General features: G+C 68.8%; 44 protein-coding genes (1 of these 44 running past the window's edge). 18 read left to right on the forward strand and 26 right to left on the reverse strand.

The genetic code is table 11. From position 1 onward, the window contains the following. Positions 1-360: 360 nt before the first annotated feature. The 3 genes from RCO28_RS31585 to thyX all read right to left on the reverse strand — a co-directional run bounded on the left by RCO28_RS31585 (position 361) and on the right by thyX (position 4,137). On the reverse strand, positions 361-2,046 hold the full coding sequence (locus RCO28_RS31585; RefSeq protein ID WP_308944749.1) for a ribonuclease J: 1,686 nt from the start codon (positions 2,044-2,046) through the stop codon (positions 361-363). Between the two features lie 157 nt (positions 2,047-2,203). Further along, positions 2,204-3,103, reverse strand: a complete 900-nt coding sequence (dapA, locus tag RCO28_RS31590) for a 4-hydroxy-tetrahydrodipicolinate synthase (RefSeq protein WP_308944750.1) — start codon at positions 3,101-3,103, stop codon at positions 2,204-2,206. A 281-nt stretch (positions 3,104-3,384) separates the two neighbouring features. Further along, the gene (gene thyX, locus RCO28_RS31595; protein WP_308944751.1) at positions 3,385-4,137 is read right to left on the reverse strand and encodes an FAD-dependent thymidylate synthase; all 753 of its coding nucleotides are present in this window, start codon (positions 4,135-4,137) and stop codon (positions 3,385-3,387) included. Between the two features lie 212 nt (positions 4,138-4,349). Between thyX and RCO28_RS31600 the strand changes: the two genes are divergently transcribed. Next, a complete protein-coding gene (locus RCO28_RS31600) occupies positions 4,350-4,589 on the forward strand; it encodes a hypothetical protein (protein WP_282536615.1) in 240 nt (79 codons plus the stop codon). 139 nt (positions 4,590-4,728) lie between these two features. Further along, positions 4,729-5,286 (forward strand): PH domain-containing protein, encoded by a 558-nt coding sequence (locus tag RCO28_RS31605; protein WP_308944752.1) that lies wholly within the window; start codon positions 4,729-4,731, stop codon positions 5,284-5,286. Positions 5,287-5,364: 78 nt separating this feature from the next. Here RCO28_RS31605 and RCO28_RS31610 read toward each other — a convergent pair whose 3' ends face one another. The 6 genes from RCO28_RS31610 to eccD all read right to left on the reverse strand — a co-directional run bounded on the left by RCO28_RS31610 (position 5,365) and on the right by eccD (position 12,633). Beyond that, positions 5,365-5,805 (reverse strand): hypothetical protein, encoded by a 441-nt coding sequence (locus RCO28_RS31610; RefSeq protein ID WP_308944753.1) that lies wholly within the window; start codon positions 5,803-5,805, stop codon positions 5,365-5,367. A gap of 28 nt (positions 5,806-5,833) precedes the next feature. Continuing rightward, positions 5,834-6,589 (reverse strand): 4-hydroxy-tetrahydrodipicolinate reductase, encoded by a 756-nt coding sequence (dapB, locus tag RCO28_RS31615; RefSeq protein ID WP_308944754.1) that lies wholly within the window; start codon positions 6,587-6,589, stop codon positions 5,834-5,836. Between the two features lie 47 nt (positions 6,590-6,636). After that, positions 6,637-8,016 carry a pitrilysin family protein gene (locus RCO28_RS31620; RefSeq protein ID WP_308944755.1) on the reverse strand — a complete coding sequence of 460 codons (1,380 nt, stop codon included), beginning with the start codon at positions 8,014-8,016 and terminating at the stop codon, positions 6,637-6,639. Beyond that, a complete protein-coding gene (locus tag RCO28_RS31625; protein ID WP_308944756.1) occupies positions 8,013-10,241 on the reverse strand; it encodes a polyribonucleotide nucleotidyltransferase in 2,229 nt (742 codons plus the stop codon). The genes RCO28_RS31620 and RCO28_RS31625 overlap by 4 nt, the downstream gene beginning before the upstream one ends. Positions 10,242-10,632: 391 nt before the next feature. Continuing rightward, positions 10,633-10,920: a 30S ribosomal protein S15 gene (gene rpsO / locus RCO28_RS31630; RefSeq protein WP_282516991.1), complete on the reverse strand. Its 288-nt coding sequence runs from the start codon at positions 10,918-10,920 to the stop codon at positions 10,633-10,635. 255 nt (positions 10,921-11,175) lie between these two features. Next, complete coding sequence (eccD, locus tag RCO28_RS31635; protein WP_308944757.1) at positions 11,176-12,633, reverse strand: type VII secretion integral membrane protein EccD; 1,458 nt, start codon at positions 12,631-12,633, stop codon at positions 11,176-11,178. Between the two features lie 265 nt (positions 12,634-12,898). On the opposite strand from eccD, the gene eccCa reads away from it, so the two are divergent. After that, positions 12,899-16,843: a type VII secretion protein EccCa gene (gene eccCa, locus RCO28_RS31640; RefSeq protein ID WP_308944758.1), complete on the forward strand. Its 3,945-nt coding sequence runs from the start codon at positions 12,899-12,901 to the stop codon at positions 16,841-16,843. A gap of 85 nt (positions 16,844-16,928) precedes the next feature. Here the strand turns inward: eccCa and RCO28_RS31645 are convergent, their stop codons facing one another. Next, entirely contained in the window at positions 16,929-18,284 is a 1,356-nt protein-coding gene (locus tag RCO28_RS31645) for an SUKH-4 family immunity protein (protein ID WP_308944759.1), read from the reverse strand. 210 nt (positions 18,285-18,494) lie between these two features. Between RCO28_RS31645 and RCO28_RS31650 the strand changes: the two genes are divergently transcribed. The 4 genes from RCO28_RS31650 (at position 18,495) to RCO28_RS31665 (ending at position 27,478) form a co-directional block, all read left to right on the forward strand. After that, positions 18,495-18,869 carry a hypothetical protein gene (locus tag RCO28_RS31650; RefSeq protein ID WP_308944760.1) on the forward strand — a complete coding sequence of 125 codons (375 nt, stop codon included), beginning with the start codon at positions 18,495-18,497 and terminating at the stop codon, positions 18,867-18,869. A gap of 211 nt (positions 18,870-19,080) precedes the next feature. Then, complete coding sequence (locus RCO28_RS31655; RefSeq protein ID WP_308944847.1) at positions 19,081-23,082, forward strand: toxin glutamine deamidase domain-containing protein; 4,002 nt, start codon at positions 19,081-19,083, stop codon at positions 23,080-23,082. A 51-nt stretch (positions 23,083-23,133) separates the two neighbouring features. Beyond that, entirely contained in the window at positions 23,134-25,449 is a 2,316-nt protein-coding gene (locus RCO28_RS31660) for an SUKH-4 family immunity protein (RefSeq protein WP_308944761.1), read from the forward strand. A gap of 106 nt (positions 25,450-25,555) precedes the next feature. After that, complete coding sequence (locus RCO28_RS31665) at positions 25,556-27,478, forward strand: ATP-binding protein (RefSeq protein WP_308944762.1); 1,923 nt, start codon at positions 25,556-25,558, stop codon at positions 27,476-27,478. Between the two features lie 4 nt (positions 27,479-27,482). On the opposite strand, the gene RCO28_RS31670 is transcribed toward RCO28_RS31665, so the two are convergent. Further along, positions 27,483-27,728: a hypothetical protein gene (locus RCO28_RS31670; protein ID WP_308944763.1), complete on the reverse strand. Its 246-nt coding sequence runs from the start codon at positions 27,726-27,728 to the stop codon at positions 27,483-27,485. A 15-nt stretch (positions 27,729-27,743) separates the two neighbouring features. Between RCO28_RS31670 and RCO28_RS31675 the strand changes: the two genes are divergently transcribed. From RCO28_RS31675 to RCO28_RS31685, 4 genes are all read left to right on the forward strand, one after another. Continuing rightward, positions 27,744-28,832, forward strand: coding sequence for an SUKH-4 family immunity protein (locus tag RCO28_RS31675; protein WP_308944764.1), 1,089 nt, complete (start codon positions 27,744-27,746; stop codon positions 28,830-28,832). A gap of 156 nt (positions 28,833-28,988) precedes the next feature. Continuing rightward, positions 28,989-29,291, forward strand: coding sequence for an AAA family ATPase (locus tag RCO28_RS39505; RefSeq protein WP_374991287.1), 303 nt, complete (start codon positions 28,989-28,991; stop codon positions 29,289-29,291). Further along, positions 29,288-31,060, forward strand: coding sequence for an SUKH-4 family immunity protein (locus RCO28_RS31680; RefSeq protein WP_308944765.1), 1,773 nt, complete (start codon positions 29,288-29,290; stop codon positions 31,058-31,060). Before RCO28_RS39505 ends, RCO28_RS31680 begins: the two co-directional genes overlap by 4 nt. Positions 31,061-31,252: 192 nt before the next feature. Further along, entirely contained in the window at positions 31,253-31,594 is a 342-nt protein-coding gene (locus RCO28_RS31685; RefSeq protein ID WP_308944766.1) for a hypothetical protein, read from the forward strand. 72 nt (positions 31,595-31,666) lie between these two features. Here RCO28_RS31685 and RCO28_RS31690 read toward each other — a convergent pair whose 3' ends face one another. Continuing rightward, complete coding sequence (locus RCO28_RS31690; protein WP_308944767.1) at positions 31,667-32,176, reverse strand: hypothetical protein; 510 nt, start codon at positions 32,174-32,176, stop codon at positions 31,667-31,669. A gap of 236 nt (positions 32,177-32,412) precedes the next feature. Further along, complete coding sequence (locus RCO28_RS31695; RefSeq protein WP_308944768.1) at positions 32,413-32,859, reverse strand: hypothetical protein; 447 nt, start codon at positions 32,857-32,859, stop codon at positions 32,413-32,415. Positions 32,860-32,943: 84 nt separating this feature from the next. On the opposite strand from RCO28_RS31695, the gene RCO28_RS31700 reads away from it, so the two are divergent. Further along, positions 32,944-33,543, forward strand: coding sequence for a hypothetical protein (locus RCO28_RS31700; protein WP_308944769.1), 600 nt, complete (start codon positions 32,944-32,946; stop codon positions 33,541-33,543). A gap of 27 nt (positions 33,544-33,570) precedes the next feature. On the opposite strand, the gene RCO28_RS31705 is transcribed toward RCO28_RS31700, so the two are convergent. The 12 genes from RCO28_RS31705 to eccB form a co-directional block, all read right to left on the reverse strand. Further along, positions 33,571-34,119, reverse strand: coding sequence for a hypothetical protein (locus RCO28_RS31705; protein ID WP_308944770.1), 549 nt, complete (start codon positions 34,117-34,119; stop codon positions 33,571-33,573). A gap of 89 nt (positions 34,120-34,208) precedes the next feature. Further along, complete coding sequence (locus RCO28_RS31710; RefSeq protein WP_308944771.1) at positions 34,209-34,997, reverse strand: hypothetical protein; 789 nt, start codon at positions 34,995-34,997, stop codon at positions 34,209-34,211. Positions 34,998-35,087: 90 nt separating this feature from the next. After that, on the reverse strand, positions 35,088-36,557 hold the full coding sequence (locus RCO28_RS31715) for a hypothetical protein (RefSeq protein ID WP_308944772.1): 1,470 nt from the start codon (positions 36,555-36,557) through the stop codon (positions 35,088-35,090). Then, positions 36,554-38,023, reverse strand: coding sequence for a WXG100 family type VII secretion target (locus RCO28_RS31720; RefSeq protein WP_308944773.1), 1,470 nt, complete (start codon positions 38,021-38,023; stop codon positions 36,554-36,556). The genes RCO28_RS31715 and RCO28_RS31720 overlap by 4 nt, the downstream gene beginning before the upstream one ends. Next, positions 38,020-38,343, reverse strand: a complete 324-nt coding sequence (locus tag RCO28_RS31725; RefSeq protein WP_308944774.1) for a hypothetical protein — start codon at positions 38,341-38,343, stop codon at positions 38,020-38,022. The genes RCO28_RS31720 and RCO28_RS31725 overlap by 4 nt, the downstream gene beginning before the upstream one ends. A 1,422-nt stretch (positions 38,344-39,765) precedes the next feature. Continuing rightward, positions 39,766-40,824 (reverse strand): type VII secretion-associated serine protease mycosin, encoded by a 1,059-nt coding sequence (gene mycP / locus RCO28_RS31730; protein WP_308944775.1) that lies wholly within the window; start codon positions 40,822-40,824, stop codon positions 39,766-39,768. A 200-nt stretch (positions 40,825-41,024) separates the two neighbouring features. Further along, positions 41,025-42,443, reverse strand: coding sequence for a hypothetical protein (locus tag RCO28_RS31735; RefSeq protein ID WP_308944776.1), 1,419 nt, complete (start codon positions 42,441-42,443; stop codon positions 41,025-41,027). A gap of 42 nt (positions 42,444-42,485) precedes the next feature. Then, positions 42,486-42,827, reverse strand: a complete 342-nt coding sequence (locus tag RCO28_RS31740; protein WP_308944777.1) for a hypothetical protein — start codon at positions 42,825-42,827, stop codon at positions 42,486-42,488. A gap of 41 nt (positions 42,828-42,868) precedes the next feature. After that, positions 42,869-44,053 (reverse strand): type VII secretion-associated serine protease mycosin, encoded by a 1,185-nt coding sequence (mycP, locus tag RCO28_RS31745; protein ID WP_308944778.1) that lies wholly within the window; start codon positions 44,051-44,053, stop codon positions 42,869-42,871. A 390-nt stretch (positions 44,054-44,443) separates the two neighbouring features. Next, positions 44,444-44,728 carry a WXG100 family type VII secretion target gene (locus tag RCO28_RS31750; RefSeq protein WP_308944779.1) on the reverse strand — a complete coding sequence of 95 codons (285 nt, stop codon included), beginning with the start codon at positions 44,726-44,728 and terminating at the stop codon, positions 44,444-44,446. 113 nt (positions 44,729-44,841) lie between these two features. Next, the gene (locus RCO28_RS31755) at positions 44,842-45,153 is read right to left on the reverse strand and encodes a WXG100 family type VII secretion target (protein WP_308944780.1); all 312 of its coding nucleotides are present in this window, start codon (positions 45,151-45,153) and stop codon (positions 44,842-44,844) included. A 252-nt stretch (positions 45,154-45,405) separates the two neighbouring features. Then, positions 45,406-46,968, reverse strand: coding sequence for a type VII secretion protein EccB (gene eccB / locus RCO28_RS31760; RefSeq protein WP_308944781.1), 1,563 nt, complete (start codon positions 46,966-46,968; stop codon positions 45,406-45,408). Between the two features lie 381 nt (positions 46,969-47,349). Between eccB and eccE the strand changes: the two genes are divergently transcribed. The 3 genes from eccE (at position 47,350) to RCO28_RS31775 (ending at position 53,234) form a co-directional block, all read left to right on the forward strand. Further along, complete coding sequence (gene eccE, locus RCO28_RS31765) at positions 47,350-48,684, forward strand: type VII secretion protein EccE (RefSeq protein ID WP_308944782.1); 1,335 nt, start codon at positions 47,350-47,352, stop codon at positions 48,682-48,684. Then, positions 48,684-49,529 carry a hypothetical protein gene (locus tag RCO28_RS31770; RefSeq protein ID WP_308944783.1) on the forward strand — a complete coding sequence of 282 codons (846 nt, stop codon included), beginning with the start codon at positions 48,684-48,686 and terminating at the stop codon, positions 49,527-49,529. Before eccE ends, RCO28_RS31770 begins: the two co-directional genes overlap by 1 nt. A gap of 444 nt (positions 49,530-49,973) precedes the next feature. Then, entirely contained in the window at positions 49,974-53,234 is a 3,261-nt protein-coding gene (locus tag RCO28_RS31775) for an SCO5717 family growth-regulating ATPase (RefSeq protein WP_308944784.1), read from the forward strand. 97 nt (positions 53,235-53,331) lie between these two features. Here RCO28_RS31775 and RCO28_RS31780 read toward each other — a convergent pair whose 3' ends face one another. Beyond that, complete coding sequence (locus RCO28_RS31780) at positions 53,332-53,607, reverse strand: DUF397 domain-containing protein (RefSeq protein WP_308944785.1); 276 nt, start codon at positions 53,605-53,607, stop codon at positions 53,332-53,334. A gap of 297 nt (positions 53,608-53,904) precedes the next feature. On the opposite strand from RCO28_RS31780, the gene RCO28_RS31785 reads away from it, so the two are divergent. The 3 genes in view from RCO28_RS31785 to RCO28_RS31795 are tightly spaced (at most 15 nt apart) and all read left to right on the forward strand, a layout consistent with a single transcriptional unit that may run on beyond the window. Then, a complete protein-coding gene (locus RCO28_RS31785; RefSeq protein WP_308944786.1) occupies positions 53,905-55,773 on the forward strand; it encodes an ABC transporter substrate-binding protein in 1,869 nt (622 codons plus the stop codon). A 15-nt stretch (positions 55,774-55,788) separates the two neighbouring features. Continuing rightward, positions 55,789-56,862 carry an ABC transporter permease gene (locus RCO28_RS31790; RefSeq protein WP_308944787.1) on the forward strand — a complete coding sequence of 358 codons (1,074 nt, stop codon included), beginning with the start codon at positions 55,789-55,791 and terminating at the stop codon, positions 56,860-56,862. Next, positions 56,859-57,671, forward strand: the 5' portion of a protein-coding gene (locus RCO28_RS31795) for an ABC transporter permease (protein WP_308944788.1). It continues 120 nt past the right edge of the window; 813 of the gene's 933 nt are visible here — the first part of the coding sequence; it begins with the start codon at positions 56,859-56,861; its stop codon lies beyond the right edge, outside the window. Before RCO28_RS31790 ends, RCO28_RS31795 begins: the two co-directional genes overlap by 4 nt.

Below are 57,671 nucleotides of genomic sequence, written 5' to 3' on the forward strand. Positions count from 1 at the left end.
TTCCGGGCCTTTCGGCGGTGTTGACTCTATCAGATCCTTTCGGGCCTGATTCCCAGTCAACTGGGTTTGTCTTTGCGGCTGTTGGGCCGTTCCGACGATCAAACTCTAGTGGATTTCCCTGGCCGTTCAAAATCGGGCCACGAATTCAATTCCAGGCATACCGAAATTGACCCCGTTGGGAGATCTAGCTGAGTTTGATGTGCCAGCCTCCCCCTGAGGGGAGCCGCTCCGCACGCACGAATGCGCCGGTTGCGTTCTGGCGGAGATGTAAACCTACTGGAGCGGGGCGCCCCGATGCAAATCGAGGCGCCCCGCTCCCAGTTGGCGCTGCTCCGAGCCTCAGAGAGGCCGGGCGGAAGGTCAGACCTCCACGACGACCGGCAGGATCATCGGGCGCCGGCGGTAGTTGTCGGAGACCCACTTGCCCAGCGTGCGGCGGATGAGCTGCTGCAGCTGGTGCGGTTCCACGACTCCGTCCTGAGCGGAGCGTTCCAGGGCTTCCCCGATCTTCGGCATGACGGCGCCGAAGGCGTTGTCCTCGATACCCGAGCCGCGTGCCTGGATGTGCGGGCCGCCCGTGATCTTGCCCGTGGTGGAGTCCACGACGACGAAGACCGAGATGATGCCCTCGTCGCCGAGGATGCGGCGGTCCTTGAGGGAGGACTCGGTGACATCGCCGACCGAGAGGCCGTCGACGTAGACGTAACCCGCCTGGACCTTGCCGACGATCTTGGCCTTGCCCTGGACGAGGTCGACGACCACGCCGTCCTCGGCGATCACGATGTTCTGGTGCGGCACACCCGTTAGGGCGCCGAGCTCGGCGTTGGCGCGCAGGTGGCGCCATTCACCGTGGACCGGCATCAGGTTCTTGGGCTTGCAGATGTTGTAGAAGTACAGCAACTCGCCCGCCGACGCGTGGCCGGAGACGTGGACCTTGGCGTTGCCCTTGTGGACCACGTTGGCGCCCCAGCGCGTCAGGCCGTTGATCACGCGGTAGACCGCGTTCTCGTTGCCGGGGATCAGGGACGACGCCAGGATCACGGTGTCGCCCTGGACGATGCGGATCTGGTGGTCCCGGTTGGCCATGCGGGAGAGCGCGGCCATGGGTTCGCCCTGCGAGCCCGTGCACACGAGGACGACTTCGTCGTCCGGCAGGTCGTCGAGGGTCTTGACGTCGACGACCAGGCCCGGCGGGACGCGCAGGTAGCCGAGGTCCCGGGCGATGCCCATGTTGCGGACCATGGAGCGGCCGACGAAGGCGACCCGGCGGCCGTACTCGTGAGCGGCGTCCAGGATCTGCTGGATGCGGTGCACGTGGCTGGCGAAGCTCGCCACGATGATGCGCTTGCGGGCGCTGGCGAAGACCTGTCGTACGACGTTCGAGATGTCGCGCTCGGGCGGTACGAAGCCGGGGACCTCGGCGTTCGTCGAGTCCGAGAGGAGCAGGTCGATGCCCTCCTCGGCGAGACGCGCGAAGGTGTTCAGGTCCGTGAGGCGGCCGTCGAGCGGCAGCTGGTCCATCTTGAAGTCGCCGGTGTGGACCACCATGCCCGCAGGGGTGCGGATGGCGACCGCGAGGGCGTCCGGGATGGAGTGGTTGACCGCCACGAACTCGCAGTCAAAGGGGCCGACCCGCTCGCGGTGCCCCTCCTTGACCTCGAGGGTGTACGGGCGGATGCGGTGCTCCTGGAGCTTCGCCTCGATCAGGGCGAGGGTCAGCTTGGAGCCGATCAGCGGGATGTCCGGCTTCTCGCGGAGGAGGTACGGGACGGCGCCGATGTGGTCCTCGTGACCGTGGGTGAGGACGATGCCCTCGATGTCGTCGAGGCGGTCCCGGATGCTGCTGAAGTCCGGCAGGATCAGGTCGATTCCGGGCTGCTCCTCCTCGGGGAAGAGCACTCCGCAGTCGACGATCAGCAGGCGTCCGCCGTACTCGAACACGGTCATGTTGCGGCCGATCTCGCCGAGGCCGCCGAGCGGGGTGACGCGGAGGCCGCCCTCGGGCAGCTTCGGCGGTGAGCCGAGCTCAGGGTGCGGATGACTCAAAAGACTCTCCTAACCACACGCGCCACGTACCCAGAGGCACGTGGCGCGCATGACATTCGTGCAGGTGCAGATGTTGTCTGCAGTTCTCGTCTGTGCTGTCTGTTTGCGTGTGTGGTGCTTGTTGAGTTGTGCGGTTGTTCAGTTGTGAAGTCTGTTGTCAGAGCTGTACCCCGCCGGCGGCGAGGTCGATCTTGAGCTGGTGAGTTTCCTCGTTCGACAGTTCGACCAGCGGCAGGCGCAGCGGTCCGGCGGGCAGGTTCTGCAGGGTGAGGGCGGCCTTGGTGGTGATGACGCCCTGGGTGCGGAACATGCCCGTGAAGACCGGCAGCAGCTTCTGGTGGATCTCGGTCGCCTTGCGTACGTCGCCCGAGAGGTGCGCGTCGAGCATGGCGCGCAGTTCGGGCGTGACGACGTGGCTGACGACGGAGACGAAGCCGACCGCGCCGACGGAGAGCAGCGGCAGGTTGAGCATGTCGTCGCCGGAGTACCAGGCGAGGCCGGAGCGGGCGATGGCCCAGCTGGCGCGGCCGAGGTCGCCCTTGGCGTCCTTGTTGGCGACGATCCGCGGGTGCTCGGCGAGCGCGACGATCGTCTCGGTGTTGATGGGTACGCCGCTGCGGCCGGGGATGTCGTAGAGCATGACGGGCAGCTCGGTGGCGTCCGCGATCGCGGTGAAGTGCCGGTAGAGGCCTTCCTGCGGCGGCTTGTTGTAGTACGGCGTGACGGTGAGGAGGCCGTGGGCGCCGACCTTCTCGGCGGCGCGGGCCAGTTCGATGCTGTGACGGGTGTCGTTGGTGCCGACTCCGGCGACGACGTGGGCGCGGTCGCCCACCGCCTCCACCACGGCTCGTACGAGCTCGGTTTTCTCCGCGTCGCTGGTGGTCGGGGACTCGCCGGTGGTGCCGTTGACGATCAGGCCGTCGTTGCCTGCGTCCACCAGGTGGGTGGCGAGTCGCTGCGCGCCATCGAGGTCGAGTGCGCCGTCCGCCGCGAAGGGCGTGACCATGGCGGTGAGGACCCTCCCGAAGGGGGTTTGCGGAGTCGAGGTCGGAGCCATGGGTAACACGCTACTCGCTGCTCAGTGCGAGGTCCCCCCTCGGGTGGAGGTGAGGGGCCCGACAACGGGGCCAAATCGAAAGGATCCCGGCACTGCCTGCTCGGGGGTTCAAGCAGTGCCGGGTCCGTTTGATCAGGCTAGATGAACTTCTCGAAATGCCGCAATACGGACACTTCGCACGGCTGACCGTACATCTGTGCCTGCCACCGAAAGCCCCGTGTGTCGCGAACTGCTGAGCCCTGCGGGGCACGCGCCAGCGGTTGCGGATCCCGCGATCGCCGCTATGGGGCCACGCGGCCGTTCTTGTTGAACGCGGCGTAGGTGAGCGGCATGAGCTTGGCCCACTCCTGCTCCATCTTCTCGCCGACCATCTCGATCTCCCGCTGCGGGAAGGACGGCACCTTGGCCAGTTCGTGCTGCGTGCGCAGGCCGAGGAAGTGCATCAGCGAGCGGGCGTTGCACGTCGCGTACATCGAGGAGAAGAGGCCGACCGGCAGGACCGCGCGGGCGACCTCGCGGGCCACTCCCGCGGCGAGCATCTCCTGGTACGACTCGTACGCCTGGCGGTACGTGTCCTCCATGACGCGGCCCGTGAGCTCCTGCTGCCCCTGGGTGCCCTCCACGAAGACGTACTTCCCCGGGCGGCCCTCCTGGACGAGCTTGCGGGACTCGTCCGGGACGTAGAACACCGGCTGGAGCTCCCTGTACCGCCCCGACTCTTCGTTGTACGACCAGCCCACGCGGTGTCGCATGAACTCGCGGAAGACGAAGATGGGGGCGCTGATGAAGAACGTCATCGAGTTGTGCTCGAAGGGGCTGCCGTGGCGGTCCCGCATCAGGTAGTTGATCAGGCCCTTGGAGCGCTCCGGGTCCTTGGTGAGCTCGTCGAGGGACTGCTCGCCCGCGGTGGAGACGCGGGCCGCCCACAGCACGTCGCTGTCGGCGGCGCTGTGCTTCACCAGCTCGACGGTGACATCGCTGCGGAAACTCGGCTTCAGGTCTGCTTCGGGGGTCGCTTCGGGGGTATCGCTCACCGGCGGGGGTCCTTCCAAATCGCACTCGCTCGGGCGGCGCCCACTCTACGGCTCGGCACTGACAGAGGGCCGTTCGGCGGTGCTCTGCAACGTTCTTTGGTGAATTTCCTGATTCAGGGCACCAATGTGACCTTTTGAACGTCTGTCTTGGTAGCAGTGATTCAGTTCGAGACCCGTGTGGTCTCCCGTGACACCAAGGAGCCGAGCCCCTCATGTTCCGTCGGCGCGAGCCCGTTCCGTTCGCCTTCATCGCTGAAGCCGACAAGTTCCGCAGCAACGTCACTCCCCCGCCCCGCGAACGCGCGACGGTCAGTCAGATCATGGGCCGCACACTGATCGGCGCGACGCTGGTCGCCGGCCTCGTGGGCTCCCTGCTCTTCGGGCTGCCCGCGCTCTCCCCGGAGCAGTCACCCGCGTCCACCCAGCAGTCCGAAGCCGCCGACGGACGCTGACGCGCGGTCAGGGGCGCGGCCGTCCGGCCCCGGCGACACGGCACGGCGCGGCCGAACCCCCGAGGGTGGCCGCTCGTCCGCCCTCTGGGTAGCCTCACCGGGCACACAGCCCAACGCGTGCTTCGAGTGAGGAACAGTCGTGCCCCTGCCCTTCCTGACGGCCGACCGCGCTTTTGACGAAGCGGCGGACGACGTCGCGCTCCCGTACGACGACCGCGACACCTGGCGGCGTCCGTACCGGCCAGGCCCGTGGCGCGTCGCCGCGGCGGCGCTGCTCCTGCTCCTCGCCTCGTACGTCCTGTTCGCCGCGGTGATCATCGCCGTCGCCGGGGAGACGCCGGGCGCGATCGCCTGCGGGGCCGGTGCGTTGCTCGTGATCGCCGCTGCGGCCCAGATGCTGCGCGTCGGTGCCTGGGTCAGCGCACGCGGGCTGCGCCAGGTGGGGTTCTTCCGTACACGTACGGTCGCGTGGGCGCAGGTCGTCGCCGTGCGCACGACGCAGCAGCCGGTGCGGTGGCTCGGGCTGCCGCGGACCGTGCAGGGGCAGGCGCTCGTACTCGTCTGCCAGGGCGGCGAGACGCTCGCGGCGCCGCTGCTCACCGACCGGAGCGCCGACTTCCTCTCGCGGCGCGAGGCGTTCGACCGGGCCGCCGACTCGGTCGAGGCGTGGGCGGCCGAGTACCGCCCGGTCGCGTAGCCCCGTAGAACGCCGAAACCCCCGCCCCTGCCCGGAGAACCGGGTCAGGGGCGGGGGTTTCTCACGGCAGGTGCCGGTTCACTTCCCGTCGTGGAGCGTGATCGCCCGCTGCATGGCCTTGCGGGCGCGCGGGGTGTCGCGGGCGTCGTGGTACGCGATCGCCAGGCGGAACCAGCAGCGCCAGTCGTCCGGCGCGTCCTCGGTCTCCGCGCGGCGCTTGGCGAAGACCTCGTCCGCAGATTCACGGTCGATACGGCCGCTCGGCAGGCGCTTGAGCTCGTCGACCGGGAGGCCGCCCTCCGCTTCGAGCTCGGCGGCCAGGGCGTTCGCCTTGCGGGCGAACTGGGTGGTCTTCCAGAGGAACCACACGCCGATCAGCGGCAGTACGAGCACCGCGATCCCGAAGGTGACGGTGACCGCGGTGCCCTCGCGTATCAGCAGCACGCCGCGGCTGCCGACCAGGACGAAGTAGACGACCAGGGCGGCGGCCAGGGCGAAGTACGTGATCTTTGCGCGCATCGAAGAGTCGATTCGGGGGAGGAAGGAGTCAGCTGTCGAGGTCGAGGAAGTGTTCCAGGCCGAAGGTGAGGCCCGGGGTGTCCACGACGCGGCGCACACCGAGCAGGATGCCCGGCATGAAGCTCTTGTGGTGCAGCGAGTCGTGACGGATCGTCAGCGTCTCGCCCTCACCGCCGAGCAGCACCTCCTGGTGGGCGAGCAGTCCGCGAAGCCGCACCGAGTGCACCGGTACGCCGTCGACGTCCGCGCCGCGGGCGCCGTCCAGGGCCGTGGAAGTGGCGTCGGGCTGCGGGGCGCAGCCTGCCTTCTCCCGGGCCTCGGCGATCAGTTGGGCCGTACGGTGCGCGGTGCCGCTCGGGGCGTCCGCCTTGTTCGGGTGGTGCAGCTCGATGACCTCGGCGGACTCGAAGAAGCGGGCCGCCTTCTGCGCGAACTGCATGGTCAGGACCGCGCCGATGGAGAAGTTCGGGGCGATCAGGACACCCGTGGAGGGCTGGGCGTCCAGCCAGCCGCGCAGCTGCGCGAGACGCTCGTCGGTCCAGCCCGTCGTACCGACGACGCCGTGGATGCCGTTCGCGACGCAGTACTCGAGGTTGCCCATCACCGCGTCCGGGTGCGTCAGGTCGACGACGACCTGGGCGCCCACCTCGGCAAGGGTCTCGATCTTGTCGTCGCGGTCGAGGGCGGCGACCAGTTCCAGGTCGTCGGCGGCCTCGACGGACCGGGCCGCCTCCGAGCCGATCCGGCCCTTGGCGCCGAGGACCGCCACGCGCAGCTTGCTCATGTGCTTGATTCCTTACGGGTGTTGAGAGCCGTACGGCCTTACGCGGTTTACGCGACCGCTTCGTGCAGCCGGGCCGCCTGCTTGTCCGTCAGCGGGCCGATGACGGACAGCGAGGGACGCTGTCCCAGGATGTCGCGTGCCACCTCCCGCACCTCGTCCGGGGTGACCGCCGCTATCCGGGCGAGCATGTCGTCCACCGACATGTGGTCGCCCCAGCACAGCTCGCTCTTGCCGATGCGGTTCATGAGCGCCCCGGTGTCCTCCAGGCCGAGCACGGTGGAGCCGGCGAGCTGGCCGATGGCGCGGCCGATCTCGTCGTCGGAGAGGCCGTGTTCGGCGACCTGGTCGAGCTCGTCGCGGCAGATCCTCAGGACGTCGTGCACCTGGCTCGGGCGGCAGCCCGCGTACACCCCGAAGAGGCCGCAGTCGGCATAGCCCGAGGTGTACGAGTACACGCTGTAGGCCAGGCCGCGCTTCTCGCGGACCTCCTGGAACAGGCGGGACGACATGCCGCCGCCCAGTGCCGTGTTGAGGACGCCGAGGGCCCAGCGGCGCTCGTCGGTGCGGGCCAGGCCCGGCATGCCGAGGACCACGTGGGCCTGCTCGGTCTTCCGGTCGACCACGTCGAGTCCGCCGGCCGTCCGGATGGCGCGGCGGCCGTCGCGGGGCGCGATCGGGCTCGCCTCCAGGTCCTTGAGGGCGCCGGCCTTCTCGAAGGCGGCGCGGACCTGGCGTACGACCTTGTTGTGGTCGACGTTGCCCGCGGCCGCGACCACCAGGTGGCGCGGGTCGTAGTGCTTCTTGTAGAAGCGCCGGATACGGGAGGCGTCCAGGCCGTTGACCGTGTCGACGGTGCCGAGGACCGGGCGGCCGAGCGGGGTGTCGCCGAGCATCGTGTGCGCGAACAGGTCGTGCACGCAGTCGCCCGGGTCGTCGTCGGTCATCGCGATCTCTTCGAGGATCACGCCGCGCTCCGCGTCGACGTCCTCCTGCTCGATCAGCGAACCGGTGAGCATGTCGCACACCACGTCGATCGCGAGCGGCAGGTCGGTGTCGAGCACGCGCGCGTAGTAGCAGGTGAACTCCTTCGCCGTGAAGGCGTTCATCTCGCCGCCGACCGCGTCGATCGCGGCGGAGATGTCCAGGGCGGTGCGCTTCTTGGTGCCCTTGAAGAGGAGGTGTTCCAGGTAGTGCGTGGCTCCGTTCAGGGACGGCGTCTCGTCGCGCGATCCGACGTTGGCCCAGATCCCGAAGGTCGCGGAGCGTACGGAGGGCAGGGTCTCGGTGACGACCCGCAGGCCGCCCGGCAGAGTCGTGCGGCGCACGGTGCCGATGCCGTCCTTGCCCTTGAGCAGGGTTTGAGTACGGGCGACGGCCCGCCTCTCCGAGGAGGGGCGGGCCGTCGTCGTGGTGCTACGGGACGTCACTTGGCGGCGTCGTCCTTCGCGTCGTCGGCCTTCTCTTCGCCGTCCTCGCCCTCGACGACGGGGATCAGGGAGAGCTTGCCGCGCGAGTCGATCTCGGCGATCTCGACCTGGACCTTCTGGCCCACACCGAGGACGTCCTCGACGTTCTCCACGCGCTTGCCGCCGGCGAGCTTGCGGATCTGCGAGATGTGCAGCAGACCGTCCTTGCCGGGCAGCAGGGAGACGAACGCACCGAAGGTCGTCGTCTTCACGACGGTGCCCAGGTAGCGCTCGCCGACCTCCGGCATGGTCGGGTTGGCGATGCCGTTGATCGTGGCGCGGGCGGCCTCGGCGGCCGGGCCGTCGGCGGCACCGATGTAGATGGTGCCGTCGTCCTCGATCGTGATGTCGGCGCCGGTGTCCTCCTGGATCTGGTTGATCATCTTGCCCTTCGGGCCGATGACCTCACCGATCTTGTCCACCGGGATCTTGACGGTGATGATGCGCGGCGCGTTCGGGGACATCTCGTCCGGAACGTCGATCGCCTCGGTCATCACGTCGAGGATGTGCAGACGGGCGTCGCGGGCCTGCTTGAGGGCCGCGGCCAGGACGGAGGCGGGGATGCCGTCCAGCTTGGTGTCGAGCTGGAGGGCGGTCACGAACTCCTTCGTACCGGCGACCTTGAAGTCCATGTCACCGAAGGCGTCCTCCGCACCGAGGATGTCGGTGAGGGCGACGTAGTGCGTGTCGCCGTCGATCTCCTGGGAGATCAGACCCATGGCGATACCGGCGACGGCGGCCTTCAGCGGCACACCGGCGTTCAGCAGCGACATGGTGGAGGCGCAGACCGAGCCCATGGACGTCGAGCCGTTGGAGCCGAGAGCCTCGGACACCTGACGGATCGCGTAGGGGAACTCCTCGCGCGTCGGCAGGACCGGCACGATCGCGCGCTCGGCGAGCGCGCCGTGGCCGATCTCGCGGCGCTTCGGGGAGCCGACGCGGCCCGTCTCACCGACGGAGTACGGCGGGAAGTTGTAGTTGTGCATGTACCGCTTGCGGGTCACCGGGGAGAGGGTGTCCAGCTGCTGCTCCATGCGGAGCATGTTCAGCGTGGTGACGCCCAGGATCTGGGTCTCGCCACGCTCGAACAGCGCCGAGCCGTGCACGCGCGGGATGGCCTCGACCTCGGCCGCGAGCGTACGGATGTCGGTCAGGCCACGGCCGTCGATGCGGACCTTGTCCTTGATGATGCGCTCGCGGACCAGCTTCTTGGTCAGCGCGCGGTACGCACCGGAGATCTCCTTCTCGCGGCCCTCGAACTGCGGGAGCAGCTTCTCGGCGGCGATCTCCTTGACGCGGTCGAGCTCGGTCTCGCGCTCCTGCTTGCCGGCGATGGTGAGCGCCTGCGAGAGCTCGGAGCTGACGGCGGCGGTGAGCGCCTCCAGGACGTCGTCCTGGTAGTCGAGGAAGACCGGGAACTCACCGGTCGGCTTGGCGGCCTTCGCGGCGAGCTCCGACTGGGCCTTGCAGAGCGCCTTGATGAAGGGCTTCGCGGCCTCGAGACCGGCGGCGACGATCTCCTCGGTCGGCGCCTGGGCGCCGCCCTTGACGAGCTCGATGGTCTTCTCGGTGGCCTCGGCCTCGACCATCATGATCGCGACGTCGCCGTCCTCCAGGACGCGACCGGCGACCACCATGTCGAAGACGGCGTCCTCGAGCTCGGTGTGCGTCGGGAAGGCGACCCACTGGCCCTTGATCAGGGCGACACGGGTGCCGCCGATCGGGCCGGAGAAGGGCAGGCCGGCCAGCTGCGTGGAGCAGGAGGCGGCGTTGATCGCGACCACGTCGTACAGGTGGTCGGGGTTGAGAGCCATGATCGTCTCGACGATCTGGATCTCGTTGCGCAGGCCCTTCTTGAAGGACGGGCGCAGCGGGCGGTCGATCAGGCGGCAGGTCAGGATCGCGTCCTCGGAGGGGCGGCCCTCGCGACGGAAGAACGAACCGGGGATCTTGCCGGCGGCGTACTGCCGCTCCTCGACGTCCACCGTGAGGGGAAAGAAGTCGAGCTGGTCCTTGGGCTTCTTGGAAGCGGTGGTGGCCGACAGCACCATGGTGTCGTCGTCCAGGTACGCCACGGCGGAGCCGGCGGCCTGCTTGGCCAGGCGGCCCGTCTCGAAGCGGATGGTGCGGGTGCCGAAGGTGCCGTTGTCGATGACGGCCTCGGCGTAGTGGGTCTCGTTCTCCACTAGCGATCTCTCCGTTTGCTTGTCGTTCCGGTGTCGGCGTGACGCCGGAACTGTTCGTCTTTTGTCCGCGTCGCCCGTGTGGCGAGGGGACGGGGGCGGAGCAGCGCCTTGAGTGCGGGCCGGTCTTCGATCGAAGCACCCGGGGGTTGCACTTCGTTTTCCCGGGGGCCACTACCGAGGACCGGCGTCGGCGGAGGTCGCCTCTCCTCGTGCGTATCGTCCTTGTTCTGCGTTGTCCGGTACGGCTGTGCCGCGCGGGACGGTCCGTCACACGTGACGTACGTCTCGTACGGTGTTCCGTGACCAGACTACAAAGCCGTCGTGCTCTGTGCGCACGTACAGCAAAGGGAGCGGCCCCCTAGGCGTGGGAACCGCTCCCTTTCACGGCGTTTTACTTGGCGCCCGCCGCACCGCGGCGGATGCCGAGGCGCTCGACGAGGGCACGGAAGCGCGTGATGTCCTTCTTGGCCAGGTACTGAAGCAGGCGGCGACGCTGGCCGACCAGGATCAGCAGGCCACGACGGGAGTGGTGGTCGTGCTTGTGGGTCTTCAGGTGCTCGGTCAGGTCCGAGATGCGGCGCGAGAGCAGGGCGACCTGGACCTCGGGGGAGCCGGTGTCACCCTCCTTGGTGGCGAACTCGGCCATGATCTGCTTCTTCGTGGCGGTGTCGAGGGACACGCGAACTCCTCATGTGTCTGGTTGCTGCCACCGAGTGCCCCTGGTCTACATCTCAGGGGAGCTTCCGTTACTCGGGAGGCGGGATCCGCTGGGCGCTGTCCCCCAGCGCTTCAGTGCTTCTCAGCTGCTCCGGGGGCGCGTACACAAACGGCCGCTACACAGAGTACCAGTCGGTGCTCGGGCGCTTTACCACGGTGTACGCGAGAGGGGCCCGGGAAGACCCGGGCCCCTCTCGTCCTCTGTACCGGCAGGGCGCTATACCCCTCCGCGCACCTTGGCGTACACGTCGAGCACGGCCAGGCAGAGCGGGATGAGGGAGAGCAGGACCAGCGAGTCCGCGAGGTCGAGCATCCGGCCCCAGAACGGGGAGAGGCCCTTCTGCGGGACGATCAGGGCGATCGCGATCAGGAGCAGCGCACCGGCCACGACGCAGGCGCCGAGCCACAGCGTGCGGATGTCGACCGGACCCGAGTCGCCCTGGGCGAGGTCCTTCAGCATCTCCACCGGCGGCGAGATCGCGAGGCCGAGGATCAGCAGCGCGATGGTGACGACGCCGGAGACCATCAGGCAGGTGACCTGCGCGGTGTAGCGGAAGAGGCGGGCGCGGAGCATCGCGGCGAGGCCGACGACCAGGGCGACGAGCTGGGCCCAGCCGCTGTCGCTGAAGCCGAGGACGGCACCGGCGGAGCCGACGATGACGATGGCGCAGCCGCCGACCATGCCGAGCAGGAGCTCGTGACCGCGGCTGGTCTGGGCGACGATGCGCTGGACGTCGACGGCCTCGAGGTTGCCCTCCTGGCCCTCGCGGCGGGCGCGGGCCAGGTCCTCCGGCGAGCGGAAGCCGATCGGCAGCTTGGCGAACCGGGCGGACCAGCCCGGCAGGAAGCCGATCACGGCGACGGCGACGACGGCGGTGCCGGCGGCGATCTCGCGCGGCTCGGCCTCGGTGAGGATGCCGACGAACGCGGCGAGCGTGCCGATGGCGGCGGCGAGCGCCGCGGCGACGAACGGTGCGTCACCCTGCGGCAGCAGCATGATCAGCACGACGGAGAAGATCAGTACGACCACACAGCCGACCAGGAACTGGAGCTTTCCCGGTCCCTGTCCCGCGTCCTGCGGAAGGACGCCCGATCCGGCGATCAGTGCGTGCGGCAGTGATGCGATGCCGAGTGCGACTGCCGCGCCCCGGTCGTCGTACACCCGGCCGCGCACGCCCGCGAGGGCGGTGAGCGCGATCGCGACGACGCCGGCGACGATGCCCTGCAGTCCGTTCATGTCATGGCGCAGCGGATCCGCGAACCAGAACACGAAGCCGAGCATCGTCAGGAGCAGTACGCCCGAGACGAGACCGGCGACGCGCATGAGGTTGTCGTTCCACCCGCGCAGATCCTGCTTGACCGCCGAAGCGACCGCGTCCACCACGTCGTCGTGGACGGCCGGCGGCAGCGAGTCGGCGAACGGCCGCAGCAGCAGCACCTCGCCGTCGCGGACGCGGTGCTCGAGGAGCGATCGGCTCGCGTCGAGCACGTCGCCGTCGCGGCGTACCAGGTGGTACCCGGCGAGGGCGTTGTCGTCGTGGGCCATGCCCGAGAGCCGTACGATCTCCGGATAGATGTCCTGGATCGGCAGATCCTCGGGCAGCGCCACATCGATACGACTGTCCGGCGCTGCGACGGTGACCCGGCAGAAACCTGTCGATGTGCCCGTGCTCACCTGGTAGTTCCCCCTGTATACAAGGCCCTGACTTACGTCTTTACGCCGCGCGTACAACGGCGGAGCGCCACCCTACCCTCAGGTCTGGGGGGCTCCGGCGCCACCTCCCTCATTTCTCCTCGCACTCTTGCCGCATCTCCACCCCTCCTGGATGCCTGAGTGTCGGAGCTTGACAGTAGGATCGGCGCCTACGACGGGAAGCCGTCGCCGCTCAACGGGGGGCGTCGGTGCATGGACGTATCAATTACGAAGGATGAGTGCATCGGTGAGCGTCGTCATCATCAAACGGCAGCCGCGGATTCAGCCGCCTGCCGTCCCGGAGGGGGAGGTCAAGCTCGAGTCACCGCCCGAAATTCCTCGGGAGGGCGACGACAGTGTGCTGATGAACCTGCTGCCGATGTTCGGCATGTTGGGTTCCGTCGGCTTCTTCTTCATGCCGAACCTGCCGTCGTACATGCGCGTGGTGGGCGGTCTCATGCTCGCCTCGACGCTTGCGATGGCCATCGCGCAGTTCGCCAAGTCCCGGCAGGGCGGCGGCGCCGGGATGGCGCAGGACCGGCGTGACTACTTCCGGTATCTCGAGCAGGTCCGCAAGGACGTGCACAAGACCGCCGAACTCCAGCGCCGTACACAGCTGTTCCAGCACCCGGACGCGGACCAGCTCTGGGCCGTGGCCGCGGACGGCAAGCGGCTGTGGGAACGCCGGCCGACGGACAACGACTTCGCGTCGGTCCGTATGGGCCTGGGCAGCCAGCAGTTGAACACTCCGCTGGTCGCGCCGGAGACAGCGCCCAAGGAAGAGCTCGAGCCGCTGACGGCAGCGGCGATGAAGGCCTTCCTCGACGCGCACGGCTCGATCGCCGACCTGCCGGTCGCGGTCTCGCTGCGCGCCTTCTACCACCTGGCGCTCTGCGGCGACACGGACACGGTGTACGCCAACGCGCGTGCGGCGATCGCCCAGTTGACCACGCTGCACTCCCCCGAGGACCTGCTCGTCGCCGTGGTGGCGCACCCCTCGGCGGCGGCGGACTGGGACTGGATCAAGTGGCTGCCGCACGCCCAGCACCCGAAGTCGAAGGACGGCGCGGGCTCGGCCCGGCTGCTCTTCGACGACCTCGGCGAGCTGGAGGAGGCGCTCGAGGACCAGCTGGGCGACCGCCCGCGCTGGAACCGTGACGCGAACCCGGTGTACGACCAGCCGCATCTGCTTGTCGTCCTCGACGGCGGCACCGTCCCGCCCGACTCCGAACTCGCGGGCGCCGAGGGCCTCCAGGGCGTGACCTTCCTGGAGATCGCCCCCGGTGAGCTGGAGGACGAGCTGCGCGGCGGTCTGACGGCGTACCTGAAGCCGGAGAAGCTGCAGCTGTTCGTCGGCCACGAGTCGGCGTACAGCGGCACGCCCGACGCCCTGAGCCTGGAGCAGGCCGAGGCGCTCGCCCGGCAGCTGGCGGCGTACCGCGTCGGCAGCGCCGAGGAGGGCGAACCGCTCCTCGCCAACCTGGACTTCACCGACCTCATGGGCATCGGCGACGCCGGTTCGGTGGACGTCTCGCGCACCTGGCGGCCGCGCACGCAGCACGAGCGGCTGCGCGTGCCGATCGGTGTCGGCCAGGCCGGTGAGCCGGTCATGCTCGACCTCAAGGAGGCGGCGCAGGAAGGCATGGGCCCGCACGGCCTGTGCGTCGGCGCCACCGGTTCCGGTAAGTCCGAGGTGCTGCGCACGCTGGTGCTCGGCCTGTCGGTGACGCACTCCTCGGAGACGCTGAACTTCATCCTCGCGGACTTCAAGGGTGGTGCGACCTTCGCCGGCATGGCGGACATGCCGCACACCGCGGCCGTCATCACCAACCTCGCCGACGACCTCACGCTCATCGACCGCATGCGCGACTCGATCACCGGTGAGATGCAGCGCCGCCAGGAGCTGCTGCGTACGGCGGGCAACTTCGCCAACCTCACGGACTACGAGAAGGCGCGCGCCGCCGGTGCCGCCCTCGAACCGATGCCGTCCCTTGTCATCGTGCTCGACGAGTTCTCCGAACTCCTCACCGCGAAGCCGGACTTCATCGACATGTTCATCCAGATCGGTCGTATCGGCCGATCCCTGGGTGTGCACCTGCTGCTCGCCTCGCAGCGCCTGGAAGAGGGCAAGCTGCGCGGTCTGGACACGTACCTCTCGTACCGCATCGGTCTGCGGACGTTCTCCGCGGCCGAGTCGCGTACGGCGATCGGTGTGCCGGACGCGTACCACCTGCCGTCGATCCCGGGTTCGGGTTATCTGCGGTACGACACCGACACCATGGTGCGTTTCAAGGCGGCCTACGTGTCCGGTCCGTACCACGGCGAGGGCCCCTCGCGCGTGCACCGTTCGACGCAGCTGCGGCCCGCGGTGTTCAAGGCCGGGCACGTGGAGCTGCCGCCGCAGCCGGTGATCGAGGAGCCGGAGCAGGACAACCGCGTCGACGACGCCCTCGCGGACACCGTGCTCGACGTGATCGTCAGCAAGATGGTCGGCCAGGGCCCGCCGGCGCACCAGGTGTGGCTGCCGCCGCTGGAGGAGGCGCCCTCTCTGGAGCAGCTGCTTCCGGCTCTGGCGATCACGCCGGAACGCGGCCTGACCGCACCGGAGTACACGGCGCTCGGCCGGCTCAATGTCCCGGTCGGCCTCGTCGACAAGCCCTTCGAGCAGCGCCGCGACGTCCTGTACCGGGACTTCTCCGGTGGTTCCGGTCACGGTCTGTTCGTGGGTGGTCCGCAGTCTGGAAAGTCGACGCTGCTGCGCTCGATGATCACCTCGTTCGCGCTCACCCACACGCCCAGCGAAGTGCAGTTCTACTGCCTGGACTTCGGTGGTGGTGGTCTCATCGCGATGGAGGACCTGGTCCACGTCGGCGGTGTCGCGAACCGGCTCGACGCCGAGAAGGTGCGGCGTACGGTCAGCGAGGTGGAGGGCATCCTCAACGCGCGCGAGGAGTACTTCCGCGCGAACAACGTCGACTCGATCCAGACCTACCGGCAGCGCCGGGCCTCGGGCCAGCTGCCCGACCAGCTCTGGGGTGACGTCTTCCTGGTCGTCGACGGCTGGGGGACGTTCAAGACGGACTACGAAGGCCTCGAGGCGTCCATCACCGACATGGCGATGCGCGGTCTCGGCTTCGGTGTCCACGTGATCATCACGGCGAGCCGGTACACCGAGGTGCGGCCCGCGCTCAAGGACATGCTGCAGAACCGCATCGAGCTGCGACTCGGTGACCCCACCGAGTCGGAGATCGACCGCAAGGTCGCGCAGAACGTCCCTGCGGCCGTGCCCGGCCGTGGTCTGAGCACGGACAAGCTGCACTTCATGACGGCGCTGCCGCGCGTGGACGGTTCCTCGGAGACCGAGGATCTCGCGGACGCCACCTCCGTGGTGATCAACGCGATCAACGAGAACTGGCAGGGCGCCCCGGCCCCCGCGGTGCGGCTCCTGCCGCGCCAGCTGGACGCGGACCGTCTGCCCAAGGGCTTCGAGCACCCGGAGCGCGGTATCGCCTTCGGTATCGACGAGTCCCAGCTCGCCCCGGTCTTCGTGGACTTCGAGAGCGACCCGCACTTCGTCATCTTCGGCGAGAGCGAGTCCGGCAAGTCCGCGCTCATCCGGCTGCTCATCAAGCAGATCTGCGAGCGGTACCCAGCGGACAAGGCGAAGATCGTCATCGGTGACTACCGCCGTGCGCACCTGGAGGGCGTCCCCGAGTCGCACCTCTCGCGCTACTGCGCCTCGGCGCCGGCCCTCACGGAGACCCTGGAGGGTCTGGCGGGCTCGCTCAGCCGCCGTATGCCGGGTCCGGACGTCACGCCCGAGCAGCTGCGCAACCGCAGTTGGTACAGCAGCCCGGACGCGTTCGTCATCATCGACGACTACGACCTGGTGGCCACGGGCATGAACCCGCTCCAGCCGCTGCTCGAGTACCTGCCGTTCGCGCGGGACGTGGGTCTGCGCGTGATCATCGCGCGCCAGTCCGGCGGTGCCAGCCGCTCCCTGTACGAGCCGGTGATGCAGCGCATCCGTGAGCTCGGCGCGCAGGGTGTGGTCCTGTCCGGTGACCGTGTCGAGGGCCAGCTCCTCGGCAACATCACGCCGACCCAACTCCCGCCCGGCCGTGGCTTCTTCCACACGCGCCGCCGTGGTGGGCAGATGATCCAGACGGGCTGGCTGCCGTCTCGGTTCTGAGGTTGGTTCGTACGACGCCGAAGGGGCGGCACCCGTTGTGGGTGCCGCCCCTTCGGGGTTTTCGGTGACCTGTACCGACTTGGGCTCAGAAAAGGCCGTGCCACATCTGATCGACCACCGTCGCCCACCAGTTGTCGGGGTCCAGGGCGCGCGAGTCGATCGCGGCCAGCCTGGTCTGGAACTCCTCGACAGCTGCGCCGGCCTGGTGGGGGTCCATGCCCACCATGCCGTTGCGGGTGGCGACGAGCAGGGCGAGGCAGCGTACGAACGCGTTCAGGGAGGTGTTGACCAGGCGGCCGGAGCCGGACTTCGGGCTCGCCGCCCAGACCAGTCCCCGCCAGTCGTCAGCGCCCGCGCACTGCACGGTGATCTCGGCCCAGCCGTCGGTGCCTATCCGTACGTGCCCGGCGAGTGTGGCGAGTACGGGCTCGGGCAACTGGGCGCCGTGGTCGCGGAGATGGCTCGCGGCGTCCTGCACCGGGTCGGTCTCCTTGGGCGCGCCGAAGAAGAACGGGACGTCGGCCGGCAGCCCGGCCACCAGGAGGGTGCTCCGCGCGGACCCCGGCAGGTCGAGCCCGGCGAGCTCCTCCGGCGCGAACCGGCGTACGCCGCCCGCGTCGTGGAAGAGCTTGTCGAGATGCAGCCCGAGGGCCTGGTCGGCGACGGGCGCCGCGGGCCTGACGTACGAGGGCAGCGGAGTGCGGTGCGGGCGGGGCGGCGGCTCGTGGCCGGTGATGGCGTACAGCGACTCGACGTGCTCGACGAGTTGGGCGGCGCCGTCGTTCCGCTCCTGGGCGAACAGCCCGTACTCGTGCGTCGAGGAGAACTCGGCGTTCGGCAGCGCGCCGGACAGCAGCAGCTCGCCGGTGTAACCGCCGGGCAGGAGGCCGGGGTTGAGGTCGGTGTGGACGGCGGTGACGTTCTGCGGAGGAATGTTGAGGCGCAGCAGCTCGGCGTAGCAACGCGTCTCGGCGGGGGCGAGTCCGGGGCCCGAGGTGCGCAGCAGCGAGGTCTCCTCGCCTGTGGCCGGGTCGACGTACGTGAACACGGCGGTGTTGCCGGGCCCGGTGACGGGGCGCTCGCGCGGGGGCGGGGCGGGCTGCGGGGCGGGTGGAGCGTCGGGCTCCGGTTGCTCCGGCTCGGGGGCGTGCTTCTCCTCGTAGAGGCGGGCGACGTCCTCCACGGGGAGGGCGGGCCAGGTGGAGAGTTCGCCGGTGCGGCGGTCCACGACGGCGGTGGCCGCGTCGACCTCGGCGGGCGGGCGCCGCTCCCCGGTCTCCGGGTCCCGTTCCTCGGGCGGCGGCGCGGCCCAGACGACCCAGCCGAGGGAGAACTCGTGCATACGGACCTCGCGGCGCCGCCCGGTGGCTGCGTCGCCGTTGAGCCAGCCGTCGGCCGCGGCGCGGGCTTGCTCCTTCGTGGTCTCGGGGGGCGGGGGCACGCGGGGGCTCCTTGGGGGCGGGTCGGTCCGTGGAAGGCATACCGAGCGACGGCGGCACATCGAGCCGCGTCCTTCCATCCCACGGACGTAAGGCTGTTGTGACACTTCGGTGTCAACTGAAGGTTGACCTTAATGGACCGGTGGGACCGGCCGTAGGCGGGCGATACTCTGATGCTGAAGAGTCGAACATGAGTCATGGGGGAGGCAGTTGTGACCGGATTTCGCGCCGAAGCGAAGATCCTCAAGGACGAGGGCTTCGCAATGTTCGAGGTGGCCCAGGACTTCGCCAAGGCGGTGAAGGCGCTCCAGACCGATCTCACCGCCAAGGAGAAGGGCGATACGCCTCCTTGGGGCGACGACGACATGGGCGAGAAGTTCGGCGTCGTCTACGAGGGCCTGCGGGACGGCATGTTCGAGGCCATGGGCAGCCTCGCCGAGCGGCTCGGCGGCATGGGCGTGAAGTTGGGCGAGATGGGCGTGCGGCACGAGAAGGGCGAGCTCGCCGAGGACGAGTTCTACGCGAAGCTCACGTCGGAGCACGAAGCCGAGAGTGGAGTGAAGACCCAGTGGACGCCCCGCGTGTGAAGCCAGCCCTCTCTGTGTTGCGTTGGTCCGATGTTCGCGTGGCGGGTTGCAGCAGCGCTGTGACAATCAAGTCCGCTGCTACCACTGGTTATTGAGTAAGCTTTGGGCTCTGCCGTACTGCCTGTGACCTCCCCTCCTGCCGAAGGGGGCGAGCCTCCGTCTCAAGGACCGTACGGCCGTTGCTTAACGGGGGTGCTGCGACGTGTCGATCATGCTGCCGGACGAGCTCGAGTGGATCCTCGAGATGCTCGGCTTCCACTGGCCCACTGCAGACGAGGACAAGCTCGTCGAGTGCGCCGAGATCTGGGAGAAGTTCGCTGCCGACGTCGTGGACATTCAGGTCCGGGCGAACACCAGCGCACAGGTCGTACTGAACAACAACGCCGGCGACTCGATCGACAAGTTCAAGAAGAGCTACGACAAGTTCTCCAACGGCGGCGACGGCTACCTCCAGAACGCCTCGCAGGCGGCCAACAACATCGCGACGGCGCTTCGTGGTGCAGCCATGCTCGTCGTCATATGCAAGATGGCGGTCATAGTCCAGCTGATTGCTCTGGCGGCGCAGATCATCGCCGCCGCAGCCGCATCAGTCGTCACCTTCGGTCTCTCCAACATCGCCAGCCTGGCCGCGACCGCCATCACCCGTGAGGTCGTGCGGCGGCTGCTCAAAGAGTTGGCGAAGGCGTTGCTCGAGGCCGCCATCGAGTGCATGAAGGAGCCAGCCGTCTCCGCGATCGAGGCCATGGTCACGGACTTGGTACGGCAGTCCGTGAACGTCGGCTTCGGCGCCCAGGAGGGCCTCAACCTCGGCGAGACCGTCAAGGCAGGCAAGGACGCCGGCTGGGAGGCGATCCGGCAGACGCCGCAGACCTTCGGGGAGAGCCTCCGGGACAGCCTGGGCAGCAAGGCCGGCGGCGCGGTACGCAACGGGGCGTCCACCCACGGCAATGACGCCCTGAGCAACATGGCCAACGGGAACGGACTCAGATTCTCGGATTCGGGTGGATCGGATTCCTCGGGTTCGGACTCGTCCTCGTCCAACTCCTCGGACTCGAGTTCGTCGTCCGACTCCAGTTCATCGAGCTCGTCGAACTCGTCGAACTCGTCGTCGGATTCCAACTCCTCCTCGAATACGTCGAACTCCAACTCTTCCACCAACTCCGGTCCGAGCGTGAGCAGTACCGTTTCGGCAGACATCGGAGCCGACGCCCCCTCGGCACCGTCGGTCGGCGACGGGCCGAGCACCGACTCCGGCGGCAACAACGACTCGGGGCCGACCAGCACCCCCACGCCCACACCACGCGGGGACGGTCCGTCACTCCCGGACTTCGACGGGCCATCGACCAGCACGCCTTCTCCGAGCACCGGGGACGGAGGCAGCCCTTCACCGAGCAACACCGGCAGCAGTACGCCGAGCGGTGGCAACAGCAATTCCGGCCCGGGGGGCATCTCGTCGCCCACTCCGCAGTCGGCTCCTACGCCCTCGTCCTCCAGTGACAACGGGCCTTCGCCGAGCAACGGTGGTGTCGGCACTCAGATCGACAACCTCGCCGCGACCGCGCCGACTCAGACCAACTCCTCTCCCCCGCCTACGTCTTCGGAGCCTTCGAACTCCGCTCCCCGCAATGACGGCGGGGCCATGCCCACCTCGCCGAACTCACCGTCGGCAGGAGACTCGGGCGGGCGCACATCCTCGAACACGGGTGGATCCCCCTCCAACAGCGGTGGTACGCCGTCCAGCCCGAACGCATCATCCTCGGCGCCACCCCGTAACAACCCCTCGTCCCCACCCAGTTCCAACCCGTCGGCGGGCGGGCCGCCCTCGTCGCCGAATCCTTCCTCCTCGGGCCCGGCCTCGACTCCCCGTACGACGCCGAGCGACAACAACTCGGGCACGCCCGGCGGTCGGCCGTCGGTTCCGCACCAGGGCTCGCCGTCCAACGCCGCGCCCCCTACGTCGACTCCGTCGCACACGCCCGGGGCCAACCAGCCCGGTCAGCAGTCACCTGGCAATACGCCGAACAACCCGGGGGCGAACAACCCGGGCACGCCCAACAACCCGGCCACACCGCAGAACCCGCAGCAGCAGTCACCGGCCAACACCCCGCAGCAACAACCGCAACAGCAGCCGACTCCGGTCCCCGTCCACACCGTGACGGCGACACCGTCGCCCACCCCGCAGCCGACGCCGGACAACACGAGCCAGCAGCCGGGCCCGAACAACAACGACGCCGGCCCGCACAACAAGGACGACGACTCCAAGTCCGAGCCCACGCCTGCCTCCTCGACCCGCGACAACACCCCGCCCGGCGGTGTCAACGACCCCTCGCGCACCGAGCAGAACGCCCTCGAGAACTCCGTCCCGCGCGACGAGAACGGCGACCCGACACGTCCGCCGAACCCGAACGACGGCAACTGGGTCGAGCGCATCAACGGCGACGGCAGAGACGCCCCGGGCCGCAACAACAACTGTGTCGACACGGCCCTGTCCACGGTCGACACGTACGCGGGCAACCCGACCGCGGCCGGCGCCCGCACACCGGACCCGGACGCCGACGGCAACCCGTCCGACCGCGGCGAGCGCGGCGGCCGCGACCGCATCGAGAACACCCTCGGCGCCCGCTTCAACGACATGGGCAACGGGCGGGACGCGTACAACCGCCTGGAGAACACCCTCCGCAACAGCGGCCACGGCTCCCAGGCCGTGATCATCACCCAGGACGCCAACGGCCGCGCCCACGCCTGGAACGCCGTCAACCACAACGGCAAGATCACCTACATCGACGCCCAGACGGGCCAGCGCAGCCCGCACCCGCTGCACAGCGGGAAGAACGGCGTCTTCGCCATTCCGCTGGACTCGGATCGGCGGCCGGTGACGGCGGGGGGTGACACGCGGGGCAACAACTCCGGCCAGCAGCAGCGCACTTCGAACACGCCGACGGGTCGCGCGGACCGCACGCCCGCGAACGAACCCGCAGGAACGGACCGGCGCGCGCCGGACGAGCCGGCCGGTGCGGACAAGAAGGATGAGTCAAAGGACAGCTCCGAGGGCACCCCGGAGCGCCCGCGCGGCAGTGCCCCGTACGACACCGCGCAGAAGCCGGACGACACGCACTACGGCATGCTCCCTCAGCCCTCACAGGCACACCTTCGGGAGACCAACGACGTCTTCCAAACCGACCTGAGGCCCGTCTACGAAGGCCTGAACAACTGGAGCCAGTCCGGTGAACTGAGGTCACTGCTCCGCGACGGCCTCGCCGCTGAACAGGGCGGCATACGCAAGGAGACGTTGGAGAACGCCCTCACTGGTTTCCGCGACATGACCGAGGGCCAGCAGGGCGCGGTCGTCGCTGCTCTTGCGCGGATGGACCTCGCCTTCCACGCGACCAGCGCGGTGGGGACTGCGCTCGACCCCACCGTGACCAACTCGAACTCAGCGGAGAACTTCGAGCGGGCGCCGGCCGCCCCTGAGGTAATGGAGCGGTCCGCGGAGAAACGGAAGGCCCTCCAGAAACTGATGGAAGCGGCAGGCATAAATTCGGTCGGCCTGCAGTATCACAGCACGCGGCCGCTTCCCAGCCGTGCGGCCTTGGCTGAGGCGATCCACGAGCGCGTATCGAAGTCCGGTCAGGACCTCTCTGAGGACGAGATATCACAGCGAGTGCGGGATGAAATTACCTATCTCGAGGAGCATAGATTCGACAAATCTCGCAGGAATACAGCGGTGGTCGAAGTGCGCGACCCTGAGAACAACGGCGAAGTGCGTTACGTAATAGACAGCTCGATCCCCATGAATGTCGAATTTGGTGGCGGCGTCCACTCCGAGCCCCACGCCATGCGCTGGATTCAAGAGGTCAATGAGCATCGTGCGGCAATGGGCCTGCAACCGTACGATCCGATCAGCCTTTACACCGAGCGTGAGCCCTGCGGCCCCGTCCAGGGCAGGGACTGCTCCGACTACCTGAGCAACAAGGTCGAGGACGGCCAGGACGAGAGCAATTTGAGTGAGGGCGAGAAGAAAAATCGCCTTCGCATTCACTATGGGGTCGGGTTCACTGGCAGGAGCGAGGTCGATCCAGAGTTCCTGAAGGAACATGGAATCGTCGAGAACAAGGCGAAGCAGGATGCCCACAATAAAGTCAAGGCCGATTACATATCGTACGTGGGCCGCTTGGAGCGCATGTGGTTGAATAATGCGAAGACTGGGGCCTGACCACAGTCTTCCCCAGGCGGCAATTCTCCAGCTTGTTGAAAGGAACGTCCATTGCCCGACATCCGCACCGAGGACTGGGCGCTGGTAGAGGCATGGCACCAACTGCCCACAAAGCGGCGTCAGGTTCTCACGATCAGTGGGCCGCCGGGATCCGGGAAGACGGCGTTCCTGGAGGCGGTACGGGACCGGCTGCCCGGATCGGTGGTGATCGACTGCACCGGGCTGAGCGCCGACGAGGTCCTCCTGCGTATGAGGAAGGCGGCCCGGTCGGCGCCGGAGGGTGAGCCCGTGGTGCTGTTGCTCGCCAATGCGCAGTACGCGGGTGAGTCGGTGACGTCGACCGAGCCTGCGCGGGTCGTGTACCCGGTGGCCTGGGGGTTGCGTAGGTCGCTCGGCCGTGAGGCGCGGGTCGCGGTCGAGCGGGATCCGGCGCGCATGCCCCTGCCGGAACCGCCTCTTAAGCGGGACTCCGCGCCAGAGCGCCGCTACTCCCCCGGCCCCGACGACTTCGACATCACATTGTCGGCGGACTCTCTCGACGGCGCTGACGCCGGGGGCGGGACGGTCGATCCGAGGTTGAGCGCGCTCGCGGCGGCCGAGCAGCGCACGGTGCCAGTGGAGGTCTGGCGAATCCTGTGTACGGCGGCCGGTGTCGACGCCACCGAGGCGGAGCTCGTGGCCCTTGCAGAGGGCCGGCCTGACGTTGTCGTCTCCGGTTCGGGCGACGCCCTCGCGGTGGGATTCCGGGACGACTCCGTCCTGCACAGTCTGGGTCGACTCGCGCCCTGGGGACCCACCGAGCAGATGTACGCCGTGAACGGTCTGCTCGCGGCCGCCCGTGCCCTGCCCCGTGGTACGTGGAGCGAGCTCGGTCCGGTCGGCGCGTACGTGGCACATACGCTCCCCGTGCACGCGGCTCTGGCCGGTGACCTGTCCCCGGTGGTGGACGACGGCCGTGTCCTCGCCCAGTGTGCGCGTTCCGATCTGCACACGGCACTGGCGGTCCTGTATCCGGACGGTGTCCCGTACGCCAGTGTCCCCGCGTCGGTCCGCTACCTCGAATACCAGGGAATCGAGCCGAACTCCCAAGGGGAGTGGGTGGCTTGGCTGCACCACTCCGCCGTCACCGAGGGACGCACCGAACTGGCCGCACAGCTCCTCGACTCCGACGTCCCCCTGCCCTGGCGAACCGAATGGTCCCGGCTCCGCCCCATGGGCATCTTCACCATGAACCAGGAAATTCCGGGACGCGTGGAGGCCCTCGGCGTACGCAGGCCCGAGGATGCCCGGGGCGGTGGATCGATCGTCACCGCGACCGGCACCCGGACGGACTTCCACTCCTCGCTCCAGTCGTACCGGGAGCAGGACTGGGACCTCGAAACGGGGGTTCCGCTCGACGCACCCCAGACGGTGGAACATGAACTGGACGAGGCGAGTTGGCCCTGCTTCAGCGCCGAAAATCCACCGCTGGACGGTTCCGCGGTCTTCGCCCGCAACACCGATGACGGCTGGGAAGGGGTGGCATCCGGCGTGGGGGCGCTCCCGCCACGCTGCCCCGAGTCCGTCACCCATGGCGTACGTCTCGACAGCGACCCCGGCCTGTGGGTTCTCTCCGGCACCACCGGGCTCTTCGCCGTCCGCGTCTTGGATGGCGGGGCGTCACGGTCGGCGGCGCCCTTCTCCGGCAGGAGCGAAGAGCAGCTGCATACGTCGGCCGCTCCCTGGCCGCTGCCCGAACGTGCCGCCGCGGCACTCCGAGGGGAGGGGCTGCGCGCCTGGCTCGAAGAAACCTTCGGCACCGGCTCCTGCAGCCCGCTGTCCCCGGACCAGCTTCCCCAGGGCCTGACCTCCCCGGAAGCCCGTCGGTTTCTCACCGACACCGGGCTTCCCGCCGTCCACGACCTGATTCACCTGCAGGTCCTCCCGCCCACTCACAGCTGGTTCCTCACCGAGGTTCCCTGGCCCGGCACGGGCTCCGAGCTGCCCTGGGGCGAGCAGGCACATGCCGAGGCGCCTACCGGTGGACCGTTCTACGTGATCGGCGGCTGGATGTACTCCCGACTACTCCTCGACGGCACCACCGGACAGCTGTGGCGGGACACCACCGGTGGTGTGCACGAACCGGTTGCCGGGAGCAGCCTCGTCCGGTTCTTCGCCATGGTGCGGCTGTTCGACGAGTTCCGGCGCATCCACTTCCCCAATCAGACCGATCACCTGGACGCGATGGCCGCGCTCACAGCGTGGTGCTGGCAGATCGACGCCGAAGCGGCCAGCCGTGAAGCCTGGAGCAACGCCCTGGAGCCGTTCATCGAATTCGAGGACAACACCTGGAAGTTCGCCGTCCACGACGCGGGTGCTGAGTATTGAGTTCCGGGCCGGCCGACCATCCGTCCGCACCGGTCATCGCCCCCTTCGCTCACAGCCATAGGATCGACGTGCTACACCCTTGCTTGCATTCCGGAGGACACCCACCATGAGCAGCGAGTACGCCCCGCACCCTCACATAGGCGGTCGCACCTCGGCACTGCGTGCTCTCGCCGCCTGGCGGATGGAGTGGCCCGGCACGCCTCGGGTCATCGTGGTGACCGGCGATCCCGGCAGCGGTGCGTCCCGGCTGGTCAGCGGCTTTCTAATGATGTGCGACGCCGGGTTCCGGAGTCAGTTGCCACTGGACGACATGGACCCCTCGACCGTACCGCCGGAGCTTCCCCCGCCCGCAGTTCCCGATCCGCAGGGGCTGACTGCGGCCCAGCTGCTGTGGCTCGTCTCGGATTACCACGGCCTGAAGGCGTCGACAGTGCAGGAGGTTTTCGCGCAGCTGTCGGCACGCCAGGAGTCCGTGACCGTAGTCGTGCCCGATGTCGACCGGGCGGGTCCGGTGCGGTCCACGAACGAACCCGCACGCGTCGTACGTGAAGTCCTCCGCCCCCTCGCCGAGTGCGGCACGGTGCGGATCCTCGTGGACGTGCCCAGGGAGTTCGTCGCGGAGCTCACCGACGGGTTGCCGGCCGGGACCGCGCAGGTCATCGACCTGGACCAGCCGGACTGGGCCGACCCTGACGGCCTGGTGCTGCACGCCGCGACCGCCCTCGACCCCGAGCTCGGAGCACCGGAGCTGCCGTTCACCACCGACGGCCACGTGCGCACAGCGCTCGCCTCCGCCATCGGCCGACGTGCGGGCACGAGCCCTCTCCTGGTCCAACTTGCCGTCCAGTCCGCCCTGTTGGTGCCAGACGGTTTCGAACCGGGCGACGAGAGCGGGCTGCCGTCGTCAGTCGGCGAGGCGATGGACCTGCATGCCGCACGATCAGGGGTGGAACCACGGGTACTGCGTCAGCTGCTCGCTCCGCTCGCACTGGCCGAGGGGCCGGGACTGCCTATGGCGTTGTGGCCGCAGCTCGTCACGGCGCTGGCCGGGGCGGACATGAGCGAGGCCGTCCAGAACGGCATGCTGCTCGTCGGCCCCTTCGTGGAGCTGGTCGAAGTAGGTGCATCGGGCGAGGCCGGTGCACCTGGGAGAGCGCTGATCCGCCTGCTGCATCCGGCGCTGGGCACCGAGATCCGAGCCTGGCTCCCCCAGGTGCGGACCGCCCAGTCGCAGTTCGCGATGGCGCTCCTGGCGGCCGTACCCGGGCAGGACTGGAGCAAGGCCGACCCGTACGTACGCGACCACATCGCCGGACACACCCTGGAGGCGGGGCTACTGCCCCAACTCCTCACGGACCCAGGTCTGTTCGTGTATGCGGACCCGGTTTCGCTGCGGACCGCCGTGGAAGCGGTTCCGGTGGAGTCGCTGGGCGCACCGGCCAGAGCGTATCTGCGCGTGGCTCCACTGCTCACCCGTATCCAAGCGGACGCCGCGCTGCGTGCGGCGGTGCTGGAGAGCGCGTTCGTCGAGGACGGACTGCCCGAGTACGCGGCGGCGGTGCGGCGGCTCGGGCTCGATCTGCCCTGGGAGACGTTGTGGAGCCTGCGGGTCGACGGCATCCACGCAGCGACGGTGGGGACGCTGCAGGGGCCGGACGGACAGACAGTCCCGGTGGCCGCCCTGGCAGTTCCGCAAGGTACTCCCGGTGCGGTTCCCGTGCCGGGGCCGGGCGAGTCCGCGCTCCTTGTGCACGGTCTCCTGGACTCGGCGCTCCCTGCGAACGCCGACGCCCGACAGGTGCTGCGCCCCACTGAGGAGGAACGGGCCGCGTCACCCTTCGAGTTCAGCGGCGGGGCCGACTATCTACGGATCTGGGACCGGGTCTCCGAAGAGCTCCTCGCGGTGCTGGTCAGCGACGAGCCGATCACGGGCGCAGACCTGTCCCCTGAGGGTGTCCTCCTCTTCGCGACCGGTCGCGGGGCGAGAGCCCTGCGTATCCTGCCGCCCGCCGGGGAGCTAGGCTCGTGAACCCTCAGTCATCCCAGCCGAAACGTGAAGGAGTTGCTTCGTGACCAGCCAGGAGCAGGCGCTCACCATCGCCGACCGTTGGCTCAATGGGAGTGGCGCGGAGACTCCTCGACGCGAGGTCCGGATGCACGAGTTCGACCTCGGTTGGGTCGTCTGGGCTGCACCAGCCCCAGTCGAGCGCGATACGGAGACAGGCCAGCGTCGTCCACCCGCCGAGATCGGAGACGCGTGCGGTGTTGTGGATCGTCACACGGGTGGGCTGACCGTGTGGCCTTCGGTTCCGGTGGACGAGGTCGTCCGGATGTACCGGCAGAAGCAGGGGGCAGCCGCGGAGAGCGACGCCCGTCCGGTCACCGGGCCCGGCAACACAGCAGTGTTCACCTACCCCGACCCGGAGTCCGGTGAGGTGAGGACGCTCTTCCGAACGTCGTACCCGGGGCTGCCGCCCAGCGAGTACCAGGTCGTGGCGGAGCTGCGGCGGTTCGGCGTCCCACCGGAGAGCGTCACCGCCATCCACACCGACCTGCGGCCCAGCCTCCTGCCCGGCGGCTACACGGCAGAGTTGCTCAACACCTTCCGAAACGCGCACCTGTCCTGCAGCCAGGGTTACGGCACCCGCCCCGAGGCCCGCACCGAAGGCATCGCCGCCCTCATCGAACAGGTCGAGCAGACCCACCGCATGGCCGGCCAGCAGCCCCCGCCGCGCCCGCACCGCGTCCCCGTCCCGACGCAGGTGACGCCCGCCGTCCCGCTCTCCGACGAGGCCCTCGGCGAGCACCTCACCTCCGTCTTCGGCCACGACGGCGTACGCCACTACGCCCCCGAGGCCGTCGCCGAGAGCCGCCTCCCCGACACCGCGAAGGCCACGCTCACCGAGGCCGGCCTCCCCGCCGATCTCCCCCTCTTCTTCACGGCGGACAACCCCGAAGCACCGTCCGCGGGCGGCCTGTTCACCGACGTACCGACGAACCTGCGCGAGCGCCGCAGCCCCGCTGGCGAGGAGAAACTCGCCGTCCTCGGCCACCTCATCCGCATCGGCTTCGACGGCGTCGCCGTCATCGCCGTCCAGTGCCTGCCCGGCTCCACCGAGCCCAACGGCCTCGGCGCCATCTGGGCCATCGACCCCGTCACCGCCAGCGCCCGCTACGTCAACATCTCCCTGTCCGCGTACGCCCGTTCCCTCGCCCTCCTCGCCGAGACCAGGCAGCGCATGGTGGGCATGAATCCGTACGAGGCGGGGGCAGCGGTCGCCGAGTTGCAGGAGCAGCTCGCCGCGATCGACGGCACGGCGCAGGCGAATCCCGACACCTGGTGGTCGTTGATCGTCGAGCAGATGTGGCACGGGGTGTTCTGAGGGCGCTCGTGCGAGACCACCGGCTGCACCCCGAGCTGTTCTGCAGCGCATCCGCGCCGCAGAAGGGTTGACGCGGTGTGGTTCAAGAAGCTTGATGCTTAAGGGGATGTAGACCTGACGACCGATCAGGCCTTGGAGCGGATCAACGATTGGCTGGTGGAGCGGGACCGTCTTTACCGGACGTTCGCCATCCGAGGAGCAGCCGGGTCCGGGAAGACCGAGCTGTTGCAGAAACTGTCCGAACGTATTCCGGGGTCCGTGTACGTGGACTGCCAAGGGCTGCGGGCCGACGAGGTGGCCCGTCGCCTCCTCACGCACTGGGGAGTGGCCGACGAGCAGCGCTCGCTCGCCGATGGTGCCCGGACGATGCGCCAAGGTGGCGTCGCGCTACTGGCGAACGTGCACCAGGCCCATGAACTGTCACCTCGGACGAGCCGACCCGGATCAGCCGGTACATGATCGACGCCTTCAGGCGGTCGGCCCGGCCGTACACCCAGTTCATCGTGGAGCGCTCGGCGGAGAAGCCATGGGTGGTCGCCCCGAAGCGCAACGAAGTGACACTCGCGCCCCCTTCATCCCCTGTGCTCACCGACGCCGACTTGACGGCTCTCGTGGCAGAGCATCCGGCTCTCAGGGCGCTGGCCACGGCCGAGCTGCGGCGTGTACCCCTGCTGGTCTGGGAGGAGCTGTGCCGGAGCCTCGGCATTCCCGCCACGCAGCAGGAACTGCGCGAGCTGACGGCCGAGTTCGCCGATCTCCTGGTCGTGACCGGTCCCCGTTCCGGTGACGGGTTCGGCCAGGTCGGCTTCCGGGCCGAATCGGCACGTCATCGCATCCGAGCGCTGCGACGACCTGAGCACGACACCGTCGTCGCGTCGCTGATGAACTCCCTCGGGGCTCGCGTTGACGGTGCAAGGTGGCGGGATACCGGACCCGTCGGGGAGTACGCCGCGCAGACCCTCGCTCTTCACGCGGTCGGCGCAGGCGTTCTGGATGAACTGCTTGACGACGGAGTCGCTCTGGCCAACCTCGATGCGGAGGGGCTGTTGCAGGCGCTCGCTGTCACGTGGCCCTTCAGCCTGAGCCGGGGCGGCGTGCCGCAGGACTCTGGAATCTCGATCGACGCTCACTATCTGGAGCGGCTGGGGCTCGCGTCGACTCCCCACGAGGAGTGGGTGAGTTGGCTGCGTCACTGTGCGCTGAACCGTGGGCGGAACGACCTTGTCCGGGCCATCGACGAGACAGGATCCAGGCTTCCGTGGCGCACAACCTGGTCCACATGCCGTCCCTTCGGCTTGTTCGGTCGTGTCAAGGAACCGTTGGGTGGAGCCGCCGGCCGGTCCGCGGACGGGGTGACCGCCACGGATGCCGAGCAGTTCTCGTCATTGGCGGCCGGATACGGTTCCTGGCCCGCCCCCGAGACCGAGCCCCCGGTCCGTGAGGTGCTCCACTACCACCAGGTCGATTTCACATGGACCGGTCACAACGAGCTCAGGGCTCGCGGTTCGATGCGTCTGTCGGACAGGGAATGGCTGCTTGTCCATCCTTCCGGAGCCTTCGCCGTGCGGGTGGCTGCGGAGTTCGCGAAGGCCGGTGGACAGACGCCCCCCGCAGCCGGCGAACCCTACGTCGAGCCGATCACGCACTCGGCCCTCTGGCAGTGCCCGCAGCAGGCCCTGGAAGCCGATGCCCCGACGCGCACCTGGATGGAAGCCACCTTCGGCCCGGGAACGTGCCACCCCGTTTCGGCGAACGACCTGCCCGCCGATCTCACGCACGCAGGGACACGTCGTTTCCTCACAGAAGCCGGTCTTCCTGCTCTCTCCGCTCAATTGCCGTTCGTCAGCACGGCAGACCTGAGTGAGACCACACTCCTCCGTACCTCATGGCCGGATGAGGATGTGCCTCCGCCCAGTGCAGGACCATTTTTCCGCGTAGGCGAATGGGTCGAAGCTCAGGTCCTTCTCGACGGCAGCACCGGAGTCGTCTACCAGGACTGCAGCACCGCCTACGAAACCGTGACCCTGGCGAGCGGACTGCGACAGCTGTGCATCCTCCTTCGCCTCTACCACGAGTTCCTGATCAGCGACTTCACCACTATCTTCGAGCGCAGGGATGCCTTGCGCAGCTTCAGGCGATGGGCCAATGCCATTGATCCCGCCACCGAAGACGCCGACCACTGGGAACACGTCCTGGACGGTTCCATGGACACAGACACGGACCGGTGAGGAGCCACGGGAGGGCCGATTGACACTGCCTCCCGGCGCATATCCGACGACAGGACCAATCGCGCTCAACCACCCATGGCCTGTCTAACCAAGGACGCCGGATTCACCCCCTGACCGATCTGATCGACCTGACCCCACTCGACCGACCTGCCCCCACCGGACCGACCGCGCAACCCCGCAAAGGACCCGCACATGCCCTCCGGAATGCCGGACCCGAATCAGCAAGCCCACACTCCGCCCACCACCCCGGAAGAAGCGCTCGCCATCTTCCACAGCCGTTACGCCCAGCCGAAGCTGGCCGACGGCTCACCCGCCGAACTGGTCGTGCACGAGTTCGACGAGGGGTTTCTCATCTACCCGGTCCTGCCGCCCGTGGAGCAGCCCGAAGGCAGCCCCGCGCGGCCCGCCGAGCCCGGCGGCGGGAAGATCGTCGTGTCGAAGGAGACCGGTAAGTCCTACGGGACTCCCAACTTCCCGACCGAGCAGGCGATCGCGCTCTACAAAAAGAACCGCGCACGCGAGCGCAACGCCTGAAACCGAGCTCGCAGGGGGAGCCGGACGGGACACCCCCAACGAACCATCAGCGGGGATGTGTCCCCACCAGCGTCAAAGCTTGCCGGTGATGACTCCGCGCCAAGTCCACCCCGCACCCAGGACGGTGGCCTGCAGCGGATCCTTCAGGTCATTGCTGTCGAAATGGAACGTCTCGGTCCACTCGAGGCCGCCGTCTTCGCCACCGAGCGTCCAGCGCTTGGAGACCGTCTGTACCTGGCCGCGTTGGGCCTCTGCTGCGATAGCCAGGCTGGGAGTGTCTCCGGCCCAGGTGACGTCGTACTGCTGGTCGAGGGTGCGGATCTCGTTCTTCTCCGGAACGAGACGCATACGGACCTGGAACACCTGGCTCACCTGAGTACGGACGAAGAAGGTCTGCCAAGCCGGGTCCAGGATGCGCCACTCGGCCACCAGGTCGGCGCCTTCTTCGCTCCCGTCCCTGACTGTGTACGGGACGTCTGGGCGATTGAGACCGAGCAGGGCCGCATGGACCTCAGCCGCGGATCGCGGGGCGATGTTGTCGGCAGGGCGCTTTGTTCCGGTGAGTTTGTCGAAGAGTCCCATTGAGTCAATCCGTGAGGAGTCGGCGGCGCGAAGCTGAGTTCGTCGCGGCTGAAGTCACGTGCTGTGCTGGCGAGTTGGGTGGGCAAGCGGAGGGTCTGGCAGCTTCCGCGGAACGGCATCCGCACGTTACTCCGCACCCCATCGGCCGGTTCGGCGCACCGCCACCATCCACCGTGCCACCGCCCTCCCCTCACGGCACTCTCCGCCGAGCCTCACGACGGGCGGCAAGCAGCGCCCTAGTACAGCGAGAATCCCCCACTGTGCCGCCCCTGCCCCTTCTTCGGCTGCTCCTGCTCCTGGGAGCGGCGGGGCTGTTCGTCGTCACCCTGCGCGTCGCGGCCCGCGTCGTCGTCCGGCGTCACGTCGTTGCGCAGCCGGTCCCGCTCCTCGTCCGAAGCCGACTCCCACTGCCCGCGCAGTTTCGCGAACTCGCCGCCGCCGAAGACGCGGGAGCCGGACGGGTCGTCCACGATGTCGCGGATCGAGACCCGGCCGGACAGCAGCTTGTTCGCCATGTCCTTCAGTTCGGGGCTCGCGCCGGGCAGGTCCCTGACCTGGCGGAGCGAAGTGTTCAGGGCGCGCTGCTGCTCCGGTTCGAGCGCTTCGTCCCACGCTCCGCGGTCGTCGTCCGAAGGGCCTTCCGGGTTGCGCGGGTTCGGGGAGTTGTCGCCGTGCCTGGCCATGTCGCTGCTCCTCACTCTCGTCCCGTGCAGTATCGCGCGTACGCCGGTGTGATAGGCAGTCCGCACGGAAAGGGTGGCAGCACTGTGACGCACACAATCGGCCGCCTCGGTGGCGCGGTCTTCCTGATCCTCGGGCTGCTGTTGAGCGGCTACTCGACGTACGAGGGCGTGTACGCGGCGGGTTTCGCCGGCACGGCGGGCACGTTGAAGGTGACGTCGTGCGAGGCGAAGTTCCACCACAACGCCTCCCGGCGCAGCCGCCGCGGCACCGACAACGTCCGCTGCCACGGCACGTTCGTACCGGCCCCCGGCACGCAGGGCGAACGGGATTCGCGGGCGTACGTCGACACCCGCCGCGGCTATCCGGAGGGAACGCTCCTGGACGTGCAGCAGGGCGGGCCCGCGCTCTCCCTCACCCACCTCGGCGAGGACCGCGACTACGTCGCGACGGACGGCAAGCGCGCCCTGCGCTGGTTCTCGGGCTCGCTCGGCGGGCTCGTCCTCATCGGCCTGGGCATCTTCTGCACGGCCACCGGGTACGCGCCGTTCGGCCGCAGCCAGATCACGTACGAGGCGGCCTGGGAGCAATCGGGCCGCAGCACGCTGCGCCGCACCGTGATCGGTTTCCTCGGCGTCGGCCTGGTGGGGGCGGGGCTGTGCTGGCTGGCGAGCTTGTTCGTCTGAGCCCCACGGCCACACCGCCCTACGGCCCTACGGGGTCCCTGCCGGTGCGCGTGCCCCGGACGACTCACCTTCCGCCGGCGCCCTCGTCAGCTCCCCCGGCAACGCCAGCCCGCACAGCATGGTCACCGCGCCCACGACCCACCGCAGCATGTCGGGGATCTCGTACGTGAGGACGGCCGCCCCCAGCACAGCCGTACCGCCGAGCCCGAGCGCGAACCGGCTCACCAGCGCCGCCCGGAACGCCCCCGGGTCCCACAGCTGAAGCGCCCTGGCCTCGGTGGTCGCCACGGCCCCGGCACCACCCGCCTCCCGAGGTTCCGCTTCCGTACCGCTGAGCATCCCGTGCACCACCAGCCCCGAGTCGAAGACGAGCACGGCAGGCGAGCGGAACTCCGCGTCCGCGCCCTTCCGTCGGGACGGCGGCTGCCAACTCAGCCACAGCGACCGGCCCTTGACGCTCTCCGGCACGGCCCGCGCGTCGAACGGCGTACGGAACCGGAACTGTACGGGCCGTCCGGGGCACCCCTCCCCTCCGGCGGGATCCGCCTCCACGGTGAGCGATTCCGCTTCCCGCACGCCCACACACGTACCCCGCACCGCCCGATCGGCCGCCCGTAGGCGCGCGTAAGGCCCGAGTCCGTACCGCGTCCTGACCGCGCCGACCGTCACCGCGGCGCCGAGGAGCCAGACCCCGACGAACCCCAGGTGATGAACGGAGAGAAGGTGCGGCCCGCCAGCTCGTCGCGCAGCGAGGCCCGGCCGGAGACCGCGCCGAGGCCGAGGTCGTCGGGCGCGTAGAGGACGGTGCGGTCGCCGGTGCGCGGCGGCTCGGCCGAGCGGGCCCGCACGGTCGCGGTGCCGCGCGCCCCGTTCGCCCCGCGGAGCTCTACGACGACCCGGGCCGTGTAGTACGGGGAGCCGCGGCTCGGGTCGTGCCGCTCAGCCTTGCCGGCCTCGAGGATGCGGGCCTCCGCGTACACCGCCCCGCCCGCGCCGAGCCGCGCCACCTGGTCCGACGGCTGCGGCCGCCCGAGCGCGAGCGCGACGATCGCGAGCAGCCCGGTCGTCAGGCCCAAACCCCAGGTGAGCTCGCGGAGTTGTTGTGACCGGCGGGAGGGCAGCGCGTGCGGCAGGCCGGGAACGCGCGGCGAGCCGGTCCCTTCCGCCGCTCCGGTCCCTTCCGGAATTTCCCGTACGGGTGAGAACCGAGTCGACGGGGCCGCGTCCTCCGGTACACCGACGGCCACCCGCGCCTCCTCGGCCGCGTCCCGTTGCCTCGCCAGTACGACGAGGCAGACCGCGCCGCAGGCCAGGGCGCCGAGGACCACCGTCCGGCGCAGCGAGGGCTCGGGCAGGAACAGCCACACACCGAGCACCGTCACGACGACCGCGAGCCCTACGGCCCCGCACCACCCGCCGACCCGCCGCACCCGCACCGCGCGCCCGGACCTCACCCACACAGCGCCCCCATCAGGCCCCGCCTTTCCCATCAGGCCCCACTGCCGTTCCTCGCTCGGCGTTCCTCGCTCGGCGTTCCTCCGCGGTCAGCGTCCCGCGCCGCCGCTCGCCGCCCGTTCACGCTGCTCCGCCTCGTCGGCGTCCATGCGCATCATGGCCACGACGCCGCCGGACACCAGCAGCCCCGCGGATCCGAGGATGCCCAGCACGAGTCGGCCGGGCAGCGCGAGCGGCAGGGCAAGGGCGACGAGGAGCACGGCCCACACGACGAGGGCCTGCGCCACACGCTGCGGGAGGCTGAGGATCCAGCCGGCGTCCAGGTCGAGCGGGCGCGCTTCGTACGAGCTGTCGTACGAGCCGCCGGTGTTTCGCGCACCCGTGGTGCTGAGGCGCTGCGCTGCCTCCTGGTCGAGGCTGCCGTGCACGTACCAGCCGTCGTCGCTGACGAACGCCGCGCCGATCCGGTTCGGGCCCTTCGACCCGCCGGTGCTGTTCCGCTCCGGGTGCCACACCAGATGGCCATGCGCACCCTGAGCGGCGCGCGCGAGAGCGAGGGCGGGAGCGTGCGTGTGGAACTCAACAGTGCCGGTGGCGTCGGAGGCCAGGAGCACCGGCCGTGCGCTGCTCTCGTTGCCGTTTCCGTTGTTCCCATTGCCGTTTTTGGCGGAGGGTACGACTCCGGTGATCCGGACACGCAGTACGGACTCGTCGCCGCGCAGCTCGGACGGGTACCGCTCGTTCCGCCTGGCCGTCACCGCGCCGCCGATCAGCATGGCGACGATGCCGAGCGCGGGCAGCGCGAAGATCCCGGTCCACCAGTTGTTGAGCGCGCGCCCGTCCAACTGCCGCTCGACGACGGCCCGTTCGCTGTCACCGATCGCGCCGAGCTCCGGCTCGCCGGGGGCGTACGCGACGTACGCGCGATCCCCCGGCTTGCACTCGTCCGCCCACTCGGAACGGAACTCGGCGGGCTTTCCGGGGCCGTTCCCGTCGGCGGGGGGCAGGGTGACGGTCGAGGTGCAGAAGTACGTGCTGCCGTTCTTGTGCTCGTCCTCCTCGATGTCCCGTACGGACTCGACGCGGAGTTCACGTACGACATGACCGGCGGCCAAGAGGTCGGCGGCCTTGCCTTCGAGTACGGGCGTGCCGACGCCGAGCGCGAGCGGCGCGAGAACGACGACGAACCCGGCGACGGCACTCAACGCCTCACGCCTGCGCCGCCTGCCGAGCCCCGCGAGCCGGCCGGGCAGCGCGCCGGTGCGCGCCGCGGGCACGGCGGCCGCCCGGATCAGGCCACGGTGCACGGCCGGGCGGTCCGGGCTGCCGGCCGCCCGGCGCACGAACATGCCCCAGCCGACACACGCTGCCGCGACGACCGCGGCCAGGAGGACGAGGACGTTCCGCAGTGTCGAGGCCTGGAGGAAGAGCCAGGCGCCGAAGAGGACCACCAGCGCGGCTACGGCGGCCCAGCCGAGGGACGCGCCGAGACGGACGGCTCGGTCCGTGTCTACGGCTGTGCCGGGGGCTTCAGCGAACTCGCTGTGGTTCTGGTTCACCCGAAATCATCCACCAGGGTCGTGTTGTTGGCGTGGTCGCGGAGCCGGTCGGCGGTCTTCTGCTGGCTCTCGTCGAGGTCGTCCTCGATGCTGTCGGCTTCCTTCATGCGGTTGCCGGCGACGCCGAACTCCTGGCCGACGCGGCTGCCCGCGGCTTCGTCGCGGATTGTCTCGCGCTGCTGGTCGGTGAGCTGGTCCGGGGTGCTGGAGCCTTCGCCCTCGCCGCCGCCGTTGCCGCTCCCGCTTCCGTCGCCGCTTCCGCTGCCACTTCCGCTTCCGCTTCCGCTTCCGTCGGAGCCGCTGGTTCCGGTCCCGGAGCCCGAACCGGAACTGCCGCCCGCGGCACCGCCGTTGGCGGCACCACCGCTTCCCGTACCGCTACCGGAGGCACCGGCCCCGGAGCCTTCGCCACCGCCGGACCCGGAACCAGACCCAGACCCAGACCCAGAACCGGACCCGGAACCGGACCCCGATCCCGACCCGGATGAGCCATCCCCCGAACCCGAACCACCCGAGCCGGAACCACCCGAACCGTCCCCGGAACCTGATCCTCCCGTGCCGTCCGCGCCGGCATCCGCGCCACCACTGGGCCCGTGCGTGACGCCACCGCCGACGCCGCCGCCCGCGCCGGAGGCAGCCGCTCCGATCAGCGCCTGGGACCAGTCGAACTCGTCGTCCTTGTCGGCCCACGGACCGGACGCGTTGGCCGCGTCGCCGAGGAGGCTGCCGGAGGCGCCGCCCGCGGCTCCGATGCCGATCGACTCACCGATGCCCCCGCCGAGCCGACCGCCGAGCGCGAGGTCCGCGACCTTTCCCATGCCCGCCCCGGCGACACCGCCGACCAGGTTGTTCTCCCACTCGGGGCCCTTGCCGCTGAGCATGCTGGTGGCGACGCCGTTGCCGAACTCGATGCCCGTACGCCCCGCGAACGCGAAGACATGGCCCCAGCCCTTGATGTTCCGGAGCCGCTGGAACCACTGGGCGATGGTGGCCAGAATGCGCCCGAGCCTCGCGGCAGCGGCGGTCGCCTGCCCCGCGAGCCGCGCGGCATTCGCGGCGCCCGCGGCGGCGGAGAATCCGAGGGTGATGAACGAGGTGGCGATGGAAACGCCGATGGTGACGCCGATCTCCAGATAGATCTGGTGGATCTCGTCGTTGATCTCCTCGATCTTGTCGGCCGCTTCGTTCAGCCCCTTCTGGGCCTCATCAAAGGACGGCTGCGCCTCCTCGACCGACTTCTTGACTTCTCCCCAGTGCAGCAGAAACGCATCGGCGGCGGGCCCGTACCACTGACTTCCGGTGGCCTCCCGGACCGCCTTGTCGACGTGCACGACGAACTTGTCGAGCGCGTCCCCCATGTCGCCCCACGCCTTCGCGGCATCCCGCAGCACATCGGGCTCACCGCCGGGATTGACAAGCTCGAGCCCGGCCTCGTAGACCTTCTCGGCAACCGACTCGTCGCTCACTGACCGCCTCCCTTGAACTGCTCCTCGATCGCCCTGTCGGCGGCCACGGAGTTGCGGGAGTTCTCGTTGAGTTTGTCGCCAATGGCGTACGCGTGCTCCTGGAGCCCCTCGATCGCCTTGGTCATCGCCTCCGCCAACTCGATGTACGCGGAGGTCACTTCCTCGGACTCGGTCAGAAACCCGAACCCGTCATGAATCGCCTCGCTGTCGGTCTTCGGCTTGAACTTCGCCAACTGCTCGCCCAGCAGGTCCGCTTCACGCGAGAAGGCGCCGCTCAGCTTCTCCAACGCGTTATGGCCGATGTAGAACTTGTCCGACACTGTCCCCAGATCCCTACGTCCACGACGTTCGCCGTACGAATGCACCCACCGCGAAGCCGCAGAACCGGGACACACCACTGCCACTGCTGCCCCAACCCACGACATGACACGGCGCTGCGTGAAACTACCGTTCAGACCAAGGGATTTGACCATTCCGTGACCCCTGGCGACACACCCACAGCTACAGGTGCAAGATCTCCACAGCATGTACGGGAGCGCATGAGGACAAGCGGGACGAACAGGTTTCACCCCTGACCCTCCGGCGACACCGGACCCCTCCGGCACCTGCCGCCGCCTTGCGTCGGCCCGTGACGCTCAGCACAGCACCTCCGACGCGCATGGCCACGCCGACACCGACGGCAACCGGACCGGCGATCCGGGGACCACGGCGTTCCAGCCGCCGGTCGGATGGTCGACCGTCGCGTCGTGGTCAGCCCATTCTGGGTGAACGGCCCGCCGAAATGGACCTGGTCATGCCTCGCCAGTCATCCGCGCCTGCCTCTACAGGTCCTTCAAGTACTCACGGACATCCGCGCCAAAGACCTGAGCCTCGTCGGCGTACGGGATCCGGTCCTGCGCGGCGTCGAAGTCGTGGCCGCCCTATTTCCGGGGAGGACTCTGCGCATCGAGCAACGGCGGCCCGGGAGGTCACGCCCACCGCAAAGGGCAGTTGCTCGTCCTCAGGCGCGCCGAACGCCGCACCGGCACGTGCATCGCCCGGGCCTGCGGCCAGAGTTCAGGGCACAGTGTGCGCGGGGACCGCTCCCAGTTCACGGTCCGTGACGCCTCGAACGCGTCCACCAGCTCCTGATTCTTGGTCTCGCTTCCGGGACGCACGACCAGGCGACCCTGGCCGGCATGTTCCCGGTCGGATCCACGACGTTGCCCGCAGAACCGCCTTGCACCCAAGGTCCTTGGCGGCCTTGACCGTTTTCCGTCCGGCCATTCCCGATTGGCGACATCCTGCTGGCTGTTGCCGTAGATGTGCGCGGCGAGCGCACCACCACCGATGGCGCCCAGCGACCCGAACAGGCCGAGAACAGACCGACCACGATGCGGGCACTGCGTTCGCCATTTCGGCGTTCCCCGAGGCCGGAGGAGGTGGCGGCTGCTGCTGCCGACCGACCTGATGCTGTTGCCTCTGCGGGCCGCGGCGCCGGGCCCGCGTGGTCAACTACATGGGGCGCGGAAGTCGAGTGCGACGCGTGGCGATTCGGGCATTCCCCCGCCACATTCGAGCACGATCCCACCTGCGCATCCATGACAGCCCAGGTCGCTGGCGAACAAGGGCCGGACGGGACCGGCCTCACCCTGGTCGACGGTTCGCGTGCGGCGGGTACCGACAGCGGCGAGCGACACAAGTGGGCCCGGGACACGCGGCACCTCGCGGTGCACATGTCCCGGGCCCACTCAGGTGCTTGCTCAGCTGCGGCGGCCTCGAGCCACGGCGAAGATGACGCCGATGACGATCAGGACGGCCACCACGCCTCCACCGATGACCACCGGGAGGTTGCTGCCGGAAGAAGAGCCTTCGTCGCTCGCACCGCTCTCTTCACTGCCGCTGCCCTCGGCTCCGCCGGCCTTCGTCGCCGTGTCGCTGGGAAGCTTCCCGAGCGGGCCTTCCTTGGGTCCCTTGGGGATGTCCATGGTGACGGCCTTGTTGGGGCGCACCACTCCGTAGCCGTACTTGTCGTCGGGCGCCGTCAGACCCTTCTGACCGAGGAAGGAGGCCGACTTGATCAGGCGGTTGGCGACCTGGCCGGCGGTCAGGTCGGGGTACTTGGAGCGGACTAGGGCTGCGGCTCCGGAGACGATGGCTGTGGCGTCTGAAGTTCCCTGGGCCAGGCTGTACCTCTTCGGGTTAGTGGGATCGGCGGAGAGCACGTCGACTCCTGGAGCCGCCAAATCCACTTCTTTCCCAGCCCCAGAGCTTTCCCAGAATTCCCCATTTTTGTCCACTGCGCTTACCGCAACAACGCCGGGAAGTGCCGCGGGGTATCCGACTGCGCCACCCTCGTTTCCAGTGCCAGAGACAACCAGCACATCATGCGCCTGCGCATAGGCAATCGCCTCCTGTCCCACCTGAAGGGTCTTGCCAGCCTCGTTACTGATGGACAGGTTGATAACCTTCACCCCGCTATCAACCGCATAACGTACAGCGGCCGCCCACTCTTCGTCCAGGAGCTTTTCATCCTTCTCCTGCAATACACGAAGCGGGAGAATCTTCGATTTCGGGGCAATACCCATCATGCCGCTGCCATTTCCGGCGCCATGGCCATGAGCGGCAATCAGACTCGCCATCGACGTGCCATGCCCCACTTTATCTTCCTGAGGGTCGCCAGCCCCGGTAAAATCTTTACCCTTGAGAACCTGACCCGTCAGATCCGGATGGCTTCCGTCCACGCCAGTGTCGATGACCGCTACGGTAACGCCTGCGCCCTGGGTTTCTGCCCAGGTTTCTTCCATGGTGTAAACGTCCATGATCCATTGCTGATCACGGACGTAGTCCGCAGACGCGACAGGGGCCGAAGTGAGGAGCAAAGCTCCCGTCAACGCCGCGACTCCCGCCGTGGACCAGACTCGCTTGACTCCCAATTCCTTGCTCCTCACTCAACTGCGACTGGATCCGCCAGCCTTCATGGGCGAGCCGGGCGCAACCTGCGCCCGGCTCGCCCAGCTAACTACTCGATGTTCTTCGGCACGTTTCGCTTGCGGTCCTCTTCCGAGACCCACGTCTCCTCGTCCTCGACAAGGTAGTCGGGACGGTCGCGCCCCTCGTTTTCCTCGCCGCGACGACCGCCACGGCCGCCCATTCCTCCGGCCATGCCGCCAGCCATGCCCGCGCGCTGAGAGCCACCGCGGCTGCCGTGCAGACCCGCACCGCCAGCGCTGCCCTTGCCCGTAATGCCCTTGGCCGCACCCACGACACCGCCACGGGCTTTGGCCAGCGCGCCTCGGCCGCCTGCACCAGCGGCACCACGACCGCCGGCACCGGCACCCATGCCGCCACCCATGCCGCCCATGCCAGTCCGGCCTGCGGCACCGCGACCGGTTCCAGCGCCACCGGCACCGCGGCCAGTACCCGCGCCCATGCCGCCGCGTCCGCCTCCGGCCAGGCCGCCGCCACCGGTGGGCACGAAGGCTCCACCAGCTCCGCCTCCACCAGGAAGGCCGCCACCGCCACCGGGAATGCCGCCGCCGCCAGGCAGCGACGTCTTACCGGTCAGCCCGGGACCAAGGCTGTCGACGTTCGTCTTCGCCGGAGGCACGGACGATCCGCCCGTAATGCCCTTGTCCCGCGGAAGCTCAGGGGCAGCCCCGATACCCTTCGGCGGCCCAGCGCTCCACGGCTTGCTGGTACCACCCGCTCCAGGAACGGAAGCGTTGCCGCCGCCCCCGGTGACCGGCGGGGGGTACTGGATGTCGGGGTTCGGGTCCTTGATATCTCCCTTACCGTTTTCGATGACCTTGTTCCGCTGCAGGTTGCCTGCCACCCGCGCATACTGAACGCCAAGGTTCTCCATGACGGCAACAGCCTTCAGCTGCGCCTCACGACTGGCTCCAATCTTGCCCTCGTTGGCCTCGGCCACCTGAGAGGCAGTCATGTTCTTATTGTTGAGGTCATTGGCCGTGGATTCACCGTTATCCCAGGACCAGTCAGTGAGAGCGTCACCAGCCTTGTCCATGAAGCCAGGTTCCTCGATGGCATCAAGCTGAGGCTTGTACAGCTTCAAATACTCGGCTGCTTCACCAAACTGCCCCTTGTTCAGGTCGGCATACCAGGCAGCATTCCTGATGCTCGTGGAGATACCGCGAGCCTTTTTCGCGAACGCGTTGGCCGCTTCGCCCGTCCAGTGCTCGAGGACGTTTTTAACGGCCTTGTCGAGTTGGTCGGCGACATTTCCCTCACCGCCAGCGAGAATCCGGTGCACATGGCCCCAGTTATCGCTCGTTTCCTGGATCTTGCCGTGGTCCGTGCCCTCAAGCATCCGCTTGAGCTCTTTGAGTGAGTAGTTGATGAACTGCGTCTTGGTCTCCGGACGACCCGCGACGCACTTCGCTGACTCGATTTCTGGTTTCGGCTGCTTGTCACCGGACATGGCGTCCCCTTCCCCTCAACAACGGTCCCTGAACGAATACCACTATTCCCACTTTCCGGAACCGCCCCCCATCTGCTGCTTAGTCGCGTACTCCTGCTCGGTGTACTTGCCCCTGACCTTCGAAGTGCTCGTGCCGAACTTCTCGATCAGGTCCTGCAGATCCGTGATGGCGCGATTCAAGTCGGACTTCGCCGTTTCGTGAGCCTGAAACAGGTCCCCAGCCTCAAGGAAGGTCGCCGCCTCTCCGAACGCGCTCTGCGGAATGTCGGTCCGGTACTTGGAGGTCTTGCCCGCCTCCTCCATGTCGTCGACCAACGTCCTGAGCTTGCTCACGACCTCGTCCAGCGCGCTGAGGTCAACCCGCATTCCCGTGCTGTCGCCCATTTCCCCGTTCCTCTCCCCTGCGGTTCCAGTGCCTGATGTTGTTACTTCGAGCCTGAAGACGATTGCTTGCGTCGCCAATCCCGGATGGCGACTCCACTGCCTCCGGCCACGAAGACCAGCAGCAGCCCTGCCCCCAGCACGTAGGTCGAGATGCGCCGATCCCGCTCCGCCGGGGTCTCACCCATGGTGACCTTCATCGCTGCCACCTGACCAGCGGCCTGCTTGGGCGCATCCGGCTTGGGGGTCTCGCCCGGCTCGCTACTGTCGGACAGAGCGGCGAGCGGGTCGACAACTCCCCAGCCCACATAGCGGTTCGGTTCTGCAGTGGGACGCTGGGCGGTCTCCTGCATGCGGGCGATGATCTGCTTGCTGTTCCAGTCCGGGTAGCGGTCCATCATCAGCGCCGCCACGCCTGCGACGTACGGGGCGGCGAAGCTGGTTCCCTGGTCCACGCACTGGCCACCCTTGGGAACCGTCGACACCATGTCCACGCCGGGAGCCGCGATGTCGACGAAGTCACCCGCTTGCGAGAAGAAGGCCCGCTCGTCGTTGCGGTCCGAGGCCGCCACCGCTACGACACCCTCGTACGAGGCGGGGTACGTGCTCTTCGACTTGCCGTCCATCCCGTCGTTGCCGGAAGCCGCGACGACGACGATGCCGGCGTCGACCGCCTTCTTGATGGCCGCGCGCAGCCGGGGCGGGTCCACGCCCTTCTGCGTGTCGGAGGAGATGTTGATGATGTCGGCGCGCTGCGCCACGGCGTAGTTGATCGCCGCGACCATGGTGTCCGAATTGCCCTGCTTCGGCTTGCCGCTCTTGTCCTGTGCGCCGGTGTAGCGGATCGGCAGGATCTTCGCTTCGGGGGCAAGACCCTGGAAGCCGGAGCCCTTGACCTTCTTCGCCGCGATGATGCCCGCGACTCGGGTGCCGTGCCCTTCGAGGTCCTGCGTTCCATCCGCGCTGCCGACGAAGTCCTCCCCCTTGGAGGCCATTTGACCGGCGAGCTGCTTGTTGTCGTCGTCCACACCGGTGTCGATGACGGCAACCGTCACGCCCTTGCCGGTCGCTTTGTCCTGCAGCTGATCCATGATGATCCGCTGCAGGGACCACGGTGTGGACGCGATGTTCTTGCCGCCGAACTCGCATTCGGAGCTCGAGTCGAGGCCGAATGCAGGGTCGTCCGAGCCGGAGTCGGCGACCGCCACCGGGGCTGCGGCGAGGCACATCCCGGTGACCGTGAGTACGCCAACAGCCCGCTGCAGTGCGCGGGTTCCACTCGTACGCGTACGGGGTGTCAGGACCCCCATGCTCAGGCCCCCCAGGGATGGCTAGTCAATAGCTGGTGCGGTGAAGCGATTTTGCTCGGTCGTGCCGGGTTGCGCTGCGGCGTCGATTCCTCGGCCGCAGCCCCACGCCGTATTGCCGAATTGGACCCGGTGACAGAAGCGATCCGGTCACGGAGTTCAACCCGGCAACGGAAACGCGGGGTTTCCCACAGATGAACAGGCCCGGCCCGGGTGTCGAGGCGAGTTTGGCCCAGTCCGCGCGGATCGCGCCGACCGGGCCTTCCTCTGCGCCTCGGATCACACCGACTCAGGCCCGCTTCGGGCTGAGGGTCAGTTCCAGGTGTTGGCGTTCGAGCGCTCAGTGGCCTGGTAGTTCTCGGCCGAGTTCTGCAGCGCCGAGGCGATCTTCATCAGCGTCTCGTGCAGGCTGGCGGCAGTCTGGTCCCACTCGCGCTGCTTGCGCTGGTAACCCTCCTGCGCTTCACCTTCCCAGGACTGCGCGACGTTCTTGACCGCGGCCTCGATGTCGTCGAGCTGCTGCTTGATGCGGCCGGCGGTGGTCCGCACGTCGGTCGAAGCGTTGGTGATCGTTGCGTAATTGACGAGGATGGACATCGTCGAACCCCTTCAGGGAGTTTGCGGAAGTTTGGTGGGGTGTGAGCAGTGCCGGTGTGAATGTCCCGAATGCATCGGGCTGTTCACGCGGTGACTGCTCGATCGAGCGACGATCAGCCGAAGTCCGACATGATCTTGCTGATCTCGGAGTTCTGCTGCTCTTCCGAAGCGGAGTAGTTGCTCCGCGTCGAGTCCACGGCTTCCTTGATGTCCTGCAGGATGTCGCTCATGCGCTTGGCGTCCTGGTTCCACCGCTCCTGGAGCCCGCGGTAAGACTTGGCCGCCATGCCCTCCCAGCCGCCCGCGATCTGGTCGATCACGCCGTTGAGGCGGCGGATCTCGCCCTGGATCTGACCGTTCGCCGTGTCAATGTCACCCGAGAGCTTGGCGAGCTGATCTTCTGTTACCCGAAACTGGCCGGCCATGGTGAACCTTCCCCCATGTCGTTGTGGACCGAGAAGCCCGTACCGCTTCTCGGGTTTGAGGCGTCACTTCTGCCTAAACATCCATGAGCGCTATCAGCACTCTATCGCCCGCCACTGACACATCCAGCGACAGCGGGGATCAGTTACAGACTTCACACAGTCACGCGACGGAGTTGTGATTGAGGGCGGCCAACTCCGGGCAGATGAAGGCCATTTGGGCCTCCGTACGGAGTCGGCCGCAGCCGTCGGACCTCACTGACTCTGGGCCTGCTCCGCCGATCCCGTGTCCAGCGTCGGACCCTGCGGGATGAATTCGGCCCAGTTCTGCGGGACGAACACCTCGTCCTTGACCTTCTCGTAGCCGAGGCGGGTGCGGGCCTTGTCCGTCTCGGAGGGCTGCTCGCCCTCCTTGGCGCCGTTGCCCTTCTCGCCGGTCTTGTCCGAGGCGTTGTCGTTGCCGACGGGCAGGGAGTAGCGCAGACCGGTGTCCGTGAGCAGGTACGTGCCGCCACCGCCGCCGGCCGTTCCCTTGATCTGCTGGAAGAGCAGGCCGGATCCGGAGGAGACGTACGCGTTCAGGGAGTCGGTGATGACCTTCTTCGGGTAGGTCTTGCCCGCCCAGGCGCCGAGGTTGGGCTTCTTGGCGGCCTTGTCGAAGCTGCCGTCGAACAGGCTGCAGGAGGTGTTGTTCGCCACTCCGGTGGAGGCGTCCACCTCGTTGGCCTGCTTCGGCGGCTGCTGGGGCCATTCCTCGTGACCGCCGAGCGGCTGCGCCGCTCCTCCGTTGGCGGCGCTGACGTCCGGGGTCGTCACGGCCACCGCGTCGGCCATCGAACCCTGCGCCGTCGGCGAGTTGGTGATCAGCGAGGCCTCGAACTCACTGATCGAGGCGACCCGGTCCTCGAGAACGACGTAGAAGTTCTCACCCTGCGCGTCCTCGGCCTTGAGGACCTGGCCGATGGTGCCGGCCTCCTGCGGCAGGCCCTGGACCGAGGTGGGAGAGCCCGCACTCGGGATCTCCGGGAAGGTGATCGTGCCGCTGTCGTCCAGAGTCTTGAGCCACTCCGGGCTCACCGGCATGGGCTCGTTCTTGCTGCCGATGGTCGCCGCGAGCAGGTTGGTGCGCAGCGCCGGGTCCGCGTTGACGGCGTTGCTGCCCAGGCGGAACACGTTGCCCTTGCCGTCCACGAGGAAGCGGAGCTTCGACTTCGGCTCCTCGACGTACAGGACCTCGCTGGAGTCGACCTTGCCCTTGTCCTGGACCGCCTTGGCTTCCTCCTTGTCGAGGACGAACACCGCGCGGTCGGGGGTTACGCCGCCCTTGGCGGGGCGCTCGCAGACCGCCCAGGTCTTTGCCTCGGCGGCGTCCTCCTTGGCCGGCAGCCGGTCCGGCGCGTAAGGGATCCCGATGGTCGGACCGTGCCGGATGCCGCTCTTGTCGATCTCCTTGGCGGGCACCTCGATGACCGTGCCCTTGCCCTTGTCCAGGAGGAGCTTCGCGGAGGCGTAGTTGAGGACCGGGTGCAGGACCTTCTCGCCGCCCTCCTTGAGGATGACGTACCTGGTCGTCGAGTCCTTGTCGACGATGACGTGTTCGCCGACCTTGTCCCAACCCTTCGGCGCCGCAGGCTTGATGACACCCCACGCGATGAAGCCGATGACCAGGATGACACCGACGGCCAGACTGGGCATCACGGTGCGAATTGGACGCGGCGCACCTTCCTCCGACCCCCCGGGCTCCGGTGCCAGGAAAGCCGCGACAGTGCGCTTGCGCGCGAATGTGTAGGCGGCGAGCTCATCCCGACGCTTTGCCATGTGTCCCAGCTCTCCCGTTTCTCCCGTTTTGCCATGCTCATTCGTTGCCCCCGACCGGTCCCCGGCTGCATCAGCGCGCATCCCAGGGCCGGTTGAGCAGAACAGGCACCTACTATGCACTGCGCCACGGGGCCCCGGTCCACCAGGTTCGGTGTGCGGGTCCGCTCTGTACCGGAAGTTCACAGAGCCGCCGCACTTCCCTGTCCTGGCCCCCGTGTCGCAGGGGCCTCATCAGCGGGTAGCGTGACCTCCCACACGAACACAGGGCACCGCAGCGCACGGCGGCCGTGACGGCGACGGGCGATCGACGAGCAGTCGACAAGCACAGCCGTGCGCCACCGAGCGAACCGATGCCACTTTGCGAAAGGGATGTCCCGGGGGATGACCAGCGCTACGAGCACTCGGCGCGGACGCCGCGCACAGCAGCAGCCGAGGGGCGGGGGCAGGGGCAGGCCCAACCCCGCTCCGGCGCCCACCGGAGCAGCACCCTCCACGTCGGCCGCGCCCCGGACGCTTCCGCGTCCCGGCGGGCTCGGCCCGCTGCGCCTGCAGCAGCTGGTCCTGGTCGAGCTGGCCGCCGCGATCATGGTGGCCGCGTGGGTGACCGAGCGCTGGCTGCTCGCCCCGGCCGGGGCCGTCGCCGCGCTCCTCGTCCTGCTCGCCATCCTGCGCCGCCACCACCGCCCGCTGCCCGAGTGGTACGAGACGGCGCGCGCCCTCAAGCAGCGCCAGCGGGAGGCCAAGTCGCCCGTCCCGCCGGGCACCGACCCGATGCTGGCGCCGGCCGTCGAGTGCGACGCCGCGCTGCGTACGTACAGCTTCGTGTCCCGGGACGACCGGTCGATCGGCATGATCGGTGACGGCTCGTTCCTGACGGCCGTGCTCTTCGTGCAGCCCAGTGACGAGCCGCTGCGGCCCGAAATGGCCAACCGCCAGCTGCCGTTGCAGCTGATCCATGACGCGCTCGAGGTGGACGGCATCGAGCTGGCCTCCGCCCAGATCGTGCAGCACACGCAGCCCGCGCCCGCCCCGCACCTGCCGCAGCAGTCGGTGGCCGCGCGGTCGTACGGCCCGCTGCAGGCGCAGTCCGGTTCGCCCGCGCTGCGGCTGACCTGGATCGCGCTCAAGCTCGACCCCGAGCTGTGCCCCGAGGCCGTCGAGGCCCGCGGCGGCGGTGTCCCCGGCGCCCAGCGCGCCCTGCTCCGCACCGCCGACCAGCTCGCCAGCCGCCTGGCCGGTGCCGGTTTCGAGGCGACGATCCTCGACGAGAACGAGCTGGTGAACGCGCTCGCCACCTCCAGCTGCCTGAACCCGCGCGCCAACTCCCAGCACAGCAACGACGGCCGGCCGACCCAGCGTCGTACGGTCGAGGCGGTCCGCACCTGGCGCGTGGACGACCGCTGGCACACCACGTACTGGATCTCCCGCTGGCCGCAGCTCGGTCAGGGCGGCGTGGGCCTGCCGCAGCTGGTCACCCGCTTCACCTCGCTGCCGGTCCTCGCGACCACCTTCAGCACCACTCTGAGCCGGGCGGGCAACCGCGGCATCGCGATCGCGGGCCACGTGCGCATCACGGGCCGCGGTGAGAACGAACTGGACCAGGCGCGCCGCGAGTTGGAGCGCGCCGCCGGTGCCTCCAAGGTCGGCCTCGTGCGGCTCGACCGCGAACAGGTCCCCGGTGCCCTCGCCACCCTGCCGCTCGGAGGTACGTCCTGATGTCCTACCCCACGCCGACCATGAACCAGGGGCAGCGCCAGAACCCCGAGCGCCGGCCCGCCCACGTCGCCTCGCCGACGGACACCGGCATGATCCCGCTGCTTCAGCAGCCGGAGGCGCCGCAGCAGCCGGCCCAACGGCGCATCTTCAGCCCGGGGTTCGGCCTGCGCGGCCCGCGCCGCAACCGCCACGTGGTGACGTCCGACGAGATCGCCGCGATCGGCATGCCGATCGGCGACGACGGCGTGATCATCGGCACGGACACCGACAACCAGCCCGCCGTGCTCGGCCTGGCCCGCCCCACCCCGTTCGACGTCTGCGTCGTCGGCGGTCTGTGGCTGGCCCAGGTGCTCGCCCTGCGCTCCGCCGCTACGGGCGCGCGCGTGGCCGTCGAGACGGGCCGTCCGCAGGTCTGGACGCAGCTCGCGCAGGCGGCCGGCGGCGGCCAGCAGTGCGTGACGGTGTACCCGGTGGGCCGGGTGCCCGCGCAGGGTCCCTCGGTCTCCAGCCCGGTCGTGCTGATCCGTGACTGCGGTGTCCGCCCGCCGCGTGGCCGTGTGACGTCGCTTCCGTGGCAGGCCGTCGTGACCGTGCTGCCGTACGTCGGCGAGCACGCGCCGCGCTGGCTGTCGCAGGCCCAGCTGGTCGGCATCCAGCGCATCTCGCCGCAGGAGACCGAGGTCGTACGCGAGACCCTCGGTGTGCCGGCGGACCACCTGCAGCTGCTGCCGACGCTCTCGGACAACGTCGCTCTGTGGTGCACCCGCAAGCACCGCAAGTACGTGATGACCGAGCCGACCGACGCCGAGAACGGTCTGCTCGGTGCCGCGCGCCGTATGGACTGACCGCTCGGCGGGAGTCTCGCAACCGGATTGTGATGTCCGGTCGCGGGGCTCACGCCGGGCCGATCGGCTCGCGAAAGGGCTCTCCGGCCGGCGTTCGACGTCCGGCCGGATTGCGTCTTTCCGTGGCCGATCCGATGCCCTTGGATGCTCGGAGCCCGTTCGTACGGGCCGAGAATCCCCCAACCCGCCTGGATGTTCCGTGATTCCGGGCACTCGGGTCCGACGCCCGGACCCGGGCCGAACAGAGCCCGGGAACCCCGGGGAGGCCGGTCGAGCACACCGGCGGCGGAGACGGAGCGCACACAAGGGCGCTTTCCCGTACCGCGGTGTGAGTGATTAGGCTCTTCTGGTGATGCGGTTGCGTCGCAGACGCGTGGGACGCGCCACCCCATCCGCCCGACCGCGACGACGCATTAGCAGCAGTGGCTGACCAGGAGGCAAGCAGTGAACAGGGATCGGTCCGACTACCACGGCGGCCAGTCCCCTGACGGGGAAGACCGTGAACTCGACCTCACGGGCGAGTTCGAGATCGTCTACGAGCCTCCTTCTTGGTACGACCAGGGATCGCGCGGCGGCAACACCGCCTCGGCCTCGCCGCCGCCTCCCACCGGCCAGCCGCTGGGCCCGCAGGGAACCGACCAGGGACCGCCGCAGCCACCCGTCCAGGAGCAGCCGCAGCAGGGTCAGTACGGGCAGGAGCAGTACGGCCAGGGTCAGTACGGGCAGCAGCAGTACGGGCAGGGCCAGTACGGCCAGGGCGCGCAGGGTGGCGCGCCCCAGTCCGGTTACCCCCAGCAGCCGCAGCAGGACACCTCCGGGGGATACGGCTACCCGCAGCAGGCACCGCCGCAGCAGCAGAACCCCGCGGGCGGTTACGGCTACCCGCAGCAGGCGCAGCCCGCGCACGACACCTCCGGTGGGTACGGCTACCCGCAGCAGGGCGCCCCCGCCGCACCGCAGGCCGCCGCGCCCCAGGCTGCCGCACCGCAGGCCGCGCCCGAGCAGGCCGCCACCCCGCCGTCCGGCCAGGACACTTCGGGTGGTTACGGCTACCCGCAGTCCGCCCAGAACACCTCGGGCGGGTACGGCTACCCGCAGTCCGGCAACGAGCCCGCGCACTCTCCGTCGGTCGACGCCTCGCCCGCGCCGTCCGTGGACGCCTCCCCGGCTCCCCCGGCACCCGCGCCCGCCGCGCCCGCCGCTCCTTCGGCACCTGTGGCACCTGTGGCACCGTCCACTCCTTCCGCTCCTTCGGCTCCTTCCGCCCCGGCCCCCGCCGCGGGTGCCCCGGCCGCGCCCGGCTTCCCGGTACTGCGACCCGTGGACGACGAGGACAGCGGTACGACACCGGCCGCTGCCCCCGCGCCCGCCGAGCCGGAGTCGGCCGAGGCCGAGCCGGAGCAGCCCGCCTCGCTCAACCACGCGGCCGCGGACGCCGAGGCGGCCGCGCTGTTCGGCTCGGACGACGACGAGCCCGAGGCGTCCGGCGGACCGGAGACCGAAGAGGCTTCGGCCGAGAGCGGCTCCGGCGAGGAGGGCACTGAGGAAGCGGCCGACACGTCCGACACGTCCGGTGCCGCTGAAGCCCCGCAGGCACCGCAGGCACCGCAGGCACCGGAAGCATCAGAGGCACCGGAGGCCGCCGCGCCGGCCGAGGCTCCGCAGGTCCCTCAGGCCCCCCACGTACCGCAGGCGCCGGAGGCTCCCCAGGCCCCGCAGCAGCAGTTGCCTCCGCTGCCGCAGGGTTACCAGCCCGCCCAGCCCGAACAGGCGGGTCAGCAGCCGCAGCAGCAGGACCCGGCCGCGGCCGCCGCGGCGGCACAGGCCGCTCAAGCCGCTCAGGCCCAGCAAGCACAGCAGGCCCAGCAGGCCCAGGCCCAGCAGGGTCAGGCCCAGCAGGGCCAGCAGCCCGGTTACGGCTACCCGCAGCAGGCCGGGCAGCCGCAGCAGCAGCAGCCGCCGCAGCAGGGCCAACAGGCCGCCGGGCAGGGCGGGTTCGGGGCCGCGCAGCCGCTGCCGCAGCAGCAGCACCCCGGTGCCCAGCCCATGCCGCAGCAGGACCAGGCCGCCGCCCAGGCGCACGCCGCTCAGCAGGCGCAGCAGGCTCAGCAGGCCGCCCAGGCGCAGCAAGCCCAGCAGGCCTACGCCGCGCAGCAGGCCGCCCAGGCCCAGCAAGCGCAGCAAGCGCAGCAGGGCCAGCAGGGCCAGCAGGGCCAGCAGCCTGCTTACGGCTACCCGCAGCAGCAGGTTCCGCAGCAGCACGGCTACGGCTACCCGCAGCAGGCCGGGCAGCAGCCGCAGGCCCAGCAGCCTCAGCAGCAGCCGCAGCACCCGCAGGCCCACCAGATGCAGCAGCCGCAGCAGGGCCAGCAGCCCGGTCAGCCCACGCCGCAGCAGGCCCAGCAACAGGCACAGCAGCAGCCGCAGGCCCCGCAGCCGCAGCAGCAGGCCCCGCAGGGCTGGTCGCAGGGCGGTCAGGCCGGACAGGCCGGGCCGGGTGCGCAGCAGCCGCAGCAGCAGGCGGCGCCGGGCACCCCGCTCGGTTACAACGCGGCGGTGGAGCTGTCCTCGGACCGGCTGCTCCGCAACCAGCCCAAGCAGCGCAAGAACAACGCGGGCCCGTCCCGGTTCAAGCTGGGCGCGAAGAAGGAAGAGGCCGAGCGGCAGCGGAAGTTGGAGCTGATCCGTACGCCGGTGATGTCCTGCTACCGGATCGCGGTCATCTCCCTCAAGGGCGGCGTCGGCAAGACCACGACGACGATGGCGCTCGGCGCGACGCTCGCATCGGAGCGGCAGGACAAGATCCTCGCGATCGACGCCAACCCGGACGCGGGCACCCTCGGCCGCCGTGTGCGGCGCGAGACGGGTGCGACCATCCGTGACCTGGTGCAGGCGATCCCGCAGCTGAACAGCTACATGGACATCCGCCGCTTCACCTCGCAGGCGCCCTCCGGTCTGGAGATCATCGCCAACGACGTGGACCCGGCCGTCTCGACGACGTTCAACGACCAGGACTACCGCGCGGCGCTCGACGTCCTCGGCCGTCAGTACCCGATCATCCTGACCGACTCGGGTACGGGTCTGCTCTACAGCGCGATGCGCGGAGTGCTCGACCTGGCCGACCAGTTGATCATCATCTCGACCCCGTCGGTGGACGGCGCGAGCTCCGCGTCGACGACCCTCGACTGGCTGTCGGCGCACGGCTTCGCGGACCTGGTGCAGCGCTCCATCACGGTGATCTCCGGTGTCCGTGAGACCGGCAAGATGATCAAGGTGGACGACATCGTCGCGCACTTCGAGACGCGCTGCCGCGCCGTCCAGGTGGTGCCCTTCGACGAGCACCTCGCGGCCGGCGCCGAGGTCGACCTCGGCATGATGCGTCCGAAGACCCGAGAGGCGTACTTCAACCTGTCGTCGCTCGTCGCCGAGGACCTGGCGCGTGCCTCGCAGAGCCAGGGCTACGGCGGTCAGCAGCAGATGCAGCAGCCGCAGCAGGGCTACCCGCAGCAGGGCCAGGCTCCGCAGCAGGGCTACCCCCAGCAGGGCGCCCCGCAGCAGGGCCAGGGCTGGCAGCAGCAGGGCCAGCAGCCCCCGCAGGGCCAGGGCTGGACCCAGCAGCCGCAGCAGGGACAGCAGCCGCAGCAAGGACAGCAGCCGCAGCAGGGTCAGCAGGGCGGTGCGGTGCCGCCGGGCTGGACCCAGTAGCAACACCCGTACGAGCGAAAGGGGTTGGCGTCCGATGACGCCAACCCCTTTCGCGTACGCGCGTACGCCCGAAAACGAGACCGAAAGCCGCCGCGCGCTATTTCAGGTCGAACTCGCCGTCACGCGCGCCGAGTACGAAGGCGCGCCATTCCGCCTCGGTGTAGCGCAGCACCGTGTCGGGCTCCTTGGAGTTGCGCATGGCGACCGCGCCGTCGTCGAGATAGGCGATCTCGACCTTCTCGTCGTCCGGCCCACCAGGGGCGCTGTGCCATTCGACGCCGCTGATGTCCAAGGCGTACAGCGCGTCCTTCTCCGCCTCTTTGCGCGCCTTGAGCTCCGCCTCCGCTTGCTCCTGCCGCTGCTCCGTCGACATCAGGATCTCTCCGTTCCGCTGGCCTGACCCGGTAGGGGGACTCTACCGTCGGTGATGGCCTTTCGGCGGCTGTCTCCAGAGGGCTGTACCAATGTCGGTCACGGGCCCAACTCGGCGTCATAACAGGCACGTTCCCGCAGGCCACGTACGGTTCATCCGCCGTTGACATGTTTAGACCACCGCTGATAGACACACACCTCATCCAACTGAGCTGTTCCGCATGGCATCGCATGTCATCCAGTACGTCCCGCAGTACGTCCGCCTTCTGAGCGAACATCTACGCGAGGTCAACTGCCCATGGACACAAGAGTTCAGCACGTACCGCCGAGAAGAAGATCACGCCGTCGCGTCCGCGTCCTGTTCGGCTCCGGCGCCGCGGCCCTCACCCTCACCGCCGGACTCGCCTCGCCGCTCAATCCGGCGCCCGACGAGGCGCAGGCGGAGAGCACCGCCGTCAAGAAGACGCTGACGGTCGCGGTGGCGCAGAGCGTCGACTCGCTCAGCCCGTTCCTCGCCCAGCGCCTTGTCAGTACGAGCATCCACAAGCTGATGTACGAGTACCTGACGAACTACGACCCGAAGGACAACGACACGGTCCCGGGGCTCGCGACGAAGTGGGAGCCGTCCGCGGACAAGCTGACCTGGACGTACACGATCCGCAAGAACTCGAAGTGGTCCGACGGCAAGCAGGCCACCGCCGAGGACGCGGCGTGGACGTTCAACAAGATCATGACGGACGAGGGCGCCGCCACGGTCAATGCCAGCTATGTCGCCAACTTCAAGAAGGTGACGGCTCCTTCGCCGGAGAAACTGGTCATCGAGCTGAAGAAGCCGCAGGCCACGATGACCTCGCTCGACGTCCCGATCGTGCCCAAGCACGAATGGGAGAAGGTCAAGGACTTCGGGAAGTTCAACAACGACGATAAATTCCCGATCGTCGGCAACGGCCCCTTCGTCCTCACGGACTACAAGAAGGACAAGTACGTCAAGCTGGAGCCGAACAAGGACTTCTGGCGCGGTGCCCCGAAGTTCGACGAGCTGGTCTTCAAGACGTACAAGGACCAGGACGCCGCCGTGGCCGCCCTGAAGAAGGGCGAGGTGTCCTTCGTCGCAGGTCAGCCCTCGCTGACCCCGGCGCAGGCCGCGGAGTTGAAGAACGTCCCGAACGTCAAGGTCAATGACGCGCCGGGCCGCCGTTTCTTCGCGCTCGCCACGAATCCGGGTGCGCAGACCAAGGACGGCAAGAAGTTCGGCGACGGCCATCCGGCGCTGCTCGACCAGAAGGTGCGCCAGGCCCTTTTCCTCGCCATCGACCGCGAGACGATCGTCGACAAGGTGTTCCAGGGCCACGCCGTCGTGGGCGAGGGATATATCCCGCCGCGTTTCTCGGACTACTTCTGGAAGCCGGGCGGGGACCAGAAACTCGCGCACGACCCCAAGAAGGCCGCCCAACTCCTCGACGAGGCGGGCTACAAGAAGAACGGTGACGGAAAGCGCGTCGGCAAGGACGGAAAGCCGCTCGACTTCCGCATTCTGTGCCACGCCACCGACCCGATGGACAAGTCGATCGGCAATTACCTCAAGGAGTGGTGGGGCGAACTCGGTATCGGCCTGGAGGTGCAGTGCCTCGACAACGTCACCGACCCCTGGTACGCGGGTGAGTACGACCTGGCCTTCGACGGCTGGTCGGTCAACCCCGACCCGGACTATGTGCTGTCGCTGCACATCTGCAGCGCGCTCCCGTCCAAGCCGGGCGCCACATCCCCCACGGACAACTTCATCTGCGACAAGAAGTACGACGACCTGTACGCGAAGCAGCAGGCCGAGTACGACCCGGACAAGCGCCAGGACCTGGTCAAGCAGATGCAGTCGCGGCTCTACGACACCGGGTACATGAACATCATCGCGTACCCGAACGCCGTCGAGGCGTACCGCACGGACCAGATCAAGTCGATCACCACGATGCCCTCGGACGCCGGCAACATCTATGGCCAGGACGGCTATTGGAGCTGGTGGTCGGCGGTTCCGGCGGACTCCGAGGCGGGCTCCGACGGCGGTACGTCGGCCGGTGTGGTGATCGGTATCGCCGCGGGTGCCGTCGTCCTCATCGGTGCCGTGGCGTTCGTGGCGCTGCGCCGTCGTGCCACCGCGGAAGAACGCGAATAGGGGCGGAACCGTTCCATGACCGATGCCTCCACCAGCACCACCGCGCTCGCGGATCCCGACGGCCCGGCTCCGGCCGGGCCGTCGGCCCGCGGGCCCCGCGCCCGTGACACCGTCGCCTATCTGAGATACGGGGCGGGCAAGCTCGTCGGCGCGGCGGTGTCGCTGTTCGCCGTGCTCGTCACGAGCTTCTTCCTGTTCCGGATCATCCCCGGCGACCCGGTGCGCACCATCACGCACGGCCGGGCGGTCTCCGAGGAGCAACTGCAGGCGCTGCGCCGCCAGTTCGGCATCGACAAGCCCCTGTGGGAGCAGTTCACGCAGTACTGCGGCCAGGCGCTGCAGGGCGACTTCGGCAACTCGTACCAACTCCACGATCCCGTCGGCGAGTTGATCTGGGACCGGCTTCCGGCGACGCTGCTGCTCACCGGCACGGCCTTCGTCCTGTACTCGCTGATCGGGGTCTGGCTCGGCACCCGCTCCGCGTGGCTGAGCGGCGGGCTCGGCGACCGCTTCAACACGGGCCTGTCGCTGACGCTCTACTCGGTGCCGTCGTTCTGGCTCGGCCTGATGCTGATCAACGTGTTCGCGGTGGGCGTCGGCTTCGTCCCCGGCCTGTTCCCGACGGGCCTGATGGAGACCGGCGACGGCTCCACGGGCCTCGCGCACGCCCTGGACGTGGCGCACCACATGGTGCTGCCGGTGGTCACCCTGGTCGCGGTGGGGTACGCGCAGACGCTGCTCGTGATGCGGTCCTCGCTGCTCGACGAGATGGGCAGCGACTATCTGACGACGGCCCGCGCGAAGGGCCTGCGCGACACCCTCGTACGGCGCCGCCATGCCGTGCCCAACGCGCTGCTTCCCACGGTGACGCTGCTGTTCGTGAACCTCGGGCATGTGGTGGCGGGGCAGATCCTGGTCGAGACGGTGTTCTCCTGGCCGGGCCTCGGCGGACTCTTCTACGAGGCCCTCTCGATCCCCGATCTCCCGCTCCTCCAGGGCCTGTTCTTCGTCTTCGCGGCCGGTGTGATCCTGATGAACACCCTGGCCGACCTGATCTATCCGCTGCTCGACCCCCGGGTGGGCCGATGACCACGACCGATACGCCTGCGAAGGACGCCTCCGCCCCCTCCGCGAAGAGCCCCCGCACGCTCGCCCGCGAGCGCCGCCGCCGCTCGGTGGCCCGGTTCTGGCGGCAGTACCGCACGCACCGCGCGGGCCTGTTCGGGCTCGCCGCGCTCGCCCTGTTCGTCCTGCTCGCGCTGCTCGCCCCGCTGCTCGTCGGCGCGGACGTGCAGAGCGTCACCAAGGCACCGGGTCAGCCCCTCGAAGCCCCCAGCGGGGAGTTCCCGCTCGGCACCGACAAGGACGGGCGCAGCATGCTCGGCCTGCTGATCTGGGGTGCGCGCTTCTCGCTCACGGTGGGCTTCCTGGCGGCCGCGCTCTCCGTCGCGATCGGCACCCTGATCGGCATCACGGCCGGGCACTACAAGGGCTGGTACTCGACGGTGATCATGCGGGTCACCGACTGGTTCCTGGTGATGCCGACGCTGGTCCTGGCGATCGCCCTGGCCAGTGTCCTGTCCCGCTCGATCTGGACGATCATCCTCGCGATCGGCGTCACCACCTGGCCCACCACGGCCCGGCTCGTGCGGGCGCAGACCCTCGCCGTGGAGTCCCGCCCGTACATCGAACGCGCGAAGGCGCTCGGCGGCGGGCACAGCCACATCATGACCCGGCACGTGCTGCCGAACGTGATGCCGCTGGTCCTCGCCCAGACCACCCTGGTCATCTCCTCGGCGGTCCTGACGGAGGCCACGCTCGCGTTCCTCGGCCTCGGCGACCCGACGGTCACGTCGTGGGGCGGTCTCCTTCAGGACGCGCGCGACTCGGGTGCGACG

It is taken from the genome of Streptomyces sp. LHD-70, from assembly GCF_031157275.1.
Classification (GTDB): Bacteria; Actinomycetota; Actinomycetes; order Streptomycetales; family Streptomycetaceae; genus Streptomyces.

What these genes read in the sequence shown, in the direction of transcription:
- dapA (WP_308944750.1), bottom strand. Translation starts at nt 3,103, where the DNA reads ATGGCTCCGACCTCGACTCCGCAAACCCCCTTCGGGAGGGTCCTCACC.
- RCO28_RS31600 (WP_282536615.1), top strand. Translation starts at nt 4,350, where the DNA reads ATGTTCCGTCGGCGCGAGCCCGTTCCGTTCGCCTTCATCGCTGAAGCC.
- RCO28_RS31610 (WP_308944753.1), bottom strand. Translation starts at nt 5,805, where the DNA reads ATGCGCGCAAAGATCACGTACTTCGCCCTGGCCGCCGCCCTGGTCGTC.
- dapB (WP_308944754.1), bottom strand. Translation starts at nt 6,589, where the DNA reads ATGAGCAAGCTGCGCGTGGCGGTCCTCGGCGCCAAGGGCCGGATCGGC.
- RCO28_RS31655 (WP_308944847.1), top strand. Translation starts at nt 19,081, where the DNA reads ATGCTGCCGGACGAGCTCGAGTGGATCCTCGAGATGCTCGGCTTCCAC.
- RCO28_RS31665 (WP_308944762.1), top strand. Translation starts at nt 25,556, where the DNA reads ATGAGCAGCGAGTACGCCCCGCACCCTCACATAGGCGGTCGCACCTCG.
- RCO28_RS31680 (WP_308944765.1), top strand. Translation starts at nt 29,288, where the DNA reads ATGATCGACGCCTTCAGGCGGTCGGCCCGGCCGTACACCCAGTTCATC.
- RCO28_RS31685 (WP_308944766.1), top strand. Translation starts at nt 31,253, where the DNA reads ATGCCCTCCGGAATGCCGGACCCGAATCAGCAAGCCCACACTCCGCCC.
- RCO28_RS31690 (WP_308944767.1), bottom strand. Translation starts at nt 32,176, where the DNA reads ATGGGACTCTTCGACAAACTCACCGGAACAAAGCGCCCTGCCGACAAC.
- RCO28_RS31695 (WP_308944768.1), bottom strand. Translation starts at nt 32,859, where the DNA reads ATGGCCAGGCACGGCGACAACTCCCCGAACCCGCGCAACCCGGAAGGC.
- mycP (WP_308944775.1), bottom strand. Translation starts at nt 40,824, where the DNA reads ATGGACGTTTACACCATGGAAGAAACCTGGGCAGAAACCCAGGGCGCA.
- RCO28_RS31735 (WP_308944776.1), bottom strand. Translation starts at nt 42,443, where the DNA reads ATGTCCGGTGACAAGCAGCCGAAACCAGAAATCGAGTCAGCGAAGTGC.
- RCO28_RS31740 (WP_308944777.1), bottom strand. Translation starts at nt 42,827, where the DNA reads ATGGGCGACAGCACGGGAATGCGGGTTGACCTCAGCGCGCTGGACGAG.
- mycP (WP_308944778.1), bottom strand. Translation starts at nt 44,053, where the DNA reads ATGTGCCTCGCCGCAGCCCCGGTGGCGGTCGCCGACTCCGGCTCGGAC.
- RCO28_RS31750 (WP_308944779.1), bottom strand. Translation starts at nt 44,728, where the DNA reads ATGTCCATCCTCGTCAATTACGCAACGATCACCAACGCTTCGACCGAC.
- RCO28_RS31755 (WP_308944780.1), bottom strand. Translation starts at nt 45,153, where the DNA reads ATGGCCGGCCAGTTTCGGGTAACAGAAGATCAGCTCGCCAAGCTCTCG.
- eccB (WP_308944781.1), bottom strand. Translation starts at nt 46,968, where the DNA reads ATGGCAAAGCGTCGGGATGAGCTCGCCGCCTACACATTCGCGCGCAAG.
- eccE (WP_308944782.1), top strand. Translation starts at nt 47,350, where the DNA reads ATGACCAGCGCTACGAGCACTCGGCGCGGACGCCGCGCACAGCAGCAG.
- RCO28_RS31770 (WP_308944783.1), top strand. Translation starts at nt 48,684, where the DNA reads ATGTCCTACCCCACGCCGACCATGAACCAGGGGCAGCGCCAGAACCCC.
- RCO28_RS31780 (WP_308944785.1), bottom strand. Translation starts at nt 53,607, where the DNA reads ATGTCGACGGAGCAGCGGCAGGAGCAAGCGGAGGCGGAGCTCAAGGCG.
- RCO28_RS31785 (WP_308944786.1), top strand. Translation starts at nt 53,905, where the DNA reads ATGGACACAAGAGTTCAGCACGTACCGCCGAGAAGAAGATCACGCCGT.
- RCO28_RS31790 (WP_308944787.1), top strand. Translation starts at nt 55,789, where the DNA reads ATGACCGATGCCTCCACCAGCACCACCGCGCTCGCGGATCCCGACGGC.